Consider the following 57,671-nt stretch of genomic DNA (forward strand, 5'->3'; position numbering starts at 1 on the left):
GACTGGCAATAGTTTTTTTGAAAAAAATTACCGACTGATGATTATTACGGCAAATTGCACTTAAGTTGGTAGTTTTTCCAGCGACAGGAAGCCATATTCGTGTAAAACGGGTCGTAGAGCCTCACTATTTGGCTCTATCTTTGTGCAATAAGCCAAGTTATCCGCCGTTGTTAAAAACAAATCATCCCGATTTTTAATCAACCATGCTGTTCTACGGGCAATTGCAGCCCCTGAATCAATTAATCTTGTCCCATCGGGTAAAACTTGTGAAAGTTCTTCTGCTATTAGGGGAAAGTGAGTGCAGCCCAAAATGACAGTATCCGGAGGCTCTTTCATTTTCAGCCACGGTCTCAATATTTTTCCCAATTCTTCCAGCGGAACATCCTTACCGTGTAGCTTCTGCTCAGCCAGTTCCACCAATTCAGCAGAACCTATTGCATGCACCTGACAATCCGTAGCGAATCGTGTAATTAATTCTTTGGTATAGTCGCGATTCACCGTAGCACGCGTCGCCAATAATCCCACAACACGGTTACAACTCAGCTTTGCCGCTGGTTTGATCGCAGGCACGACACCAACAACAGGAAAGGAAAAGCGTTCGCGTAAGGTAGGCAAGCTAATCGTGCTGGCAGTATTGCAAGCGATAACGACAATCGCTAAAGGATGTTTTTTCTGGATAGTATCAACAACCTGAACGACCCTTTCGATAATCACTTCAGCTATTTTTTCGCCGTAAGGAAATGCTTCATTATCGAAAGCATATATATAGTGGAGATCCGGCAATAATTGCCGGATTTCTTGGTAGACAGATAAACCACCCATTCCGGAATCAAAAACCAGAAGCGTTGGACGGGCAGGCTTGTTTAAATCAGAAGTTGTAGCTGCCAGTGAGGTAGTATTCTCTTCCTGGAGTGCGATAGCCATAAGCTGTCTCATAATTTTTATCAAACAGATTAGCTATTCTAGCACGTATTGTAAGGTGGTTAGTGATTGGATATGAGACGTTGATATCCCATAAACTTATGCCCCCTACTTTCACAGTTTTCGGAGGATACACACTATGGTCTTGGTCGTAACGCTGACCAATATATTGATAGGTTATTCCCCAATCGATATTGAAGGCTTCCCAATCTAACTGGTATTTAACTTGCTGTTTAGCACTACGCATTAATTGCTGATTATTGCCATCGCGCGGATCAACATATTGTAAGGTCAGTTGGTGCTGGAATATGCCGGTATCCATTGTCCCCGTCCATTCAACACCTTTTATTTTTGCCTTACCAATATTTTCATAATGGTTATTGGCAAAACTTATCAATTGTTCAATATCATTGCGATAAACAGACAAACGCCAATTAAGTGATCCAGTCAATCCTTCAACCCCACCTTCCCATTGTTTACTTTTTTCTGGTTTGAGGCTGTCATTTCCCCATTTGCTATAAAGCTGGTTCAGAGTCGGAGCCTTGAATGCCGTTCCATACGAGGTAATAAAACGATAACCATCAATGAATTCCCAACTTGCCCCAGTTTGCCATGTTGCATTCCAATCATATTCAGAATGATGATCTGAACGCACTGCCCCCTCTAAGGTGAAATCATGCACCTTTTGCTGTGCGGTTAAATACAAGCCTGTGTTATCAATATCTTTTTGTACAGGAATATAATTGGAACCTGCGGCAACCGACTCTCTTTTCCAATCGACCCCACTGCTGATTGCACCATGCCCAACTTGCCATACGTTTCCCCATTGAGCATTGTACTGTTTTGAATCACTCAGGCTGGAGCCTTTGCCATAGCGCCCATATTTGGGATCAAGATTGTAATCTTTGACATGGCTGTAACTAGCCATTAACTGAGAAGAATAAATACCCTGATTAAATTGAAGGCCTACATCATAGGTACGACTGAATAACTCCCTAGTATCGACCAACATCTCGTTGTAACTATCATCATAAGCTGTTCGGTTATTAAACCCATAGGCTCGAGCAAATCCGCTAATTTGATCATTCATTTTATGATCTATTTCTAGCCATAGCATTTTACTCATAAAGCCATCCCGATCTGGCTGAGGGTATCCCCCTGTATTACCCTCAGCCACTACATCAAACCCTTTGGTATAAGTATAACCTGCGGCTGCGGTTAATAAGGTATTCTCACCGAGCTTCTGTTGTGTCGAACCATTATAGTTCTGATATCCGTTGGAGCCGATCCCTGCATTCAGTGTCGTTCCCCTTTGTTCTCGCTTTGTAATGATATTAATCACCCCACCGATGGCATCCGAGCCATATACGGCAGAACGTGCACCGCGGATGTATTCTATTCTCTGCACCATTGAGATCGGGATCTGGCTAAAATCCGCCGAACCCGTGATGCCGGCCTGATTCAAACGAATCCCGTCCACCAGCACTAGTGTATGACTTGAATTTGTACCACGAACAAATAAAGAGGAATGCTGCCCAATGCCCCCATTCTGCGCAATATCAACACTCGGCAAACGGCGTAAGACATCAACCAGGCTATTGGATTGCCAGCGGTCTATCTCTTCACGAGTCACTACCGTCATTGGTGCCAAAACCGAAGAAATCGGCTGTTTAAAGCGATTGGCTGTAACCACCAGCGGATCTTGATTGTCAGCAACAGCACAATGATTCCAGCTAGAAAACACCACTACAGACGCAGCAGATAAAAGAATATGTTTTTTATTTGTCATGAGATTTTTGATGAGAAAATGGTATCTAACTATTATGCATCTAACTATAAAGCGTCATGCTACGATGAAGATCGTGGAGTGTCCAGAATGCCTCTCCATCAAAAAAAGAGGCTAATAATCCAGAAAACTGGACATCCTTTACGCTTCCCCTACAATGCCGCTCGGAAATTTTTCTTAACGCGACCATACGAGAACCAGATAATGCAGAATGCTTTGCCAACGGAAAATTATGAAAACCAATTGATGGAGAAGGCCCATCGTCTAAAAGGAATGATGACCCCCTTTAGCGCACCTGAGCCTGAAGTTTTCCGTTCTCCTGCATCACATTACAGAATGCGAGCAGAATTCCGTATCTGGCATGAGGAAGACGACCTCTACCACATTATGTTTGATCAGCAGACCAAACAACGTATCCGTATTGATCAATTTCCAGTTGCCAATCAACTAATCAACAGCATGATGCAGGCCATCATTACTGGCATAAAAGATAATCCAGTATTACGCCACAAACTGTTTCAGGTGGATTACCTTTCCACCCTCAGCAACAAAATCATTGTCTCCCTGCTTTACCACAAAAAACTGGGTGATGAATGGCGTGAACATGCAATCGCCCTACGCAATCAATTAATAGCAGAAGGTTTTGATGTCCAGCTTATTGGGCGCGCGTCAAAAACGAAGATCATGCTCGACCATGACTATATAGATGAAGAATTACCTGTTGCAGGTAATACCCTGATTTACCGTCAGGTTGAAAACAGCTTCACGCAGCCGAATGCCAGCATCAATATCCATATGTTGGAATGGGCGATTGATATCACCAAAGGCGCGGAAGGTGATCTGCTTGAACTGTATTGTGGTAATGGTAATTTCTCTCTGGCACTGGCGCCGAATTTTAATCGCGTATTGGCGACCGAAATTGCCAAGCCTTCAGTTGCCGCCGCACAATTTAATATTGCAGCGAACCAAATTGATAATGTACAGATTGTCCGTATGTCAGCAGAAGAATTTACGCAGGCAATGAATGGAGAGCGGGAATTTAATCGACTACAAGGCATTGATTTAAAAAGTTATCAATGTGAAACCATTTTTGTTGATCCACCACGCAGTGGGCTGGATGAAGAAACGGTCAAAATGGTTCAGGCATATCCACGCATCCTTTATATTTCCTGCAATCCAGAAACGCTCTGCCAAAATCTGGAAACACTGACGCAAACCCATAAGATCAGCAAACTGGCCCTTTTTGATCAGTTTCCGTATACCCATCATATGGAATGCGGCGTACTGCTGGAAAAAAGAGCTTAATCGGCATCAAAACTGACTTTAAAAAACAAAAATGCCACAAAACTGGTCTTGTGGCGTTTTTCATTGAACCGTTCTTGATAAAAAGACTATCAGCTCTGGCTTTCTGAAGTGAATATAGCCTGCTGCTTGCGCCCTTTCACCTTTAGATAAATCCAAAACACCAAAACAGTGCCAATGATAACAGGCAAGAAATTAGAACCAATTTCTGGATATTCCATCCGAATAAACGCGCTGTACATGGACATTCCCAGAAAGAAACATCCCGTGGCCAGTTTTGGCAACCCTTCTGCCATTGGATAATTCAAATAACGTTGATGGAGACAATACAAAGAAAGTACCAATGCAATAATCGGGAAAATGGAAAAAGGCACAAATGAATTGAAAAATGCTGAGAAAGTTCCGTGTGTTGCCAGTCCAATGATAAGAGCCAGCAACATTGTGCTTTTATCTTGGCGGTATTGTTCCATCGTATTGTTCTCCTTTCATTATTATTCAGGGGTCTTAGGGATCACTTTAAGGACAGTATTTTTTTCTTGCTCACGACGATACCAATAATAAGCACCTTTGGAAATCATACGGAGTTGTAAAACTAAACGCTCTTCAAGGCGACGTCTTTTTTCTTCGTCAATATCCAGTGCTTCTGCACCTGCACTGAATACGATTGTCACCATCGCCTCGGCTTGTATTTCAGTAAAATGACGTGGCATATGACTGGCTTGCTCAAGGTAGTCTGCCAGTTCAGCAATAAAATGTTGGATTTCCCGTGCGACAGCCGCACGAAATTCAGCCGATGTGCCGGAGCGTTCGCGCAGTAACAGCCGGAACGCGTTAGGATTGTTGCCGATGAATTCCATAAACGTTGAAACCGAAGTACGGATGATGCTGCCACCCTTTGCAATGCGCTGACGTGCCTGGCGCATTAACTGACGCAACATCAGGCCACTTTCATCCACCATCGTCAGCCCCAACTCATCCACATCCCGAAAATGGCGATAGAACGAAGTCGGTGCGATACCAGCTTCCCGAGCCACTTCCCGCAGACTCAAGCTTGTGAAACTGCGTTCAGCACTAAGTTGACTGAATGCCGCTTCAATCAGGGAGCGACGGGTTTTTTCTTTCTGTTTTGCTCTAACGCCGGTTACGTTACTCACAACAATCCTGATCTATCTCGACTCTATAATGAGGCAAATATAACAGATTCTGCTGGGTTTGCTGTGATTGTTCTCTTAAAGATATTATTCGATGTTTTCCTGTTTTATTTCTAAACAATGAGATAAAAACCTCATGCTCATTGGGTTATTACACCAAGTAATGTTAAGATAGAGTTGTTATTTTGTGTAAAAATAGGTCTTTCCTCTATGCAATATACTCATTTTGATGCCATTGTGATTGGCTCTGGTCCCGGTGGGGAAGGAGCAGCAATGGGGTTGGTGAAACAAAGTAAAAACGTTGCTGTTATAGAACGTTACAATAATGTCGGTGGTGGATGTACCCATTGGGGCACGATTCCGTCTAAAGCTCTCCGTCATGCCGTCAGCCGTATTATTGAATTTAATCAAAATCCCCTCTACAGTGATAACTCCCGCATTCTTCGTTCCTCGTTTTCTGAAATCCTGCGCCATGCTGAAGTCGTTATTAATCAGCAAACCAAAATGCGCCAAGGGTTTTATGAACGCAATCGGTGCCGAATGTTTTCAGGAGAGGCAACATTCATCGATGAACATCGGGTGAGTGTGCGTTATGCCGATGATAGTGTTGATGTATTGAGTGCAGACAAGATAATCATTGCTACCGGCTCCCGCCCTTATTCCCCTCCTGATGTTGATTTTACCCACTCCCGTATTTATAACAGCGATACTATCCTGCAATTGGATCACGAACCGCGCCACGTGATTATTTATGGCGCAGGCGTGATTGGCTGTGAATACGCCTCTATCTTCCGGGGATTGGGCGTTAAGGTGGATTTGATCAATACCCGTGATCATCTGTTATCCTTCCTTGATCAAGAAATGTCTGATGCCTTGTCCTATCATTTCTGGAATAGTGGCACTGTTATCCGCCACAACGAAGAATATGAAAAAATTGAAGGTGTCGATGATGGCGTGATTGTCCACCTGAAATCCGGCAAGAAAGTCAAAGCAGACTGCCTGCTGTATGCCAATGGTCGAACAGGTAATACAGACACGTTAGGTTTGGAAAATGTTGGGCTGGAGACAGACAACCGTGGCTTACTGAAAGTCAATCGTGTCTACCAAACCAGCAATGAAAACATCTACGCGGTTGGTGATGTTATTGGCTATCCAAGTTTGGCTTCTGCGGCCTACGATCAAGGGCGCATCGCGGCGAAAGCACTCACGACAGGTAATGCTAATCTGCATCTGGTGGAAGATATCCCAACAGGGATTTATACCATTCCTGAAATCAGTTCAGTTGGCAAAACCGAGCAGCAATTGACCTCAATGAAAATCCCTTATGAGGTAGGGCGCGCCCAATTCAAGCATCTGGCAAGAGCGCAAATTGCGGGTATGAATGTCGGCAGTATCAAGATCCTGTTCCACCGTGAAACAAAACAGATTTTGGGTATTCACTGTTTTGGCGAACGTGCCGCAGAGATCATTCATATTGGTCAGGCCATCATGGAACAAAAAGGCGAAGGTAATAATATCGAATATTTCGTTAATACCACCTTCAATTATCCAACAATGGCGGAAGCCTACCGTGTTGCTGCACTCAATGGGTTAAACCGGTTATTTTGATGTTTTTCCGAGAATGTCGAAATAATTACTCATTTTAGCCCGAATCGCCTCTGCCAATTGCTCATAGCGACCACGCAGAGGTGAGCCGGGACGATAGACCAATATAATCGAGCGCTTAGGTTCCGGCTCGTAGCATTCCAGATAGCAAACGCCATCACGCTTTCTTTCTTTGGGAACCGACAATTCGGGCAATAACGTAATACCACTACCCGCCGCTACCATATTGCGTAACGTTTCTAGGCTAGTTGCTCTGAAATGGGTATCTTCTTTAGCCCCCGCTTGAAAACAGAACCCCATTGCCTGATCACGCAAACAGTGCCCATCTTCCAGCATCAATAATTTCTCGCCGGATAACTCATTCATCTTGATCTGAGTTCGTTCTGACCACTTGTGCTCTTCATACACCGCCAGTTTCATGGGTTCTTCAAAAATCGGGACTTCAATAAACGCTTCGGTTTCTTTTACCAACGCCAGAATGGCGCAATCAAGCTTCCCGCTATCGAGCTGTGCCAGCAAGTTTTGGGTTTGGGCCTCATGCAGATACATTTCCAATTTTGGGTATAATTTATGCAATTCAGGAATGATAAGTGGTAAGAGATAAGGGCCGATTGTTGGAATAAGGCCGATATGCAACGGCCCAGACATACTTTCACCTTGAAGGGACGCCATTTCCTGCAAGACCTTCACTTCCCGCAAGATGGTTTTGGCCTGTTCCACCAGCAACATCCCCTGCTGGGTAAATAATACCTTGCGGCTAGTGCGTTCCAGCAGCATCACACCCAGCTCATCTTCCAATTTGCGGATTTGCCCGCTCAGTGTTGGTTGGCTGACATGACAAGCATCAGCGGCTCGGCGAAAGTGCCGGTATTCAGCAAGTGCCACAAGGTATTCCAGATCGCGGATATTCATTCCCAACCTCTGCATTTGATATCAATGAAAGTATTGATCAATAGATCATTATATCCATGAGGGCAAAAAACTATCAACCGCTTGTGATTATTAGTATTTTTACCTAAATCGCTGCTTTGCCTGAACAATCGCTTGCTTCACTTGTTTTTGCGCTACCCCACCTTTCGCCAAACGCTTATCCAGACAGGATTGCAACGTTAACGTGTCATAAACATCCACCGAAATAACACCGCTGAATTTTTGCAATTCAAGCAAAGAAAGCGCTTCCAGCGCCTTACCTTTAGCGATTGCAGCCACTACAGCCTCACCGACGATGTGATGTGCCTCACGGAATGGGACACCTTTTACGACCAAATAATCTGCTAACTCAGTCGCATTGGCATATCCCTGTTTTGCCGCCTCCTCACAACGGGGGCGTTTCACTTGAATGCCATCCAACACCAGCGCCGCCATATGCAGGCAATCCAGCCATGTATCCAGCGCATCAAACAAGCCTTCCTTGTCTTCCTGCATATCCTTATTGTAGGCAAGAGGAAGCCCTTTCAGCGTCATCATCATACCCGTCAATGCACCCTGAACTCGGCCACATTTACCACGAATAAGTTCCAATGCATCCGGGTTTTTCTTTTGTGGCATCAAGGAAGAACCGGAAGTTACCCGATCTGACAGTTCAACAAATCCGGCTTCTCCGCTGTTAAAGAAAATCAGGTCTTCAGCGAAACGTGAAAGATGGATCATGCTAATGCTCGCACCTGACAGCAGCTCCAAGACATGATCACGATCGGAAACGCTATCCAAACTATTGCGAGTCGCCGAGGCAAAGCCTAGCCATGACGCCAATTGTTCCCGGTCAATATTGTAGGCCGTTCCTGCCAGCGCACCACACCCCAACGGACTGACGTCTAGCCGCTTCAGTGCATCCTGCAAACGACTCTCATCACGACCCAGCATTTCCGCATAGGCAAGACACCAATGGGCAAAAGTGACAGGTTGCGCCCGCTGCAAATGGGTATAACCCGGCATTACCGCATCCTGATTATTTTCAGCGGTGATCACTAATGCCTGTTGCAACTCGATAAGTGCTTTCAAGATATCGGTGATCTGATCTTTGCACCATAATTTTAAGTCGGTTGCAACCTGATCATTACGGCTGCGCCCCGTATGGAGCTTTTTGCCCAAATCCCCTACTTTCGCGATAAGTTGCCCTTCTACCCAACTGTGAATATCTTCCGCATCGCTTTGCAAAATGGCCTTGGGGTTGATTCGCACTTCATCCAGTAGCTCGTTCAAAGCCAGCTCCAGCTTTTGCTGCTCTTCGGAAGTTAATACTCCCACCGTAACCAATGCTTTTGACCATGCAACCGAGCCTACAATATCCTGCTCCGCCAAACGGTAATCAAAATGCAGTGAATCATTGAATTGCTTGAACCGCTGATCGGCTTCCTGACTGAAACGTCCACCCCAAAGTGCCATAATATCGTTCCTGTTCTCTCTATCTATTTACTATTGATTGCCAGAGTTGATTGATTGCCAAGAAATTACTTTTTGCTGTTCAGCGCACGGATGCGTGAAGAAAGCGAATAGAGGCGGATAAACCCTTCAGCATGGCTGTGATCGTAAACGTCATCCTCGCCAAAAGTGGCGAACTCTTCAGAGTAGAGGCTGTTGGCAGATTTTTTCTGCACCGCTGTCACCTGTCCTTTATAGAGTTTCAGGATAACCTCACCGTTAACACTGGCTGCCAAAGTTTCTGCTGCCGCTTGAATTGATTGACGCAATGGAGCGAACCAACGGCCATCGTAGGCAACATAAGACATTTCCAATCCCAGTTGTTGACGCCATTTGAAGCTATCGCGATCCAAAACCAATTGCTCGATGCCACGCAGCGCTTCCATCATGATGGTTCCCCCCGGCGTTTCATAACAACCACGGGATTTCATACCCACCAAACGGTTTTCCACAATATCAATCCGGCCAATGCCATGCTTGGCTCCCAACTCGTTCAGTTCATTAAGGCATTGATACGGTGAAAGCGCCTGACCATTCACACCAACCACCTCACCTTTTTCAACCGTTACCGTGACATATTCTGGTTCAGAAGGTGCATCTTCAGGCTCTGCTGTCCACACCCAGCAATCTTTATTGGCAGCATTCCACGTGCTTTCCAAAACCCCACCTTCGGTTGAGATGTGCCATGCGTTTTCGTCACGGCTATAGATTTTTTCCAGCGTTGCGGTAGTGGGGATATCACGAACTTTCAGATAATCCAACAACGCCTCACGGGAACGTAGATCCCATTCCCGCCACGGAGCAACAACTTTCAGATGTGGTGCCAAGGCGGTATAAGTACTTTCAAACCTAACCTGATCGTTACCCTTACCGGTTGCACCGTGGGCGACAGCATCCGCACCCACTTTCAGTGCCAATTCAACCTGTGCCTTGGCAATAATTGGACGAGCCATTGACGTACCAAGCAAATAACTGCCTTCATATAGCGCTCCCGTTTTCAGCACGGGATAAACATACTCTTTGATGAACTCTTCACGCAGATCGGCGACATGACATTCAGAAGCACCAGAACGCAATGCTTTTTGCTCTACACCTTCCAGATCTTCACGGCTTTGGCCAACATCAGCAACAAACGCGATGACTTCACAATTGTCATAATGCTCTTTCAACCACGGAATAATGGCGGATGTATCCAAACCACCTGAATACGCCAGAACGATTTTTTTTATACTTTTAGTCATAGAGATAACCTTTTAAATTACGCCAAAATTCGTGTGCCAACGGGTATACCATTAAATAACGCAATCAATTGATCCGCATGTCGCCAACTCGCGATATCTACTGGTTGCCCGAGTGTTTTTGCCGCCTCCAGGGCCGCACGCACTTTCACTATCATGCCGTCGGTAATAACGCCCTGTTCAATGAGATGCCCGATCTTTTCCTCTGTTGCCTCTGGGATTTTCTGGCCTTTCCCGTCCAGAATACCGCTGACATCAGACAATAAAACCAAATCCGCATTTAGCACCTGTGCAATGGCGGTAGCCGCCTGATCCGCATTCACATTCATCAACTCGCCGTGTTTAGTGATACCAATTGAGCTGATAATTGGTATATAGCCCACATCCAGCAAAATTTTCAGTAGATCAGGTTCCCCCGGTTGAGCCTTTCCTGTGTGACCAAGCTCTTCATCAAGTTGGGAAACCTTTACGGTTCCCCCATCTCCCAGACATAATCCAATGGCAGGCAAACGGAATTTTGTTGCACATGCCAGCAATTTTTTGTTGGCAGTTCCTGCTAAAGTGCCCGTAATGATGTCGATTTGATCTTCTGGCGTGATCCGCAGACCTTGTTTCTTCAAAATCGGTAGCTGCAATTGCTGCATCAGATCATCAACTAAACAGCCACCACCATGTACAATAACCAGCGGACGTTTATGGGTTTTTCGGTATGACTGCAATGTGGTAAATAACCGATCCAGCGCTTCTTTATTGTCTAATAACACACCACCCAACTTGATAACTAACGGCTCCATCGGATTTATCCTCTATCGATATTAAAATCTGTCGGAATCTTAATTTTTCGGAATTCAGTCCTTAGAAATTCAGTCCTCAGGAATTAAAACAATGCCTGAGTTTCTTCATACCCAAAACGAATATTCATGCACTGTACTGCCTGTGCTGCTGCGCCTTTCAGCAAATTATCCTCAGCCCCCACGATGATCAGGTGTTGCCCCTGAACTGCAAAACCAATATCACAGAATGGCAAACCAACGACGGATTTCAACGCAGGAACCCCTTTGCTGTATAAACGTATCAGCGGTTTATCATGATATGCCTGCTGATAGGCCTCTCTAATTTGTGCTTCTGTCACACCAGATTTCAATTTGCAGGTAATTGTGGCAAGAATGCCGCGTGAAAAATTGCCCAAATGAGGGGTAAAGATCACCTCTGTCCCTAAATGCGTGGCAATTTCAGGTTGATGACGATGGTTAAAAATACCGTAGGGCTGCAAACTCACTTCACAGAAGCTGTTTGTGATCGATGCCTTTCGCCCTGCGCCACTGACGCCGCTGATCGCATTAATGACTGGCCAATGCTCGGTATCTAGTAAATTTTGTTCGAGCAACGGTTTCAATGAAAGTTGGGAAACAGTGGGATAACAGCCGGGAACCGCAATCAGCTGTGCTTGCTTGATTTTCTCTGCCTGCCATTCTGCCAATCCATACACCGCTTGCTCTAACCACGCAGAATTTTTATGTTCAAACCCGTAGTATTTTTCATAAAACTGTGTATTTTGTACGCGATAGGCACCAGATAAATCAAACACGGTACAGCCCGCTTCCAGAAATATCGGTGCAATGTCATGGCTGACTTCATGGGCCGTGGCGAGGAAAACGACATCAATACCACTCGCCGCCTCAAACACATCAGTCAACGGCTGTAAGGGTAAATCAAGAATGCCTTTATATTGCGGGTGAAGTTCTGAAAAACATTTCCTTGCATCAGAACTTTGGGAAGAAACCATCAAGCCGGAGAGATGGACATAAGGATGACGTTGCAGATACGCTGCTAACTCAGCTCCGGTATAACCACTGGCACCAACTATCAGTGTATTCAACATGGGATTTATTCACCTTAATAGTATTAACCCAACTACATTATTGAATTTATATTCAATTAATTTGCATTAATATTGATACTATCATGAATAAGGGCTGTCAACAGTGAATATTAAGTTACCATCGTTTATTAAATTATATCACCAGCTCATTGCTGCTCCTTCTATCAGCGCAACCGATGCTGAACTAGATCAAAGTAACGAAGTGGTTATCAATCTGCTGGCGAAATGGCTAAAAGTAATTGGCTTTTCCATTGAAATTCAAGCCGTCCCTGAAACCCGAGGAAAATTCAATCTGCTGGCGACATTGGGCAGTGGTTCAGGCGGTCTGCTACTATGCGGCCATACGGATACTGTTCCTTTTGATGCAGGGCGCTGGACACAAGATCCCTTCACACTGACCGAACGCGATGGCAAGTTATACGGGCTTGGCACAGCGGACATGAAAGGCTTTTTTGCCTTTATCGTTGATACCTTGCGAGATATTGATACCCGCAAACTGTCTCATCCCCTTTACATTCTGGCTACCGCTGACGAAGAAACGTCAATGGCAGGTGCGCGTTACTTTGCCGCCAATGCCAACATTCGGCCTGATTTCGCCATCATTGGCGAACCAACATCGTTACAGCCGATCCGCGCCCATAAAGGACACATGGCCCAAGCAATCCGTATTGAGGGAAAATCCGGGCATTCCAGTGATCCGGCGCGAGGCGTTAATGCCATTGATCTCATGCACGAATCCATTACTCAATTGATAGAACTACGCAACACCTTGCAGGAACGCTATCACAATCCGGCCTTCGTCATTCCTTATCCAACCATGAATTTCGGCCATATTCATGGCGGGGATGCCGCAAACCGCATTTGTGCCTGCTGCGAACTGCATATGGATATCCGCCCTCTTCCCGGACTGACTTTGCAGGATTTAAACGGATTGCTGAATGACGCACTGGAACCGATAAAACAGCGCTGGCCGGGACGCCTGAGTGTGACGGAACTTCACCCTCCAATTCCGGGTTATGAGTGCCCAACAGACCACAAACTGGTTGGCGTGATTGAAAAACTCTTGGGAACGAAAACGGATACCGTCAATTACTGTACGGAAGCGCCCTTTATTCAGGAATTGTGCCCGACACTGGTCTTGGGGCCGGGATCGATTGAACAAGCGCATCAACCCGATGAATTTTTGGATATGGCGTTTATTGAACCGACAAGAAAACTGCTTTCACAGCTTGTGGAACACTTTTGTTTGAATGCGGGCTAAAAGCTGTAAATCAAAAAAACACGACTCTCCCAATAGTCAAACGACTAAATGACCTTTCCTCAAAAGTGCTCATAATTAGTACTATAAATGGTTTGGGAGTATCCGGTCGGCGTTATAACCTCGGTGATTGCATCGGGGTTTTTCGCTATTTAGAGCTAAGGAAAGATTCTTAATCCCCGCTGTTTTTAATCCATTCCAACAGTATTTCTTCCTCCCCCACAAAAGAATTTTTCTCCAATATAGCGAATGCTTGGTTACGCTAATATAAACAGTATCTAATTTAGATCTCTGGTTGTTTTTCATTCAAAACTTTCCACATTGGAATCCAGTCACTTCCAACATGAATTTCTTTCCTGATCACTTTGAATATTCCTCATTGGGAATAAGCCATTTCTCGATTGACTAAAAATCCCGCTTCGCCCATTCTGTTTGGACATCTAAACGGATAGCCATATAAACATTTAAACATCCAAAATTAAGCGGATAAAAATTCCGTTTGTTCACGAGGGCACAGGGTATGAGTTTTTTTCACGCTAATCAGCGAGAAGCGCTGAATCAGAATTTGGCTGAACTTGAAGGGCAAATTCGAGTTTCCTTTGAATTCTTTCCTCCCAGCACTGCTGAGATGGAACAAACCCTGTGGAAATCCATTGATCGTTTGAGCAGGCTGAAACCTAAATTTGTTTCCGTCACCTATGGTGCCAACTCTGGTGAGCGCAATCGTACCCATAGCATCATCAAGGGAATCAAAGAAAAAACTGGCCTTGATGCAGCCCCGCACCTGACCTGCATTGATGCCAGCCGTGAAGAATTACGCAACATTGCCCATGATTATTGGCAAAACGGCATTCGTCATATCGTGGCATTGCGTGGTGATTTACCTGGTAACTGTTGTAAGACAGAAATGTATGGTGCTGATTTAGTTGAACTCTTAAAAAAAGAAGCCGATTTTGATATCTCCGTTGCTGCTTACCCAGAAGTGCATCCGGAAGCGAAAAGCGCGCAAGCAGATCTGATTAATTTAAAACGCAAAATTGATGCAGGAGCCAATCGCGCCATTACCCAATTCTTTTTTGATGTGGAAAGTTACCTGCGTTTTCGCGATCGCTGCGTCTCAACGGGAATTGAAGTAGAAATCGTGCCGGGAATTTTACCTGTCTCGAACTTCCGTCAGTTACAACGATTTGCCACGATGACTAACGTCCGCATCCCAAGCTGGATGACCAGAATGTTTGAAGGGCTGGATGATGATCCGGAAAGCCGCAACTTAGTGGGGGCATCTATTGCAATGGATATGGTGAAAATTCTCAGTCGTGAAGGGGTGAAGGATTTCCATTTTTATACCCTGAACCGAGCGGAGTTGAGTTATGCCATCTGCCATACTCTGGGAGTTCGTCCTACCTAATTTCTCAATCTAAAGCCGGGCTAAATCATAGTTCGGCATTATTGAAGATAGCATTCGCAATACAGCCATCAAGCAACTATGCCATCAACTATGTTTTTATTCCATGGGAGGCCATAACCGAGAAGTATGTACCAGAGCTAATATCTGGATATCTCCTCCTACAATTTCATAGACCAATCGATAGTTCCCATGCGGTAAAATTTCCCATATTCCTGAAATTTCGCCGGAATGTCCCATATAAGGGAACTCAACTAATCGCTCCACAGCGGTTTCAAATAGTTCATCCATTAGTCTTTTTTCCGTGCTTACGGGCTGCAAAAATCGCTTTGGCGTCAGTGTGTTCAATTCCCTTCCCTACATTGATGGATTGACGCACTGCATCCACTTTTGCCTGAAAGGATATACTCTCGCATTAGTTCACGAACAACCTGAGAAGCAGGACGGTGTTCCGCTGCTACGACTAATTTCTGTTCATTATCACTGTTCTATTCGTCATCCCGTGAAAGGAAATGATACTGTTTTACCCCGTTTTCTTTAAAAGCCTCATTCAATAATCGCCGTCTCATGCAAGTAACACCAGCGAGGATACCCATCAATAAACGAGATGCTCACAACTGACCAACGGCAATGTGTGTTCCCGTCTTTGGTATGTTTTTCACGATAACGTAAAACAACACACTCTTCGTTTGATGTAATAACTTCACATTCATCAATCTCAATTTTTAATCCTGGTCGAGTGCCAATATTATGACTAAACATCGTTTTTACTTGGTTCAAAGTAACACACTGACCCGTTATGGTGATCATGGTGAAATCTGAGGTAAAGCTATTCAGTAATTTCTTCAGCGCTTCAGAATCTTCTTGCGGATGATGACTAAAAACATCTTCAATCCATTGATGAACCTCAATCACACTTTTACGGGCAGCTAACTCTCGTTCTACTGTCATATCTTCTCCACATGTTTTTTCAGTTGATTCAATTTAATTAATGGCAATAGACCAAATATCGCAGCAAGAACAAAAGTCAGGTGATACGCATAAGTGGGAATAAATTTCTGCTGCAATAAGTTAAAAATCATTGTGAACAGCGCCATACCAATACTGAATGACATTTGACGATTAAGATTCCAAATCACACTAGCACGAGATAATTGTTCACCGACAAAATCCATTAATGCCGTCGTCTGTGCCGTGTTAGCACCAATGCCACCACCAACACCCATCAGCAAATAAGCGGTAACCAAACCAAATAGATCATGGGTATGATTGATGGTCGCCAAGAGAGCAATCCCCGTAGCATGAAGTATTAATCCGCACAGGAATAAACGATAGGCTCCCAAGCGGTTATACATACGCCCACAGACCAGCATGGCGCCAAATGCGCCAATAGCATATAAAATCATCAGAGAACCGGTTTTTTCTGCCGACCAGCCCAATTGCTGTTGAAGATAAAATATGTTCAGTAGGTTAACACCTGTAAATACACCCGGTATTGCGTGATAAATCCACACCGAAAGGCACATGCGTGTATTTTTCATCACCGTCAGATCCAGAATCGCATCCTGCACACCACGGTAATGTCGTATGTAAAGCGCAACAAATAATCCACCGCAGACTAAGGTGATCATTGGCAACCATTTAGATGCTGCGTCAGCATATGTAGAAAGACCGACCAGTAGAAATATCAAGGCCAAACTCACCAATAGCAATCCCTTGAGATCCGGTTTCCGGACGAAGATTTTCTCATTGTGCAGCCAAATGAGTGAAAGTATCGACGCAAGCAGACTGAAAGGAATATTGCTAAGAAACACCCAGCGCCAGCTATAGTGATCGACAATCGCGCCCCCCAAGCTGGGAGAAATAGCAGGGGCAATCAGCGCAACGGCCATCACCAACGTCGAGATTTTTGCCCGTTCATGTTGTTTAAACAGACCAAAGGTTAACGCTTGCCCCACAGGAATCAGCAAACCGCCTCCCAATCCTTGTACAAAACGCCACAGAATCAGACTGTAAAAATGTTCCGCCAGACCAGAAAACAGAGCTGCAATAGAAAAAAGTAGCATTGAGATCGTCATGATCTGCCGTGTACCGAAGCGTTCGGCCAGCCAACTGCTGATGGGTATAATCAGAGTCAAACCCAAAATATAGCTGTTTGCGACCCAAGCAACATGAGATTCGGAAACCGACATTTGCTTGGCAATATCCGGCAGCGCAATGGCCGACATAAAAATATTGATACAATCTATAAAAAAACCAAGTAGAAATATCAGTGCTATACGATAGCGATAACTCATTGTTTTTCCTCCGTTGAAGGAGTTTAAGTTCTGTTGACTCATCGCGTCTATTAATCTATTTTAAACACTGAATTTCATTAAATTTAACAATTAGCATGCAACCTCACCTTAATCGGATACAGACTTTCCTCGCTGTAGTAGAGTGTGGTTCTTTTACCCGTGCAGCAGAGTGCCTTTTCATCAGCAAAGCCGTCGCCAGTATTCATGTGAAAACGCTTGAAGAGGCGTTAAATGTGCCATTATTGATACGCAACACGCGTGGCATTGCATTAACCGAAGCGGGGAAAGAGTTTTACCAAGACTTTAAAGCGATATTTGATAATATTCAAAATGCCTTTGATCATGTGGCTGAACGACATCATTCATTAGCGGGCAGATTGCGTATTACTTCCACCGCCGAGTTTGGTGAAAAATTTCTTCTTCCTTTAATCAGTCAATTCTGCACACTTCATCCTCAACTTGAAGTGAGCTACTTTGCTGATTCTGCTTTGAATGATTTAATTACCGAGAGGATTGATCTAGCGATCCGGCTGGGTACACTTAATAATTCATCCCTGAAAAGTAGGCGTCTGGCTAGCTATAACATTAAACTGGTAGCCTCACCGTCTTGGCTCAAACAAAACCCCATTATCAAACCGAGCAACCTGAATAAAGCAAACTGGATTGCAAACAGCAATTTACAACACCCAACCCAATGGGAACTAAAGCACCCCACACATCCCACCCTGAACATCCGCGGCAAAGCCAAATACACATCCAACACGTCCTCAGCAATACGCTCTCTGGTAATATCCGGTCTCGGCGTAGCGGTTTTACCGGAATGGATAGTGAATGACGATCTGGCGTCCGGCGATTTAGTGGCCCTGTTTCCCGAATACCAATTACCACGGCAGGATGTCACCGTCATATTTCCCAATAACACTCAACTCCAACGTAAAAGCCGTGTGTTCATCGATTATTTGCTGGAAACGCTAACAATGTGATTAGGAATAATTGATCATAAGAGCGTTGAAACGGTCATCGTCCCCAATTTTAACCAAGCAGAAAAGCCGAACAGTTTCCCATTCGGCTTTTATTCAAAAAAAGAGTCAGAAAACTAAAAACTAGCCCGTATTGCGCATCCCCGCCGCAACACCTGCAATCGTCACCATCAGCGCTTGTTCAAGGTGCGGCTCAGGATTTTCTTGCTGACGGGAGCGCTGTAACAATTCTGCCTGTAGTACGTTCAACGGATCGGTATACACGTTACGCAATGCGATAGATTCCGCGATCCACGGCAAATCCGCCATTAATTGCTCATCCTGCGAAATTGTCAGTACTGTTTTGATATCTTCTGCAAGCTGGTTGCGCAGTTTTACCCCCAGTGGCCATAGTTTCGGATCCACCAAACGCTGATCGTAATATTCAGCCAGCCATAAATCCGCTTTGGCAAACACCATCTCCAACATGGCAATACGCGTATTGAAGAAGGGCCAATCGCGGCACATATCCGTTAATACCGACAATTTCCCCACATTTATCACCTGTTGCAGCGCCGCGCCAGCGCCCAGCCATGCCGGAAGCATCAGGCGGTTTTGCGTCCAGGCGAATATCCACGGGATAGCTCGCAGGCTTTCGACACCGCCCGTCGGACGGCGTTTAGCCGGGCGCGAACCCAAAGGCAGTTTTGCCAATTCCTGCTCAGGTGTTGCCGCTCGGAAGTAAGGCACAAATTCCGGTTGTTCACGCACATAATCACGATACATGTCGCAGGAAACATCCGAGAGCGTATCCATGACCTGATGCCATTCTGGTTTTGGTTCCGGCGGTGGCAACAAGTTTGCTTCCAGAATCGCACTGGCATACAACGCCAAACTGCTGATCGTCACCTGCGGCAAACCAAATTTAAAGCGGATCATTTCTCCCTGTTCCGTTACACGCAATCCCCCTTTCAGGCTTCCCGGTGGCTGGGAGAGCAAAGCGGAATGAGCAGGTGCGCCACCGCGACCAATCGTGCCGCCGCGCCCGTGGAACAGAGTCAATGTCACGCCTTCTTGTGCACACAATTTGATCAAGGCATCCTGCGCCCGATATTGCGCCCACGATGCTGCCATCACGCCAGCATCTTTAGCAGAATCGGAGTAACCAATCATCACCATCTGCTTGTCCTTAATCAGATCGCGATACCATTCAATCCCCAGTAGTTGCCGGATAACACTCTCCGCATTGTTCAGGTCATCAAGGGTTTCGAACAGCGGTGCAACAGGCAATGACAATGAGCATCCCGCTTCTTTCAGCAACAATTTCACGGCCAGCACATCAGAAGGGACTTTCGCCATGGAAATAACATAAGCCGCAATTGCATCTTGTGGCGATTCTGCAATGACTTTGCAGGTTTCGAAAACTTCTTGAGTTTCTGCGCTTGGCTGCCAGTTACGCGGGATCAGAGGGCGTTTTGAGTTTAATTCGCGCAGCAGGAATGCCTGTTTCTCGGTTTCAGGCCAGCTCGCATAGTCCCCCATTTCCAGATATTGCGTCAGTTCTGCAATTGCATCGGTATGGCGGGTACTTTCCTGACGAATGTCGATACGCACCAAAGATAAACCAAAACAACGAATGCGGCGCAAGGTATCCAGCAATTGTCCGCTCGCGATAATCTCCATGCCGCAGGTCTTCAGGGATTGGTAGCAGGCATACAGAGGTTGCCATAACTGTTCGTTATGCAGCAGCAAATCCGCTGGTGGCAGAACTTGTTCACCTTTAAGGCGTTTCTCCAGATAGGCCTGCGTATTGCTTAATTGCGTCCGCAATTGTTTGGCAATTTCACGGTAAGGTTCCAAAACATGCTCACCCCCCGCCATTTGACGCAGTTCAGGCGTACACGCCGACATGGAGAGTTCAGAAACTAAAATCTGAATATCTTTCAGGAACAGAGCTGCGGCCTTCCAACGACTGAGCAGCAAGACATGACGGGTAATCTCGGCGGTAACATTAGGATTGCCATCACGATCCCCGCCCATCCAAGAAGTGAAACGAACGGGTACAGCTTCTACTGGCAAACTATAACCAATGGATTCTTCCAGTTGTTCATTGAATTCACGTAGAAATGCAGGAACTCCTTCCCACAGACTATTTTCGACCACCGCAAAACCCCACTTTGCTTCATCAATTGGGGTCGGGCGAATTTTACGGATTTCATCGGTATGCCATGATTGAACAATCAACTGACGCAAACGACGCATGATGTTATTGCGTTCGTAATCCGCCAAATCATCATGATCAAGCTGTGCCAGACAGCCATTAACTTCAACCAATTTATGAATCAGAGTACGGCGGGCAATTTCTGTCGGATGTGCTGTCAGAACCAATTCAATTGCCAGCTCATTAACTGCTTTGACCAGATCATCGTTGCTGAATTGGTTGTCTTTGAGACGATTGAACAACGCCGCCAACTCTACCGGATTACTCGCCGCTTCACCGTGTGACGAAATGCTGTGATATTGTTCGGCAACGTTAGCCAGATTTAAAAACTGGTTAAAGGCACGAGCGACGGGCAGTAATTCATCATTGGATAAATTTTCCAATGTCGATAAAAGCTGCTGACGATGAACTTCGTTACCTGCTCGCGATGATTTGGATAGCTTCCTAATCGTTTCAACTTTATCAAGAATGTCTTCTCCCAAAGCTTCTTTGATCGTGTCGCCCAACAACTTACCGAGCATACTGACATTACTTCGCATTGCGGAATATTGTTGATTCATGAGGTTCCTGACCTTGTGTTGCTGTATGTCACTCATTTCGCCAGATGATTGGCTCAATCGGCATTTACCCTGTTTCTGTCAAGATTAGAGCGTGTTCTTTTGTTTATTTCTAGCACTCTATTCATATCAGAAAACAAACAATTTGGGCTGATTTTAAGAAATTTAATCAGGATTTTTTTATAAGATAATCCGATTGTCTGCCTTGCGTGTACTCAATAAAAAGAATGATAAGGCGTTTTTGATTGGACTGGATGATGATGATACGAACTGGTGGCGATGATTTATCAAACAACTCTCTTTCTGTCATTGGCAGGGATAGTTCGTTATATCCCTGCCAAAAGCCTCGTCTATGAAGCGCCTAGCTTAATAGCGGGTCTACAAAAGCTGTGACAGGCGATTTAAATCCGATTGGATGGCTCCCGCGGTGACGTCTCGCCCAGCCCCTGGGCCACGGATCACCAGCGGGTTATCACGATACCAGCGGCTTTCTATCGCAAATACATTGTCCCCCGGCAGCAATGAGGCCAACGGGTGATCACTGCGTACCGCTTCCACACCAACTTTCGCTTTGCCACTAGCATCAAAACGCGCGACATACCGCAGTACCATGCCCATTTCTCGCGCCGCTTCCAACCGCTGGAGCATTTGCTCATTGATAGCAGCACTGTTCTCGAAGAACTCTTCGATGGAACCGATCCGAGCCTCTTCCGGCACCAGTGATTCAACGCGCACTTGGTCAGGCTCTATCTCATAACTGGCTTCGCGAGCCAAAATAATCAGCTTACGCATCACATCCTGACCAGAAAGATCAATGCGCGGATCTGGCTCCGTCAATCCCTGTTGCCATGCTTGTTCTACCAAATCACTGAAAGGCACAGAACCATCAAACTGCAGGAACAGCCACGATAACGTCCCGGAAAAAATTCCACTGATGGACAGAATAGTATCACCGCTTTCCCGCAAGTCCCTGACGGAATGGTTAATTGGCAATCCCGCACCAACCGTGGCGTTGTACAACCAATGGCGCCCCGTTTTCGCAAAGGCATCGCGGATCATGCGATACGTGTTGCTGTCAGAAGAACCAGCCACTTTGTTGGCACTGATGACGTGAAAACCATAGCTGGCAAAATCGATATACTCTTTAGCCAATTCTTCACTTGCCGTCACATCCAGCACGACCAGATCGTCATAAGGATGCGCCCTCATCCATAAAAACAGTGTGTCGTCTTCATGTTCAGTCGCTTCATCATTAAAGAATGCCAGCGCCCGGCTGGCATCAATACCCTGATAATTCAGCAAACTCCGGCGGCTATCCACAACCCCTGCCAGAATAAATTCAAAATCACTGCGGGCAGAAATATTCTTCTGTTCACGAGCGAACAGCTCCAGCCAACGAGAACCAATGTTCCCTTTGCCAAACAGCACCAAACCGATGCGTTTTTCTGCTCGGAACAGGCTCTGGTGCAATCCCTGAATCACATGCGAAGTCTGATTCAGGCGCAGCACGGCAACAAGACTGATACCATCTTCTGCATGCCAGATAAATTCAACGGGTTGATCTTTTAGTTGTTGATAGAAACGATGGCTATGTAGCGGGTTTTTACATACACCCGCTCCCACCAGCGCCACCAACGACAATCCCTCACGCAAGGAAAGTTTTCCGGGTAAAGAAGCATCCTGCAAAACATCAAGAGCGCTGTTCACAACTTCAGAGGTATAACAAAGCTGTAGCAGGTTACAGTCGGCATGCAGCCCAATTGCCAGCGGCCGAACTTGGGCGCGTTTCAGCAATGAATCAATATCCTTGTATATTTGCTTGAAACCATGAGCTGAGGAAACATGTAATTCAATCAGGCAAACATCATCATGACTGGTAACGATTTTCGCTCCCATCCCTGTCGCCAGCACCCGCTCAATACGGGTAGAACCTTGTTCAGGCTGGTAACTGCAACGCAATTGCAGATCAATATCGCTGATGGAAACAGGCTGCAACGTACGGGTATGGAGTACAGGTGCCGCCAGACGCGCCAATTCACTGGCTTCATCCAAACGCAGCAACGGCAGTAGGCACGCATCTTTGACTTTACGCGGATCGGCACTGTAAACGCCCGCCACATCACTCCAAATCGTGACTTTTTTGGCTCCCGCCAATGCGCCAATCTGTGTAGCGGAATAGTCACTGCCATTGCGCCCCAACAGTACGGTTTCGCCATTTTGGTTACTGGAAATAAAACCGGTAACAACCAAACGCTTATTGGGATTTTGGATCAATAACTGGCTGAGTAAGGGTTGGGATAAACTCACATCGACTTGAGGCTGGACAACGCGTTCCGCCCTCAGGAATTGACGTGCATCCAACCATTCACTGGGAATACCTTGATTTTCAAGCACCGCCGCCATCAAACGTGCAGACCAGATTTCACCATGGCCGACAACTTCTGCATATGTGATATCTGTAACGGGCTTATCCAACAGTGCACTCAATCTTTCCAGATCAGCGATAAATTTTGCGATCAGTTCTTCTGCAACTGCCTCAGGCAATAAGCCACGGATCAACTCTTGCTGATAACGCCGCAGCGATTGCTGTATTTGATGTGCTGATATCCTGTCACTCTGGCTCAATTTCAGCCAATCAATCAGCTGATTGGTTGTGCTTCCTGCCGCCGATACCACCATCAAATCACCCGGCTGGCTATAGTTCGCCATAATATCCGCAACCCGCTGATAGCATTTAACATCGGCCAAGCTGCTGCCGCCAAATTTATGTAACTGGCGGCCAGATTCCGCCCCTGCTGTTGCCAGTGCACTCATGATTAATGATTACCTCGTTACCGCTGCCTGAAACGCATTGTCCAGATCAGCAATTAAATCCTGACTATCTTCAATTCCTACAGAGACACGAAGAAGCAAATCCGTAATCCCTGCCTGAGCCCTTGCTTCTGCCGACATTCCCGCGTGTGTCATTGTTGCGGTATGGGAAATCAACGATTCCACACCACCGAGAGATTCAGCCAAAGTAAATAATTTTAACGCAGATAAAAAACGACGCATGGTCTGTTCATCACCATCCAGTTCAAAACTCAGCATCGCCCCAAATCCCTTTTGTTGTTTAACGGCAATTTCATGCCCCGGATGGTTTTTCAACGCAGGGTAGTAGAGTTTTTTCACTTGTGGCTGCTGTTGCAGGTAATCCACGATGGCGGCAGCATTATTCTGTTGGAGCAACACGCGGGCGGATAAAGTACGGATACCCCGCAATAGCAGATAGCTGTCAAAAGCAGCCCCTGTCACGCCAATATTGTTCGCCCACCACGCCAAATCTTCTGCAATCGCCGGATCTTTGGCGATAATCGCCCCGGCAATCAGATCAGAGTGCCCATTCAAATATTTCGTGCAGGAATGAACCACTAAATCCGCGCCCAAATCCAGCGGCTTTTGCAGTATAGGACTGAGGAAAGTATTATCCACGATAGTCAGCGCCCCAACGTCATGCGCCAATCCACAAATATATTGAATATCGACAATCCGCAGCAAAGGATTGCTGGGGGTTTCAATCAGTACCAGTTTGGGGTTTTGTGCCAACGCCTGTTTTAGAGCCTGATCATCCGCCTGATCAACAAAAATCACATGATATGCACCACGCTTGCTCAGGCTGTCAAACAGACGGTAACTACCGCCATAGCAATCATGGGGAGCCACTAATAAATCCCCCGGTTTCAGAAACACAGTACACAGCAGATGAATGGCTGACATGCCGCTGCTGGTCATGACTGCCCCTGCCCCACCTTCCAGCTCTGCCAAAACCTGTTGGACAACATCACGGCCAGGATTGCCACGCCGGGAGTAATCGTGCGTTCTGGGTTCGTTGAAACCAGTAAAGTTGTACGTGCTGGAAAGATAGATAGGCGGAACTACGCAGCCATATTGTTCATCAATATTTAAACCGCTGTGAACCGCAACTGTCGCTTGCTTGCATTCCATAAACTTTACCCATCATCGTTATTATTGGTGTCACGCAAGAATAACGACTGACGAGATAGACGTCAATACATCTAGACATCCAAAATAATTTGCGGTTTAATACCACGGTTTAATACTACAATTCGACGATTACTCTTATGCTTTATATTTCTTCTAGTTATATTTTATAAATTCGTGCAACTAGAGCGATATAGTCAATAAGCGAATTATGCTAGACTACCGTATTACCGACATGAAAACAGATCAGGAATATCCCCCAGTTTCTGATTTTAATTACTTGATTTAAAAACTATTTAAGGTATCTCATGGCTGAGTGGAATGGTGAGTATGTCAGCCCTTATGCTGAACATGGCAAAAAAAGTGAACAGGTCAAAAAAATTACGGTTTCAATCCCGTTAAAGGTCTTGAAGATCCTGACTGATGAACGTACCCGTCGTCAGGTGAACAATCTGCGTCATGCAACAAATAGCGAATTGCTGTGTGAAGCTTTTCTCCATGCGTTCACTGGACAACCTCTGCCTAATGATAATGATTTGCGCAAAGAACGTCATGATGAAATCCCAGAAGCCGCGAAAATCATGATGCGTGAGCTCGGTATCGATCCTGAAACATGGGAATATTGATAACAAAAACGCCCGATGCAAAACATCGGGCGTTTTTGTTTCAACTATCCTGCCTGTACTGATTACAGGCAGATAAAAGTCATTACTTCTGAGCACCTGGAACGCTGAAACGTTTGTTAAAGCGATCAACACGACCACCAGTCGCAACGTCACGCTGCTTACCAGTATAGAACGGGTGGCATGCACCACAAACGTCCAGATTCAGGTTGTGACCACAGGTAGAGTTGATTTTGATAACATTACCGCAAGAGCAAGATGCAGTAACTTCTTCGTACTTAGGATGGATACCTTCTTTCATGGGAAACCTCTGTTAAGGCCGTGTCGCTATCCAGCCTTGTTGCCGCCAGACACCACACGTCGTGTTGATAAAAATAAGTATCGGTAATTTCTATACCAAAGGCGGCGGATCATACAGAATATCGGTTTATTGCGCAATGAAATCTACTGATTTGCTATGATATCCTTATGCTATATGTTTTTTCATCTGGTCATTAATTATCCGGAAATCGCCTTATGACAGTTGTTCAGGTTGTGTTACCTGTCCCCCTAACCCGCGCTTTTGATTATCTATTACCCGCAGGATTACCTTTGCCAGCTATAGGCGTTCGGGTGCAGGTGCCGTTTGGAAAACGTAATGCGATAGGTGTCGTCACGGGTATCGCAGACAGCAGCGAATTTCTCCCTGAACAACTCAAGTCTATTTCTGCCATTCTTGATGTCGAGCCACTTTTCCCCGACGACCTCTGGCAATTGCTTATGTGGTCAGCCAACTATTATCACTACCCGCTGGGAGAAGTTTTATTCCATGCCATGCCAGTTTTGCTAAGACAGGGGAAAAACACAGAGTTTTCTCCACTCTGGCAGTGGCAAATCACCGAAGCAGGGCTCGAGCTACCACTTGAGCAGCTCAAACGCTCTGCCAAACAGCAGCAGGCTTTGGCCACTTTGCGCCAGAAACCCATTTACCGCCATCAAGTCTCTGAATTGGAATTAAGTGAAAGTGCATTGCAATCACTTAAAAAGAAGGCCCTGATTGATCTGCATCCAATACAGCCGGAAGCCGAAAACTGGCATGCGCAGTTTAAAATCATCGGCGAACGGTTAAAGCTCAATACGGAACAGGCCACTGCGATAGGCGCTATCCGTGCGGAAGATAAAACTTTTTCCCCGTGGCTGCTTGCAGGTATCACAGGTTCAGGCAAAACGGAAGTGTACCTCAGTGTGCTGGAAAACATTCTTGAACAAGGTAAACAGGCGCTGATTTTAGTGCCAGAAATTGGCTTAACCCCACAAACTATCCGTCGATTCCGGGAGCGTTTCAACGCTCCTGTCGATGTTCTGCATTCGGCCTTAAATGACAGTGAGCGGTTGGCAGTTTGGCTGCGGGCGAAACGGGGAGACACGGCTATCGTCATCGGTACACGCTCTGCCTTGTTTACTCCCTTTGCTCATTTGGGGGTTGTCATTATCGATGAAGAGCATGACAGCTCTTACAAACAACAGGAAGGCTGGCGCTATCACGCCCGTGATCTGGCGGTATTCCGTGCCAAAAAAGAGGGCATGCCGATCATTATGGGAACGGCTACCCCGGCACTGGAAACACTATACAATGTGCAGCAGGGAAAATATCGCCAACTAACATTAACCAAACGGGCAGGACACGCCCAACCAGCCACCCAACATTTGCTGGATTTGAAAGGCTTGCCATTGACTGTTGGCCTATCACAACCGCTCATCAACCGCATTGGTGAACACCTCAAGGCTGATAATCAGGTCATTCTGTTCCTGAATCGCCGTGGTTATTCCCCCGCCCTGCTCTGCCACGAATGCGGCTGGATAGCGGAATGCCAGCGCTGTGATCACTATTACACCTTGCACCAAAACCATCGACACCTGCGTTGCCACCACTGTGACAGCCAACGACCGCTCCCACGTCAATGCCCGCAATGCGGTTCCACTAACTTAATGCCCGTCGGCCTGGGCACTGAGCAACTTGAAGATGGCATCACAAAGCTGTTCCCCGATATTCCTGTCACCCGTATCGACCGTGATACGACGAGTCGCAAAGGTGCGCTGGAACAGCAACTAGCCGAAGTACACCAAGGTGGTGCCCGCATTTTGATCGGTACTCAAATGTTGGCAAAAGGTCATCATTTCCCCGACGTCACGCTGGTCGCCTTGCTTGATGTCGATGGAGCCTTGTTTTCTGCCGATTTTCGGGCAGCAGAGCGTTTCGCCCAACTCTATACTCAAGTCTCCGGTCGGGCAGGACGGGCAGGCAAACAGGGGGAAGTGGTCCTTCAAACGCACCATCCTGAGCATCCGCTTTTGCAAGTATTGCTGGAAAAAGGCTACGATGCCTTTGCTCAACAGGCAATGGAAGAACGGCAACAAGTGCATCTGCCACCTTTTGCCAGCCACATCCTGCTCCGCTCAGAAGATCACGACAATCAGCAAGCGCCCGCGTTTTTGCAGCAAATGCGCCAACTGTTTGAGCATCACCCACAGCATAATGACCATTTATGGATCATGGGGCCAGTACCGGCATTGCAGGCCAAACGTGGTGGCCGCTATCGCTGGCAATTAATGGTTCAACACCCTTCACGCATTTTCCTCCAGAAAATGATGGCGGGGATCTATCCGCAAATCACTGCGCTGCCACAGGCACGCAAAGTGAAATGGAACATTGACGTTGATCCTACCGAAGGTTGATAACAGAGAACCGTTAACCAATAACAGAAATAGAAAATGGCTCATCGTCGCAAAGCAACAAAATTAGACAGAACATCTTTAGAAAAAGAGAGACAATTATTTCCTTAATTTGCGAAGTATCTCTAAGAAATGATGCATATCACACTTTTCATGCAAACAAAGTAACGGGTTGATCTGTTAATCAGTTTAAAATGAAATTATTAATATGACTGTAGAAAACGATCCTCCAGCGCTTTCTTCTCAGAAATGACTGGCATTTTTTTAGCAACCGGAGAGCAATCGTTTCGCTGCCTGTAGAAATTGAGGAGTGAGCTATGGAAAAAAAGAATTGCACGTTGGCAACCATGAAAGATGTAGCCAAAGTGGCTGGCGTTTCTACCGCAACTGTATCAAGAACACTTATGAATCCTGACAAGGTTTCTATCCGTACGCGCCAGAAAGTTGAGAATGCCATATTGGAAGTTGGTTACTATCCCCACAACCTTGCCAAAAATTTACGCCGCAATGAATCCAGAACGATCTTGGTTATCGTTCCCAATATCAGCGACCCTTTCTTTAACGAAGTCATTCGAGGCATTGAAGAAACCGCAGCAGAGCATGGTTACTTGATTCTGATTGGCGACTGCAAGCATCAGCAACAACAGGAGCATGCATTTATCAACCTTCTGATCACCAAACGCATTGATGGTATGGTGCTGCTGGGCTCCAATATCCCTTTCGATGTTTCCAAGGAAGAACAGAAAAACCTGCCACCTATGGTCATGGCCAATGAATTCGCACCGGAGCTGGAACTGCCTACTGTCCATATTGACAACCTGACAGCCGCTTTCAATGCCACCCATCATTTGCAGAAACTGGGACACAAACGCATCGCCTGTATTACAGGGCCGGAGAGCATGCCACTGTGCCACTACCGATTGCAAGGTTACATTCAGGCATTGCGACGTACAGGGGAAGAAATTCGCGAAGAGTATATTGTCCGCGGAGATTTCACCCATGAAAGCGGAGCCACATTGGTGGAAACTCTGCTTACCCTGCCAGAACCTCCGAGTGCGATTTTCTGCCATAGTGATGTCATGGCTATGGGCGTAATGTGGCAAGCTAAAAAAATGGGATTACAATTACCAGAAGATCTCTCTGTTGTTGGTTTCGATGATCTAAATCTGGCTCAATACAGCGAACCCGCCCTAACCACGGTGGAACAGCCCCGTTATAAGATTGGACATCATTCCATACTTTTGTTGCTGGAGCAGCTTCAGGGCCGCTTGGTTTCCAAAGGTTCAAGATTATTGGATGCAGAATTGATCATTCGTGCGAGTACTTGTTCGCCTAAAAGCTAGGCAAATAACTACAGCTTAAGTAACATTAGTTATCTATTCCTTAATTTTTAAATAACTCAGCGAATTAAACAGTGGCACAACGAGATTATGTGAGTCGCGGGCGTAGCAATCCCCGTCGGAAAGGTACTGGTAAGAAAAAAAATCAGGATCAAGGATTACCCAAAACTACATTAGCCGTTGCCGTGGCCTTGGTGGTCATATTTATTGGTGGCCTTTATTTCATCGCACACAACAAGAAAGAAAGTGTACAAGATGAGCCACAACCAACCCACCAAACCAAGGGGCATGGCCTGCCGCCAAAACCGGAAGAACGCTGGAGTTACATCAAAGAATTGGAAAATCGTCCTGTTAATGAGTCTTCGATACAGGAACCCACTGCGACATTGAATCAACCGTTAAACCATGTAAACCCGTTAACGCCAGAGCAGAAGCAGTTACTCGAACAGATGCAGTCAGACATGCGTCAGCCACCTATTTCATTAAAAGAAGTGCCTTATAACAGTGAACCCGTTCCGCGTTCACGCGTGGTGATCAATCCCCCTGCGCAACAATCTACACAACAACAATATTCACAAGAACAAAAGCCAGCAATTGTGCAGGAGAGCAAACCACCAGCCGCCTCCCCGGATTCCAGTGAAATCAGCAAATCAAAGCCTGAAACAAACGCATCTAAATTGATGCTACAATGTGGCTCTTTCCGAACGATAAAGCAGGCTGAATCCGTCCGTGCCAACCTTGCATTCGCAGGTATTGAAAGTCAGATTACCACGAAAGACAATTGGAACCGTGTTGTACTGGGCCCTTATAAAAATAAATCCGGCGCTGAAGAAATGAGCGACCGTGTTGCAGGTGCAGGTGTGTCCGGCTGTATTCTCCGCCCTATCGGGGGTTGAAAAATCAGAAAATTCCCCCATCTTAATCGCTAATAACATACACGCGGTGCTTTTATCAGCAGGGCCACAGGCAGTTGCAAGATAACAAACCAACGCGCCGTGTGTACCATCTTCTATTTTGTAACCAGAGGCTAACTCGTGACTACAATCGTAAGTGTTCGCCGTAATGGCAAAGTCGTCATCGGTGGTGATGGACAAGCAACAATGGGTCATACCGTCATGAAAGGCAATGTCCGCAAAGTACGCCGCCTTTACAATGACAAAGTCATCGCGGGTTTTGCCGGCGGTACTGCTGATGCTTTCACGCTGTTCGAGCTGTTTGAACGAAAACTCGAAATGCATCAGGGGCACCTGACCAAAGCGGCCGTTGAACTAGCCAAAGACTGGCGAACGGATCGCATGCTGCGCAAGCTGGAAGCCCTGCTTGCGGTCGCAGATGAAAATGCGTCTCTGATTATTACAGGTAACGGTGATGTGATTCAGCCAGAGAATGATCTTATCGCCATTGGTTCCGGTGGCCCATATGCACAGGCCGCAGCCCGCGCGATGCTGGAAACAACCGAACTCGGCGCCAGGGAAATCGCAGAACGCGCCCTGTCTATCGCTGGCGATATCTGCATCTACACCAACCATAATCACAACTTCGAAGAACTCCCTTCGAAAGCGTAAGGATAGATAGTATGTCTGAAATGACTCCTCGCGAAATTGTCAGCGAACTCGACAATCACATTATCGGTCAGGATAAAGCAAAACGTGCTGTTGCTATTGCCCTGCGTAACCGCTGGCGCCGTATGCAGTTAGATGAAACACTGCGCCATGAAGTCACCCCCAAAAATATTTTGATGATAGGCCCAACTGGTGTCGGTAAAACCGAAATCGCCCGTCGTCTGGCAAAATTGGCCAATGCTCCCTTTATCAAGGTTGAAGCCACTAAATTCACCGAAGTCGGTTATGTCGGTAAAGAAGTCGATTCCATTATCCGTGATCTGACTGATGCTGCGGTGAAAATGGTGCGTCTACAATCCATTGAGAAAAACCGCTATCGTGCCGAAGAGCTGGCAGAAGAGCGTATTCTGGATGTCCTGCTGCCACCAGCGAAAAATAACTGGGGACAGGCAGAAGCGCAGTCAGAGCCATCTTCAACTCGTCAAGCATTCCGCAAAAAACTGCGTGAAGGCCAGTTAGACGACAAAGAAATTGAAATCGAAGTTTCAGCCGCTCCAGTTGGCGTTGAAATCATGGCACCTCCGGGCATGGAAGAGATGACCAATCAGTTGCAATCCATGTTCCAAAATCTGGCAGGGCAGCGTCAAAAAAGCCGTAAGATGAAAATCAAAGACGCATTCAAGCTGCTGGTAGAAGAAGAAGCCGCAAAACTGGTTAATCCTGAAGAATTGAAACAACAGGCGATTGATGCAGTTGAACAGCACGGCATCGTCTTTATCGATGAGATCGATAAAATCTGTAAACGCGGTCAGACTTCCGGCCCAGATGTTTCCCGTGAAGGTGTGCAGCGCGATCTGCTGCCATTGGTAGAAGGCTGTACGGTTTCCACCAAACACGGCATGGTCAAAACCGATCACATTCTGTTCATCGCTTCCGGCGCATTCCAGGTTTCCAGCCCTTCTGACTTGATTCCTGAGCTTCAGGGCCGTTTGCCAATCCGCGTTGAACTGCAAGCGCTGACGACTGAAGACTTTGAACGTATTCTGACTGAACCTAATGCTTCACTGACTGAACAGTACAAGGCCCTGATGGCAACCGAAGGCATGGGTATCGAATTCACGGCTGACGGTATCCGCAAACTTGCGGAAGCGGCATGGAAAGTGAATGAAACGACTGAAAACATCGGTGCCCGTCGTCTGCATACTGTGCTTGAACGCATGATGGAAGACATCTCTTTCGACGCTAGCGAGAGCCAGGGGCAAGAGGTTGAAATTAATGCCGATTACGTCAAAGAGCACTTGGATGAGCTGGTTGCGGATGAAGATCTGAGCAGATTTATTTTATAATCGGTAACATTGGCCTTAGTCGCCAGACTTATTCACGATAACGCGACTAAACGCAAATATAACGTGAAAAAAACGAAAAATAGTAAAAATGGGAGGCTTTTGGCCTCCCATTTCACTATTTTCGATGATATAAAATTGATCACACCAAACACCTAGTGACAAATAGGGACAATATGAGCTCAACAACGTCTATCAGTCAGACACAGGCATGGCTGGAAAGCTTGCGCCCCAAAACACTCCCACTGGCCATAGCTGCCGTCGTGACTGGTTCAGCCCTTGCATCATGGACAGGGCATTTCAAGTGGCCTGTGGCGTTGCTGGCGTTATTAACCGCAGCCATGCTGCAAATTCTTTCCAACCTCGCCAATGATTATGGTGATGTCGCCAAAGGCAGCGATACAGAAAAACGTATTGGCCCAATGCGCGGCATGCAAAAAGGCCTGATTACAGCAAAACAGATGAAAAATGCGTTGAAGATCACTGTGCTGCTCTCTTGTCTATCAGGAATTTCCCTCATCACCGTCGCCTGCAATAGTCCAAGCGATATTATCGGTTTCTTGGTTCTGGGATTACTGGCAATCGTCGCTGCTATCACGTATACGGTGGGAACCCGACCTTATGGCTATATAGGACTGGGCGATATTTCCGTCCTGATTTTCTTTGGCTGGTTGAGTGTTCTTGGTACTTACTATCTGCAAGCCAGTACTTTTACCCTAAGTACCGTTCTGCCTGCCACTGCCTGTGGTTTACTCTCCGTGGCAGTGTTGAATATTAATAACCTGCGCGATATCGAAAGTGATCGTCAAAACGGAAAAAATACGCTGGCGGTCAGATTGGGAGGCAAAAAAGCTCGTTATTACCATGCTACCCTGCTAATAAGTGCTATGCTTTGTCTTGTCGCTTTTACACTCCTGTATCTGAATGGCTGGTTTAGCTGGTTATTTCTGCTCGCCTTTCCCCTGCTATTGAAACATATGTTGCAAGTACTGCACGATCCGACACCTGAAGGTATGCGACCCAAGCTGGTACAAATGGTAAAAGCAGCGTTATTGACCAATGTGCTGTTTTCCGTTGGATTGATACTTAATTAAGCGAGTAGATACCAATTTTGCCCATAAGTTTTAAGATTGATGATTTTGCCAACATTAACCTTAAAAGGATATACTGTCCGTTCCTTGCATAAACCTAGACGTAAATCCCATGAAATATGATACTTCCGAACTTTGTGATATCTATCAAGAAGATATAAACGTGGTAGAACCACTATTCTCCAACTTTGGTGGGCGTACTTCATTTGGTGGTCAGATCATCACGGTAAAATGTTTTGAAGATAATGGCCTGCTTTATGATTTACTTGAAGAAAATGGGCATGGTCGCATTTTGCTCGTTGATGGTGGTGGTTCAGTGCGCAAGGCAATAGTTGACGCAGAACTGGCCCAACTTGCCGTCAATAATGAATGGGAAGGCATTGTCGTCTATGGCGCAGTACGTCAGGTCGATTCCCTTGCTGAACTTGATATTGGCATTCAAGCAATGGCCGCCATTCCTGCCGGCTCCAATAATGAAGGAGTGGGAGAAAGTGATATCAGGGTGAATTTCGGTGGCGTGACTTTCTTCTCTGGAGACTATCTCTATGCAGACAATACGGGCATCGTCTTATCAGATGTACCACTGGAAATTGATGAAGATAGCGATGATGAAGTGTAATACCCAGATAAATTTGTAACACGTTTATCCGTTATCAGATGATATATCCGCCATCTTTTTTATCGAGTGTATAAAAAAAGGGCGCAACTATCGCCCTTTTTCAGCTAAACCGTTAGAACCTTACTGCACATCTTCCATTTTACCCAACAGGGTACGTAAGCGCTCTTGCCATGCTGATTGTTCTTGTTTGAGCTGCTCATTTTCACGTACCAGTGCTTCACGGCTGTCTGTCATACTTTGGACATCCTGAGATAACACGGTATTCCTTTCTTTTAATTCTTCAATTTCCATTTGCAGCAAAGTGATGGTATCAATCGCCTGCTGAACTTTAGATTCTAGCTTTTCAAAAACTTCAAATGACATTCTCTAGCCCTCTTGTAAGCAATTCCTTGATTGTATTTAGCCTATTAACGCCTGTCTAGTTTCATCCTTTCAATGTGCGGTATAACGAGAAATATAGCGACTAAACCAAAATGTACATGAGATCACATTTCCAAGCTAAATAAAACCGCAATCAAATGCGAATTCGCTCATTTTGTTGACGCAACACGCAGATTTCCATTTCGCTATTTCTCGTTTACGCGCATTAACGATAAATTCACAGAAACCTTTCTATAAATACATATAAGAAGGGTCTAATACTTAATCTTTCCCTGTACTTTTTTATAGGATATAGAAAATGAGCCAGACCACTACTCCAACATTATCGGGTCAATGCATTTCAGAATTTCTGGGTACTGCATTGCTCGTTTTCTTTGGCTTAGGCTGCGTTGCTGCCGCCCGACTCGCAGGGGCGCAACTAAGCTTATGGGAAATCAGCATTATCTGGGGCTTTGGTGTCGCCTTGGCAGTTTATCTCACTGCCGGGATCTCAGGCGCGCATCTCAACCCCGCAGTCACCATTGCTTTATGCCTGTTTGCCAACTTCGACAGAAAAAAAGTGCTGCCTTACATCATTGCCCAAATGCTCGGTGGCTTTGTTGCAGCGCTCATCGTCTATATGATGTATTACAACCTTTTCCTAGATTATGAGCAAGTTCATAACACCGTTCGCGGCTCACAGGAAAGTCTCTTCACGGCGGGAGTTTTCTCTACTTACCCTGCTGCACAGATCTCCGTATTACAGGCATTTATCGTCGAAGTGATCATCGCAGCTGTCCTGCTGTGTCTGATTCTGGCTCTGACAGATGATGGCAATGGCATCCCACGAGGGCCTTTGGCACCTCTGCTGATCGGTGTTCTGATTGCAGTTATCGGTGGCTCCTTTGGTTCCCTGACCGGATTTGCCCTGAATCCAGCCCGTGACTTCGGCCCTAAATTAGTTGCTTATTTAGCTGGCTGGGGAGATATTGCCCTGACTGGTGGTCGGAATATTCCTTATTGCCTTGTTCCGTTGGTGGCTCCTATCGTGGGCGCGATTTTAGGTGCGTTTGGCTACCGTAAACTGATTACTCGCCATTTACCGCGCGAGATTTAAATTTGCCATACTGAACTTTTACCAAATTGTAATATGGCAAACCTATAAAACGATAAAAAATGTATGATTAAAACCAGGTTATAGTTATGACAACAGAAAATATCACTGAAAAAAAATATATCGTCGCTCTGGATCAGGGCACTACCAGTTCACGAGCGGTTGTACTTGATCATGATGCGAATATTGTCTGCATCTCACAACGCGAATTCCCGCAAATCTATCCCAAGCCGGGCTGGGTAGAGCACGACCCGATGGAAATCTGGGCAAGCCAAAGCTCTACGTTAGTCGAAGTACTGGCAAAAGCGGATATCCGTTCTGATCAAATTGCCAGCATTGGTATTACGAATCAACGAGAAACAACTATTGTCTGGGAAAAAGAAACGGGTAAGCCTGTTTATAACGCGATTGTATGGCAATGCCGCCGGACAGCAGATATCTGTACCAAACTGAAACAAAAAAATGGGCTAGAAGAATATATCCGCCACAATACAGGTTTGGTCGTTGATCCCTATTTCTCGGGTACGAAAATAAAATGGATTTTGGACAACATCGAAGGTGTCCGCCAACGCGCTGAAAACGGGGAGCTCTTATTCGGTACAGTTGATACATGGCTGGTCTGGAAAATGACTCAGGGACGCGTACATGTGACCGACTACACCAATGCCTCCCGTACTCTGCTGTTCAATATCCATAATCTAGAGTGGGATCAGAAAATCCTCGATGAATTGGGGATCCCTCGTATTATGCTGCCAAAAGTCGCGGCCTCTTCAGAAGTTTATGGACAAACCAATATCGGTGGTAAAGGCGGCACACGTATTCCTATCGCGGGGATCGCAGGTGACCAGCAAGCTGCTTTGTACGGGCAATTGTGTGTTCACCCCGGTATGGCAAAAAATACTTACGGCACAGGCTGCTTTCTGCTGATGAATACAGGCCGGGACGCAGTCCGTTCCAACCACGGCCTATTGACTACCATTGCCTGTGGCCCACGCGGTGAAGTCAACTATGCACTGGAAGGCGCAGTATTTGTTGGTGGGGCTTCTATTCAATGGCTACGTGATGAATTGAAAATAATCGCCGATGCCACAGATTCTGAATACTTCGCGACCAAAGTAAAAGACAGCAATGGCGTTTATGTCGTTCCAGCGTTTACTGGCCTTGGCGCACCGTATTGGGATCCTTATGCTCGTGGTGCTATTTTTGGTCTGACCCGTGGTGCAAATAGCAACCATATCATTCGGGCCACACTGGAATCCATCGCTTATCAAACCCGTGATGTATTGGACGCAATGCAGGCTGACTCAGGTACACGTCTGCAAGCCCTACGTGTCGATGGTGGTGCTGTTGCCAACAATTTCCTGATGCAGTTCCAGTCCGATATTCTCGGCACTCGCGTGGAACGTCCTGAAGTACGCGAGACTACAGCCTTGGGAGCCGCCTTCCTTGCAGGTTTGGCCGTCGGTTTCTGGCGAGATCTGGATGAAGTGAAGAGTAAGGCAACAATCGAACAAGAATTCCGCCCAGGTATCGAAACGACTGAGCGCAACCATAAATACAATGGCTGGAAAAAAGCCGTTGCCCGTGCTCAAGAATGGGAAGATCGCGCCTAACCGCGCCAATTTCCAGGCAAATAAAAGCTCTGGCATTGTAATGCTGCTATGCCAGAGCCTTTTTATGCTAGAGCCTTTAATAAAAATATCGTTTCTATCTGATGTTACGACTTGCTTCGATTTTACGAGATCGTATGTTCTTGACGCTGAACCCGCTGGGAAATGGGCAACCAGCAGAATAGGATCAGCAGCGCCATAGAAAACATCAACATACCGACACTGAATTGGCTATTTTGCGGCAACATTGCCGACAGCCATGTCGCCACACCCGAGCCCACATTCTGAAATCCGCCAACCAAAGCACCTGCCGCACCAGCCAGATAGGGAAATGGCTCCATCGCTCCTGTCGTTGCCAATGGAAACAACATTCCTGCGCCAAAAAAGAATAGCGCAGCGGGTATCAGGAGTGTCCAGATATTCATAATGCCGAACCAACCGGGCAGCCACATCAAGGCTCCCGCCAACAAGCAGCAAATGACAGAGTGCCACACGAGCCGAGAAAATGTTTTACCTTCGCGTCCCGCATACCATGCGCCAAAGAATGCCGCCGGAATTGGCAAAATAAACAGGATACTGACCGTTAAGCTATCCAGCCCCAAAACAGCCCCCATCAACACCCCGCTACTGGCTTCAAAAACGGCCACCCCAGCCAGACCACCCACCAGCATCATCAGGTAAGCCACAAAGGAGCTATGGGAGAGTAGTTGATGGAAAGCGGCTAACATCGTGCTATGTTCAGTCTGCGTGGGGCGAGTTTCCGGTAAATACCGGAATAGGAAGAAAGTGACTATCATCCCGAATAACAGCAGAAACAAATAGCAAGCACGCCAACCAAAATAATGGGCAAACATACCACCAATCATAGGTGCTGCTAGAGGGCTGACCAATATGGCCATATTCAATAGGCTATTGGCATAACGCAATGTCGTACCAGTATATAAATCCCGTGGCATGGTACGCACCATCACACCTGCGACACCCGTACCCAACCCCTGAAATGCACTGGCAATTACCAGCACCAGCAGATTGGGAGCAAACAGTGCGCATGTCGTCGCCACCAGAAAAATAGACATTCCCACCAGAATCACTGGGCGGCGCCCTAACTTATCAGATAGCGGCCCATAAAAAAGCTGTGAAAGCCCATAAGAAAACAGATACGCCGCCATTACCCGTTGAACTTCACCCGCTGGTTTACTAAGATCACTTGCCATATCCGCAATAACTGGCACATAGATTGTTTGTGTCATCTGCCCGACGGCGGCCAAAGCAATCAACATCAACAATAAATTAAAATGTTCTATTTTTCTCATCGCATTTACATACAATTGTTAAGAAGCCCTCAAGTTCCCAATTAAGAACCTGACGTACTGACTTCATTAGATATGATTTACTTGGTAAATCTATATTTTTTCCAGACAGTATACAATTTCACACAAATAAAAAATAACAGATAAATTACCCATATATGTCAATAAAAGTGTACATATCAATCCAAAATATGAACAAAAATGCAGTTAATTAATCTGTAACACATAATCGATAATGCTATTTCAGGCAATCACGTAGAATCGTCACAAAAAATCATCAATTCACGCAGTATTGTGTAGAGAGGTTAATCGTAATGGCAAACTGGGTTACAGGAAAAGTTACCGACATAACCAATTGGACAGATTCGCTCTTCAGCATCAAGATACATGCGCCGATAGAAAAATTTACCGCCGGGCAATTTGCAAAACTGGCGCTGGAAATTGAAGGTGAACGTATCCAACGCGCTTATTCTTACGTCAATTCCCCCGATGACAATAATCTGGAGTTTTATTTAGTGACCGTGCCGGAAGGGAAACTCAGCCCTCGGCTGGCAGCATTAAAAACCGGAGATAAACTATTGGTCACAGAACAAGCGGCTGGCTTTTTTGTCCTCGATGAAATCCCTGATTGCCAAACACTCTGGATGCTTTCAACTGGTACAGCCATTGGGCCTTATCTTTCCATCCTCCAACAAGGAATCAATCTGGAACGATTTAAAAATATCGTTTTGGTTCATGCGGTGAGATGGGGAAAAGATCTGAGTTACTTACCGATGATGCAGCAATTAGAGAAAACGTTTCAGGGCAAACTAAAAATACAGACCATCGTGAGTCGAGAAAAAAGACCTAATTCTCTGGTGGGCAGAATTCCGGCATTAATTGAAAATGGCGAGCTGGAATCGGCGGTTGGCTTACCCATGCAGGCAGAAAACAGCCATGTTATGCTATGTGGGAATCCCCAAATGGTCAGGGATACCCAACAATTACTCAAAGAGCAGCGTAACATGGCAAAACATCTGCGCCGTAAACCGGGCCATATCACCAGTGAGCAATACTGGTAATCAGCATATTGATAGCCAAAGCACCAGCAATCAACTTATCAGCGTCTTTGAACAGACTCTTTGGCAGAAATGTAATCAACCGTTTCTGCCCTCTCACCAAAGCGATTAGCTTCTTCTTTACCACGGAACACGCCACAGTCAAGCATCACCATAACGAGAATCAGCGTTGGAACGAAACGGCCAATTCCCCATTGCCATATTGATGCCATCGCACTCCAATCAAGGGACACCAATATCCAAGCCAATGCGAGCAATAACACCCAGCCGCCGTGTTTATTTCGGTCATGCAGGCGTTTCGAAAAAATCGCCACGGTTGGATACAATAGCAAGACAACACCAACCGCTGCATAATTCATAGGGAGGACATTCATTCCATGCAGTGTCAGGAGTATAAATATCAAGGCGAAACAGATACCGGTGCCGATCCAGAACTCTCGTCGTCCAATTCGACCTTTGAATGAGAATCCCCATTGTTGTAATGTCATGTACTCTTTTCCAATTGTGGATGCTGTTTTTTCAGTAATTAACTCAGTGAGTAGCAAAATGAAAACAGGCATGAATAAACTTCTGATGACAATATTAATCGCTTTTGGCATCGGTTTACCATTATCAGCCGTTGCGGGTGAGCCTTCTGTCACACCAGAGATGAACTCACCGTTGATGTATCTGCTGACCGATTCCCCTACTTTCGAAGAAACCATCCCGGTCTTTCGGGAAAAATACAACAAAAAATACCCTGAAATTCCCCTGTACGAATATAAGGTGGTTGCAAGCAAAGATATTTCCCAGCCTTTCATCCGTGCCGCCAGTAAAATCAATGAAAAAATTTACTCTTCGGCAGTGCTGGAGCGAGGTAGCGAAAAGATTAAAAGCCTGCAAATTACGCTGCTGCCATCACAACGTGAACAAGAAGATGAGCAAAATCTCATACTGGCAAAACAGTATATGGCTGCCCTGATCAGCCAATTCGAACCGACTCTTTCCTCTGACCAAGCCAAAGCCCAATTGGAAAAGCTTTTGAAGACAGCGGAAAAACGTCCGGCTTTCAGTCAAAAAATGGGAGCTATGCGCTATGTCATCATGAACAGCAGCGAAAATATAATGACCTTCGCAATTGAACCGATTAAGCTATCGCTATCTGACATCTCAGCAAATGAAAATTAGTGACACAGCGCAGAGCTATTCGCGTTGATGATCTTTATAATGTTCATTCATTTCGCAATTTGATTATTTTCTGGTTGGAGGGAAAAATATGCGACATCCATTAGTTATGGGTAACTGGAAATTAAATGGCAGTACCCACATGGTTAACGACCTGATTGCAGGCCTGCGTAAAGAACTGAGCAACGTTGACGGCTGTGGCGTCGCTATCGCACCACCAACAGTTTATGTTTCTCTGGCAAAAAATGCACTGGCAGGCAGCCGTATCGCTCTGGGTGCACAAGATGTTGACGCGAACCTTTCTGGTGCGTTCACTGGCGAAACTTCCGCTGAAATGCTGAAAGACGTCGGCGCAAAATATATCATTATCGGTCACTCTGAACGCCGTACTTACCACAAAGAAAGCGACGAATTCATTGCCAAGAAATTCGCTATTCTTAAAGAACAAGGCCTGATTCCAGTTCTGTGCATTGGCGAAACCGAACAGGAAAACGAAGCGGGTCAGACCGAAGCGGTTTGTGCACGGCAAATCGATGCAGTTCTGAACACTCTGGGCGCTGAAGCGTTCAAAGATACAGTTATTGCCTACGAGCCAGTTTGGGCAATCGGCACTGGCAAATCTGCAACTCCAGCACAAGCACAGGCAGTTCATAAATTCATCCGTGACCATATCGCGAAACAAGATACCGCTATCGCTGAACAAGTCATCATTCAATACGGCGGTTCCGTCAACGCCAGCAATGCGGCAGAACTGTTCACCCAGCCTGATATCGACGGTGCGCTGGTCGGTGGTGCATCATTGAAAGCCGATGCTTTCGCTGTGATCGTGAAAGCCGCAGCAGAAGCGAAAAAAGCGTAATCTCTTATTACCGCAAATACCGCAGAAATGACTCAACCGCCACGGAATATGTCTCGTGGCGGTCTTTTCTCACCAAACTCGATCCGCCAAACGATCGCTCAGTAAAACAATCTATCTGTAAAACAATCGACTCAATGATTAACGACGGATAATTTCATCAAAAGTCCCACCCGTAGCAAAATGTTGCTTCTGTGCTTTATCCCAGCCACCAAAAACTTCATCAATCGTAAAGAGTTTCAGATCCGGAAAAACAGCATGATATTTTTCTGCGATAGCTTTATCGCGTGGGCGATAATAGTTCTTGGCCGCAATCTCCTGACCAGTAGGGGAATAAAGATATTTCAGATATTCCGTTGCCAGCTCCCGCGTTCCCCGCTTATCAACCACCTTGTCGACGACAGAAACCGTAGGCTCTGCCAGAATAGAAATGTTTGGCGTAACGATTTCAAATTTGCCCTTACCCAAAGCATTAATCGCCAGCAGTGCTTCGTTTTCCCACGCAATCAGCACATCACCAATCCCGCGTTCCACAAAGGTATTCGTTGCACCGCGCGCCCCGGAATCCAGCACTTCGACATTTTTATAGAGTGATTTCACAAATTCTTTGGCTTTATCCTGATCCTGATGGTTATGTGCCAATCCATATCCCCAAGCAGCCAGATAATTCCAACGCGCACCACCAGAAGTCTTCGGATTCGGTGTAACAACAGAGACATCAGAACGAATTAAATCCGACCAATCCTTTATCTGTTTGGGATTTCCTTTTCTCACCAAAAAAACAATAGTTGATGTATAAGGTGCCGAGTTATCCGGCAGACGTTTAATCCAATGCTTATCAATACGACCACGTTCTGCAATGGCGTCCACATCATACGCCAGCGCCAGTGTCACGACATCCGCCTGAAGGCCATTGATAACAGAAGTTGCCTGCTTGCCAGAGCCACCGTGTGATTGGCGGATCTTCACCTCATCCCCCGTTTTTTTATGCCAGTATTCGCTGAATGCCTGATCATACTGCTGGTATAATTCACGAGTCGGATCATAGGATACATTCAAGAGTTGGATCTCTTTTGCCCATGCACTGCTTGCCCATATACTGACCGTCAACAATGCGGTAACCAATGCCATCAAGAATACCGCCGGCACACCATCCCCTCTCGTGCTTGTGTTCATAACCTTTGCACTCATAACCCTTGCATTCATAACCCTTATATTCATAATCACAGTGACATGCTCCCCTAAGCTATTATGATTTTTCACCATAAAACTGACAGAAAGCGTTATTACGCAGAAATAATTTAAAATTTCTGCTTATGCGCAAGAAGAATATGAGAAATGAGACAGCCACATCATGTGGCTGTCTCTGAAGAAGGGTTTTGTAGATAAGAAAGGATTAGTAGAGTTTTTTCGCTGTTTCCAGCCAATCTTTCTTAAAGATACGCTGCATATTCTGAACCGCATCAATGATATCGTGATGAATAAGTTTCTCGTTCTGGATACCAACACAACGACCCCCTTGCCCTTCCAACAATAGCTGGACGGAATAAGCGCCCATACGGGAAGCAAGAATCCGGTCATAGGCGACAGGCGCACCACCACGTTGAATATGCCCCAGTACCGTTGCACGGGTTTCATGGCGAGTTTCCGCTTCAATATACTTCGCCAACTCAGCAACATCGCAAACATGTTCAGTGATAGCAACAATCGCGTGACGCTTGCCTTTTTGAATTCCTGCCTTAATTTCAACCAGCAGTTCTTCACGATCAAATGGGGTTTCACTCTCAGGCAGAACAATAAACTCACATCCACCCGCAATGGCCGCCGATAAGGTCAAATCACCACAATAACGCCCCATCACTTCAACAATGGAGATACGCTTGTGGGAAGTTGAGGTATCGCGCAGACGGTCAATCGCTTCTACCACTGTCTCCAGTGCCGTGAAATAACCAATGGTGTAATCTGTGCCCGCAACATCATTGTCAATCGTCCCCGGTAGCCCAATACAAGGGAAGCCCGCTTCGGTCAGCTTCTTCGCGCCTAAATAAGAACCATCGCCCCCAATCACCACCAAAGCATCAATCTCATTCTTGCGCATGTTTTCAATGGCAATTTCCCGGACTTTATCATTCCTGAACTCAGGGAAACGAGCTGATCCCAAAAACGTGCCGCCACGGTTAATCATGTCGGAAACGCTAAAGCGGTCGAGCTTCTTCATGCGGTTTTCATACAACCCCAGATAGCCATCATAAATGCCGAAAACTTCCAACCCTTCGGTTAAAGCGGCACGAACAACACCACGAATAGCGGCGTTCATGCCAGGCGCATCACCGCCACTCGTTAAGACTCCGATTCTTTTAATCTTGTTGATCATGATGACCTCTGACTTGTAGATGCATTATTTGTAGGTATAGCATTTGCCAATCTGCTGACTGCTTCCCTAAAGGGGAAGATTTACGGCGATTTTGCGAAACCTGATTGTCACTTCATTAGCTGAATTGATTCAACAGCAACTATGATACGGAAAAACACCCAGTCTGCATTAAGATTATGTCTAATTTTTGACGATCTTTTGATTATGAATAAATTCACCATCAATCCCAACGATTTTTATGCTCCTCGGGAACAACGGAGCAAGGATCTTGGTGAATAATAATATCGGCACCCGGAAACCTGTTCCGCAGTTTATTTTCAATCCCCTCTGCCAAAGCATGGGCCTGCACCAATGGCAAATTATCATCTATCTCCAGATGAAACTGGATAAAACGAGTCGGCCCTGATTGGCGGGTTCGCAGATCATGCCCACCTGCGACGCCGGGATAACTCTGGATAATCCCAAGAATTTCCTGCCGCTCTTCATCCGGCAAGGCGCGATCAAGCAAAGATTGCACAGCATCATACCCCATCCGTAACGCACTATAGAGGATATAGATCCCAATCCCCAAGGCAAATAGCGCATCCGCACGTTTAAAACCATACAGGCTCAAAATCAGCGCCACTAAAATTGCCCCATTCATCAATAGATCGGACTTATAGTGCAACATATCCGCACGAATCGCCTGACTTTGGGTTTTATTAATCACCCATCTCTGAAACGTCACCAAACATAATGTTGACATCAAGGCAATGACGATGACCCAGATACCTATCACCGCGTGCTCTAATGGCTTGGGGGAAAATAAATGCTGAAAGCCCGTCAAAAACAGGAAAATCGCCGAACCGGAGATAAACATACTTTGAGCCAGCGCCGCCAGTGATTCGGCCTTACCATGCCCAAAAGTATGCTCTTCATCAGCAGGTTTAAGTGAATAACGCACAGCAAAAAAATTGGTTAAGGATGCGGCCAAGTCAACCAAAGAATCGACCAGCGCTGCCAATAAACTCACCGACCCCGTAAGCCACCATGAAAAAACCTTGACGATCAACAACACACTGGCCAGCACCGTTGCCGCTAACGCAGCGGTACTGACCCATCGCCCATAATTTATACTCATTGACTACAGCCCTTCGGTTATTTAGTCTCAGGTATAAAAATAGCGCGTCAGGTGAAAAAATATAGGGGCAGCAAAGCAAAGCGAGTCAATTCTGTCTAACATCCCGCCATGCCCTTCAATCATTCCGCCAAAATCCTTCACCCCACTGTCTCGTTTAATCGCCGACATACACACACCACCGATAAACCCCATCAGAGTGATTGCCAACGACATCAATCCCGCTTCCCACGGGGAAAATGGTGTTACCCAAAACAGCGACATTCCCAACAGCACAGAAGCTAAAATCCCTCCAACAAATCCCTCAACCGTTTTATTGGGACTGAGTTTCGGCACAATCGGACGTTTGCCAAATAACTTCCCGAATACGTACTGCAAAACATCGGACATTTGCACTACAATCATCAGAAACAGCAACAGCTTGATATTTTGATCCTTGTACTCTGGAATATCCAACATCAACAACGCTGGCGCATGACTGATGGCAAACACCGTCACCAGCATTCCCCACTCGATTTTGGCTGTTCGCTCCAGAAAATGCGTTGTATCCCCAACCAAAGCAATACGGGCTGGCAGGAACAGGAATACATACACGGGAATAAACACCGAGAATAGCCCGTACCATTGCACGCCGACCAAGGCATACTGCACAGGTATAAAAATAAAGAAACACCAGAACAGGGCTTCATGATCACTACGGCGAGTAGGTGTTAGCGTGATAAATTCGCGCAAGGCAAAAAATGACATCACAGCAAACAAGATGACCGACCCTATTGGCCCAATAATAATAGCCACCACACAGATGATACACATCATCCACCAGCCACGAATTCGGGCATTCAGATTATCAATGGTAGCATTGCTCCTCTCCCCCGAATACCGGAAGGCCAAAATGCCGCCAATTACACTGGCGACAACTAAAACCCCAAATATTCCCCCCAGCAACAGCATCAAATCAGGATCGCTCTTCGTCATAGCACTAACTCCTTTAATGCAGACTGGGCACGTTGCAGGAACTCTTCCTTACTTTCACCTTCGCCCAATTTACCCAGTGGCTTACCAAATGTGACCGAGCAAATGATTGGCACCAGCAATTTCTTTCCTTTCGGCAGGGCACGGTTCAAATTTTCCAGATAAACCGGCACAACTTCAGCATCGGGATATTTACGAACCAGATGATACAGACCACTCTTGAACGGATTGATTTGCTCACCATCTCCCCGAGTTCCCTCCGGAAAGATAATCAAAGACTCTTTTTTCGCCAAAATCGCCTCCAAAGGCGCAAGCATCGCCCCTTTCGGCGAGTGTTCTCCATGACGTTCAATTAATACCGAACGAAATACCTTATGAATGAGATAACGACGTAACTTGGTTTTATCCCAATAATCACGGGCAGCGACAGGATGAACCAAATGACGCAACGCGAGCGGAAGCCCAGACCAAATCACCAATCCATCAAGATGACTGGAGTGATTAGCATAATAAATACGGCTCGCAATTGATGGTTTACAGCCAATCCATCGCGCCTGTACACCAGTTAAAAGACGACATAAGCCTGATAGCGTGACACCCATGACTTTCGACAATAGACTGATTTTACGAGGGTTATCCATATTGGGTATCCTTATCCCTTTTATGTGAGATGACTTTTTAGTTAACGAAGTGATAGAGCTTAAGATAATCAAGATTGGTCAAGATAACAACAGATTGGAGGAGTATTAATTAATAAACAATGCTTTTATTTCAGTGAGAGATTTATCTAAAAAAAAGCCCCACAAGGGGGCTGAAAGACAGGGATGGTGTCTATGGCAAGGAAAATCGTTGTTGATGATATTGTGTATCAAAGTACTAGCAAAAATTCAGTCCATTCCTTGAGCTATACGCGTTTCATAGCGTTTCTGTAATAGCGCATTCTGCTCCGGTGTTAACAGTTGATATATCTGGTTGCGAATACGCGCGATTTCTACGCCCAGCTCAACATTCTTTTTTGCTATTTTTTCAAGCTGCAACCGAACTGCAGCTTCATCAAAATTCTTTGCAGTCAAAAGTTCATGCATCTTTTGACGCTCAACTCGCATTTCGAGCAACGATTGCTCATTCAGATGTTGCTTTTTCACTAAATTCCACATCTGCTGACGTTGCTGTTCAGTTAATGTTATTCCACCGAAGACATAACTATAGTTGTAGTTATGTTCATCACTACGGTGATAACTAAAATCCCTCTTATGACCACCGCATGGCATACAATACGACGAGGAACTTGGAGCCTCAGGAACATTATCCGTATCAGCAGTTTCAGCTAAGGCCACTGTTGTTCCAAGAACAACCATTGACGCTAGAGCCAATATTGCTATGTTACGCATTAAATCTCCCCGCTGTTTCGAACAGCAGCATTCGATTCAGTGCGGATAACTATAACCCTGCGGCTGCAAACTAGCGTCAGAGCATGTAAAAGAACGTAAAGTCATGGAATAGCGGAGTTTGTTATCGTATTTTGCTCTTGGAGGAAGAATTAATGCATAAAATCTTATTAGTTGATGATGACCGCGAGCTGACATCTCTATTAAAAGAGTTGCTCGAGATGGAAGGATTCAATGTTGTTATCGCCCATGATGGCGAGCAGGCTTTACAATATATCGATCCTTCAATTGACCTGTTATTGCTGGACATCATGATGCCACGCAAGAACGGCATTGAGACGCTTAAAGAGCTACGGCAATACCATCAGACCCCCGTTATCATGTTAACGGCACGTGGAAGCGACTTAGACCGTGTTTTGGGATTAGAACTGGGAGCTGATGACTATCTCCCGAAACCTTTTAATGATCGCGAGCTAGTTGCCCGCATACGTGCGATATTGCGTCGATCCAACTGGAGCGAGCAACAAGCTGATATCGGGACACCTATACTTGAAGTCGACAAACTGCAACTCAACCCTGGGCGTCAGGAGGCCAGTTTTGACGGTACGATTTTGGATCTCACCGGAACAGAGTTCACTCTGCTATATTTATTAGCGCAACATTTGGGACAAGTCGTTTCCCGTGAACATTTAAGTCAGGAAGTATTGGGGAAACGCTTAACTCCTTTTGATCGAGCCATTGATATGCACATTTCTAATTTACGTCGTAAATTACCAAATCGAACTGACGAACTTCCATGGTTTAAGACATTACGTGGCCGTGGATACTTAATGGTTTCCGCAAAATGATCAACAGCTTGACAGCCCGTATATTCGCAATTTTCTGGCTCACACTTGCACTTGTCCTGATGGTGGCCTTAATGGCCCCCAAACTGGATTCACGACAATTAACTCCACTTCTGGACAGTGAATATCAGCAGGGGAAAAAACTGGCAAAGCAAATAGAAGAAGAATTAACACGCTACCCTGCGAATGACATGTTCTGGTGGCTACGGCTGGATCGCACTATTGCCCAGCTGACGCCACCGGGCCAACGTTTGCTCCTCGTCACCAGTGAAGGGCGTATCATTGACATTGACATTGATACCCAATCCCGCCAGATACAAGTTGTCCGCAACTTTATTGGACAATCTGATAACGCGGATCACCCTAAAAAGAAAAAATATGGTCGCTCCGAAATACTCGGCCCTTTTTCTATCCGCGACGGTGAAGATCAGTACCAGCTCTACCTGGTCAGGCCGGCGGGCAGTCCCCAATCAGACTTTATTAACTTAATGTTTGATCGGCCATTTTTACTGCCAGCGGCAACCATGTTAATCAGCGCCCCATTACTATTATGGCTGGCATGGAGCTTGGCAAAACCGGCTCGTAAATTAAAAAATGCGGCAGATGACGTCGCGAAAGGAAACTTACGGCAACACCCTGAGCTAGAATCCGGCCCACAAGAATTTTTGGCTGCGGGCAGTAGCTTCAACCAGATGATTAGCGCACTGGAAAGCATGGTCACCGCTCAACAACGGCTTATTTCCGATATCTCCCATGAACTACGCACACCGCTTACGCGCTTACAATTGGCAACAGCCTTACTGCGCCGACGTCACGGTGAATGCAAAGAACTGCAACGTATCGAAACAGAGACCCAGCGTCTGGATGGAATGATTAATGACCTGTTAGTACTTTCCCGCAATCAACATAAAAACGAATTACTACGCGAGAATATCAAAGCCTACGATGTATGGCATGACATCTTGGAGAACGCCAAATTCGAAGTCGAGCAAATGAACAAAACGCTGGATATCGTTTCTCCTCCTGGTAATTGGGTAATTTATTGCAACCCGGCAACCCTTGGCAGCGCACTGGAAAATATCGTCCGTAACGCGCTTCGTTACTCCAGCAGCCATATCGCAGTTGCATTTAAAGCAGATAACCAAGGCGTGACGATTACGGTTGATGATGATGGTCCGGGAGTTAGCCCAGAAGACCGAGAACATATCTTCCGGCCGTTTTATCGGACAGATGAAGCAAGGGATAGAGAGTCTGGGGGAACGGGGCTGGGGCTAGCAATAGTTGAGACTGCTGTGAGTCAGCATCGAGGCTGGGTGAGAGCAGAAGATAGTTCTTTGGGCGGATTACGGTTAGTGATTTGGTTGCCGCTGCATGGAAGGTAAACAGAGTCCGCCTTGAGATTTAGTTAGTTGCGATGTGTAGCAATGAAAGGAAAAAGATTATTGTGCTTGACCTTAAGGCATCAAGGGACTAACCTCGTCGCGGCTTAACGCAAATCATTGATATGTTAATTTTTGTTAAATGGAAAAATCCTTTTATATTAATTAGTTAAGTAAAATCATTACGCACAGCAGGCACTCTGGGAGCCGTAACCTAGTGCGGTAGCTTTGATTAAGCATCGCAAAATATATTCCATAAAACTTCCTTTCCGATTCTGCATCAATACTAAAATCAACTGAAAAACTCAAAAATGAAAATTCTGGTTACTGGTGGAGCAGGTTTTATTGGCTCTGCATTAATTCGACATATTATCAACCATACTAATGATAGCGTTATTAATGTTGATAAACTTACTTATGCAGGCAATTTAGAATCACTCAAAGAAATTGACAATAGTCCACGGTATTCTTTTGAAAAAGCAGATATTTGTGATCGCAATGGGCTAGATAACATATTAGAGCAATACCAGCCTGATGCTATTATGCATTTAGCTGCCGAAAGCCATGTTGATCGCTCAATCAGTGGCCCTAGTGATTTTATTGAAACCAATATTATTGGTACTTACACCCTTCTGGAAGCCACAAGAAATTATTGGCAACAATTGCCTGAAGACAAAAAAAACAAATTCATTTTTCACCATATTTCAACTGATGAAGTATATGGTGATTTACCTCATCCAGACCAATTCCCAGATGGTTCTTCACTTCCTTTATTTACCGAAACAACGGCCTATGCCCCAAGTAGCCCTTACTCAGCATCAAAAGCATCCAGCGATCATTTAGTCAGGGCATGGCACAGAACCTATGGACTACCAACAATAGTAACCAACTGTTCTAATAATTATGGGCCTTACCATTTTCCAGAAAAATTGATTCCTCTAGTTATCCTAAATGCATTAGAAGGAAAATCCTTACCAGTCTATGGCAAAGGAGAGCAAATTCGAGATTGGTTATATGTTGAGGATCATGCTAGAGCACTACATTTAGTTATGAGTAGTGGTAAAAATGGCGAGACTTATAATATTGGCGGTCATAACGAAAAAACTAACCTCGAAGTTGTCGAGAAAATTTGCCATATTTTGGATGAACTCGTTCCCAAAGAAATTTCGTACAAAAAACAAATTACTTTTGTTTCTGATCGACCTGGGCATGATCGTCGCTATGCTATTGATGCAACAAAAATTAAATCTGAATTAGATTGGATACCATTTGAGACTTTTGAAAGTGGCCTCCAAAAAACAGTGAAGTGGTACCTAACCAACAAAAAATGGTACAGTAATATCCAAAGAAAAGCTTACAAATATCAACAATCAGATTTGGGGAAATAAAATTGAAAGGAATTATTCTAGCTGGAGGTTCAGGAAGTCGTCTATATCCTATTACAAAAGGTATTTCTAAACAGTTACTTCCTGTCTACGACAAGCCAATGATATATTATCCCTTATCTGTCCTAATGCTTGCCGGAATTCGTAACATATTAATTATAACCACTCCAGAAGATAATATTAGCTTTAAACGTCTTTTAGGAGATGGAAGCCAATTTGGAATTAATATTCAATATACTATACAACCGTCACCTGATGGATTAGCTCAAGCATTTATTCTAGGTGAAGAATTCATTGGAAGTGATCAAGTTTGCCTTGTTCTAGGTGATAATATCTTTTTTGGTCAATCATTTGGAAATCAGTTAAAAAAAGTCTGTGCTCATACAGAAGGTGCTACTGTATTTGGCTATCAAGTGATGGATCCTGAAAGATTTGGTGTAGTTGAGTTTAACGACTGTTTCCAAGCTTTATCTATAGAAGAAAAACCACAGCATCCAAAATCTAATTGGGCAGTAACTGGATTATATTTCTATGATAATAATGTCATTAACATAGCGAAAAGTATAAAACCATCCAAGCGTGGTGAATTAGAAATAACAAGCATAAATCAAGCATATCTTGAAAAAGGCCTACTACGAGTAGAACAGTTAGGACGTGGCTTCGCATGGCTAGATACCGGAACCCACGATTCCTTATTAGATGCATCTCAATTTGTCCAAACAGTCGAAAAAAGACAAAGATTTAAAATTGCCTGCTTAGAAGAAATTGCATTTAATCAAGGATGGATGAGTAAAGATATGATCGAAGAAATTGGAAATAAACTGTCTAAGACTGGGTATGGTCAATACTTATTAAACTTATCTAAATAATCATGTAGATACTATGAATATAATCCAAACAAAAATAGAAGATTTACTAATAATTGAACCCAAGATATTCAATGATGAACGTGGTTTTTTCTATGAAACATATCAAAAACAACGATATAAATCTGCTGATGTTTCTACTGATTTCGTACAAGATAACCGCTCTCGCTCTGGTAAAGGAATTTTGAGGGGACTACATTTTCAAAAAACTAAACCACAAGGAAAGCTAGTCACAGTTACACACGGTGCTGTATTTGACGTGGCGGTTGATTTGCGACCTAATTCACCAACATTTGGTCAACATGAATCAATTATTTTAACTGGTGAAAATCATCTCCAATTTTATATTCCTCCTGGATTTGCACATGGATTTTGTGTCTTAAGCGAATTTGCTGATTTTCAATATAAGTGCACTGATTATTATGATCCAGCCGACGAAAGTGGCCTCTTGTGGTCTGATCCTAAACTTTCTATCGACTGGCCTATTGACTCACCCATTTTATCGCCTAAAGATCAGGCTCTACCCAAATTTGATGAAATTAAAGAAAAATTACTTCAAGGATGATTATAATGGGAAAGTTCACTGTATTTGGCGGCCGTGGTTTTATTGGTTCCAAAATCGTGGAAATATTACTAGAGCAAGGACATAAGGTATGGATTCCCCTTAGAGGCGACGACAATATTTTAAAAAAACCTCTCGGAACCGTTATATATTGTGCAGGTAATGGAAATTGCCAAGATACTCCTTTTGATGTCTTCGAAGCTAACACATGCTTATTGGCCAATATTTTAAAAAAATCACAATTCAACCAGCTACTATATATATCGTCAACTCGTGTATATATGAATAATCAAGCTGCGAGTGAAAATAAAGATTTAAAGGTCTGTGTAGATGATAGCCGTCGATTATTTAATTTAACAAAATTAGTTGCCGAAGAACTATGCCTTAAAAGTGGCAGAAATATTTGTATAGTACGTCCTAGTAATGTATATGGCGTTGCATTAAATAGTCCTTTATTCTTACCATCCATCACACGTAATGCAATAAAGAATGGGAAAATTGACATGTATATAAAACATAATTATGCTAAGGATTATGTTTCTGTCACCGATGTAGCTAATGCTAGTATATATTTGTCGAATAAAAAAGAAGCCATTGGAAAGATTATTAATATTGCTGCTGGCTATAATGTTACAGCTGAAAAAATAGCAAATACTTTGCAAAAAAATACTCAATGTAAAGTAATCTGGCACCAAATTGAACTCCCAGATGAAAACTTCCCAATAATTGATATCTCTCTACTCAAACAACTAATGCCTTCATGTTCGCCTCGTGATGTGATAGACGATCTTGAAAAGATGATTCATAGTTTTAGAATAGAATTGAGTACCATACAATGAGTGGTTTTAAACGGCTCATCAAAAATTCAGTCGCTAATATAATAAATGGATTTTCTAATGTTATTATGGGGATAATTATATCCCCTTTTCTTTTATCGACACTATCAATTGATGAGTTTTCCATATGGAGTCTAATGCTACAAGTTGGTGCATTTTTTTCTTTACTCGGATTTGGCAGCCAGGTTGCAGTATCTCGTTATATAACAATTGCGAAAACAAATAAAAACTGTTCTGAAGAATACAAAACTATAAAAAATGGCCTACGACTATGCCTAATTAGTATATTTATTGCTATAATAATACTACTTCTAGTATGTTTCTCATTTAAGAGTATATTCAATGAGATTGATTATGAAGAAATTAAGAATGTAGAGTTATCTTTCTTTTTAGTTTCTCTTTCATTTATATTTGGTTTAGTACCTTCAATATTTTTCGGTTATTTTATGGGTATAGAAAGAAATGATATACCTGCAACTATCAACCTAATTTCCAGAATAATAATTGGAGCAGGAATTATAATTTCATCAGCACATGGCATATTCTATATGTCCTGTTTGTATTTTTTACTAAATTCAATTTCCTATATATGTATCTATCTTGTTTATAAGAAGAAAACCACTTTCACAAAAGATTATTCTAAACACAACCAGCCAACATTCAGAGAATTTATTTCATATTGTTTTGGTATCTCTGTTTTCAATTTTTCTATGTTTTTAATTACAGGATTAAACAGTATACTTGTTGGTAAATATGCATTTAAAGAGTTTGCGTTTTACTCATTAGCTATGACTCTAACTTCAACAGCAATCGGTTTTTTAGCTGCGGGGCTTACACCTATTCTTCAACCACTTATAAAATCCTCTCAGAACAATGAAGATAAAAATATCAGTAATATAGTCTATTGTTTAACAATAATAATTTTATTAATAATCATAATTACTATTTCTATAATTCCATTCATTGGATACCCTATATTAACTTTATGGTTAGGCCATAATATATCAGATAATACTTACGATATATTCCTTTGTCTATTATCAGTTAGCTTAATAAGAATGATTGGGGCTCCTTTAAGTTTATTGTATATAGCAAAAGCCAAACAAAATGAAATAATGTACATACCCTTTATTGAGGGTGTAATAAGTGTACTCCTAACAATTTTCCTTATACAACATTATGGAATGTATGCAGTTCCAATCAGCATGGCTTGCGCAATAATTATTATACTATTTATATATTATTTTAGGTTATTAAAAATACTAACTATAAATCCTTACCAAAATAAATTTAAATTAATTTTCTTACTGACCCCACCTATATTAGTAGGTATGGTTTATATATCTTTTTATAAACATTTGGTAAATTATGACACTGCTTTGATAAAAATAATCACTATAATGACATCATTGTTTATACTAAATGAGCTTAAGAAAAAGGTCTTGGAGCTAAGAAATTATCTAAGGAATCAATAATGACTAAAAAAGCATTACAAGATTATATTAAACATTTCAGAATGGAACTTGTAAACAAGACAATTAATATAAACCATGTACAACTCTTGGTATAGCAAGAATTGAGAGTTATATAGCCGAACTATAAATTAATGCAATTTTCCTAGGAGCAGATTCTTATTGTTCAGATATTAGTCTTATGTATCGGTTATACTAGTGGTCATGACGTTAAAGCGTTAATTTTATACTTATATTATTGCGCTTTTTAATGGAAATATCATAATGACCGTTATAATAAAAATTAATTGCCGATATTGTGGATATGACAATGAATGGCTCTGGTGTGGGGACACAGGCTGTATGTTAGGTATCGGTATCAATATACAGTAGTACGCACATTAAAAAGCTCTCGCCAAAAAAAGTAACATCACGATAGGCCGCTTATGACGATATCACGCTTATCTGTGAATTAGATGAACATTTTTGGAATTATAACCATTATTCTATATAGAACAAAAGAAAATTTATTTACAATAAACTTTTAACATTAAAATTTATCCAAGGATATAAATAATGAAAAAAATATTCTCTAAATTATTTAAAAAAAACATTTTTGACTATATATATTTTATTGAAATTTTCATTCCATATCTAAAAACACAAATTTTATATAAATATCTATTTAAGAAAGTCGGGAATAACTCATGGATAAAGTGTCCAGATAGGATTTTTAATGCTGGTTCAATAGAGATTGGGAGTCAGGTAAAAATTGAAAAAGGGTCTATATTATACGCTGTGAATAAATATGCTGATAAGACATACAATGGTAAAATAATCATAGGTGACGGGGTATATGCAAATCGTTATTTTAATATAACCGCGGCTGAATCAGTTATTATTGGTCATAATGTATCTTTTGGTCCGAATGTTTTTATAAATGATTTCGATCATAGTTTTGAGGATATTGGAATTAACATAATTATATCACCTTTGAAATGTAAGGGCGGTGTATATATAGGAGACGGCTCCTGGATTGGGGCTAATGTGTTTATAACCGGTGGTGTAACCATTGGAAAACATTGTGTTATCGCTGCAAATAGTGTGGTAACGAAGAGCTTTCCAGATTATTCAGTGGTTGCAGGAATTCCTGCAAAAATAATAAAAAAATATTGCCATGAAGATAAAATGTGGGTCAAGGTTTAATGACAATGAAAAATAATAAAGTAGGTCTAGTAACTGTTCTTTATAATGCTCCAGAAGTATTAGAAGATTTTTTCTTTAGTATTTCATCTCAAGAGTTTAAAAATTATCATCTTTACATCATAGATAATAGCACTACCCCAGAACCATTAAGAACAACAAAAAAATTAATTCATCAATATTCATTAGAACATGTTACTTTAATTGATAATAAAAGCAACAATGTGGGTGTTGCAGCAGGAAATAACCAAGGAATTAAATCCGCACTAAAAGATGGATGTGATTATATATTATTAATTAATAACGATCTCATTTTTAAAAACCCCTGTGTTCTGTCTACTCTAATGCACATTACTATTGAAAAAAATGAAAAGATGGTTAGTCCATTAATACTCAATTATCCAGAGAAGAAAATCTGGTATGCGGGCGGATATTTTGATGAATACCGAGCATTAGCACCTCATAAATACGTAAATAAAAATCCTAAAACTATTAAAGAGAATTTTCCAATTTATCATGAATATGCACCTACATGTTTTTTAATTATTCATCGCTCTGTTTTTGAAAAAAGTGGGTTAATAGATGAAAGTTATTTTGCATATTATGATGATACTGATTTTTTATATAGGGCCCATAAAAATGGATTTACAGTAAGGCTGATCCCTGATGTAAAAATTTACCATAAAGTTAGTATTTCAACTGGAGGAAATACGAGTTTTTTTGGGGCCTATTATCTAACTAGAAATAGACTTTTTTTTGCTAAAAAATGCTTAAAATTCCCTAAAAGAGAAATTAGTTTAGCGTATACAATCATAACAAGAATAATTATTATTATGTTTAGCAAAAGCAAGACAGATATTAAGAAGGCTCTAATAAAAGGAATATTGGATGGGATAAGGATGTAAAAATAAAATGTCATTGTATTCAGTATCCTTTCTTTATATTCCTCTGTTACTCCTCATTTTTTCATCTGAACGACAAGAGAGGTTTATTAAAAGTACCTTACTATTATTCTATAGTATTTTTGTGTTTTCTTATATTAATTCCGGCCCAGATCATATTGTTTATCAATGGATATATGAAAATGAACCTCTGGAACCTAAGTTTGAAATAATTTACACCTATATTTCTTATATATCAAATTTACTGAATTTTAACTATCATCAATTTCTTATTGTGAACAAGGTAATAAACATAATTATATTAGGCACTGCTATATTTTACCTTGATAAACATAAATTATTATTTTTTATGGGGATGTATATACCTACATCATTTATTACTTTTGAACTTAATTTACTTAGACAATCCCTTGCATTACATTTTGGATTACTTTTCATCATTTTTTTCATGAAAAAAAAGAAATTAAAATCGTATATATATATAGTTTTTTCTATATTATCTCATACAACCTCCTTATTGACAGCATTCATTTTTATAAAAAAAACAAACAAAAACGCATTGCTATTACTAGTGCTAATATTAGGTTTGTCTCTATACCTGAATTTTCCATATATAATTAATAAATTTTTGGAATATAAAAAAGC

The 57,671-nt window shown here is 44.0% G+C and carries 53 protein-coding genes (1 of these 53 running past the window's edge); 28 read left to right on the forward strand and 25 right to left on the reverse strand.

The window, feature by feature from the left end; all coding sequences use genetic code 11:
* Positions 1-60: 60 nt before the first annotated feature.
* Positions 61-924, reverse strand: coding sequence for a glutamate racemase (gene murI / locus H8A87_RS04330; protein ID WP_198688771.1), 864 nt, complete (start codon positions 922-924; stop codon positions 61-63).
* Positions 869-2,710, reverse strand: a complete 1,842-nt coding sequence (gene btuB, locus H8A87_RS04335) for a TonB-dependent vitamin B12 receptor BtuB (RefSeq protein ID WP_198688772.1) — start codon at positions 2,708-2,710, stop codon at positions 869-871. The genes murI and btuB overlap by 56 nt, the downstream gene beginning before the upstream one ends.
* 198 nt (positions 2,711-2,908) lie before the next feature.
* Between btuB and trmA the strand changes: the two genes are divergently transcribed.
* Positions 2,909-4,012: a tRNA (uridine(54)-C5)-methyltransferase TrmA gene (trmA, locus tag H8A87_RS04340; RefSeq protein WP_198688944.1), complete on the forward strand. Its 1,104-nt coding sequence runs from the start codon at positions 2,909-2,911 to the stop codon at positions 4,010-4,012.
* Positions 4,013-4,101: 89 nt separating this feature from the next.
* On the opposite strand, the gene H8A87_RS04345 is transcribed toward trmA, so the two are convergent.
* Both H8A87_RS04345 and fabR read right to left on the reverse strand, forming a co-directional pair.
* Positions 4,102-4,479 (reverse strand): YijD family membrane protein, encoded by a 378-nt coding sequence (locus tag H8A87_RS04345; protein WP_198688773.1) that lies wholly within the window; start codon positions 4,477-4,479, stop codon positions 4,102-4,104.
* A gap of 21 nt (positions 4,480-4,500) precedes the next feature.
* Positions 4,501-5,163: an HTH-type transcriptional repressor FabR gene (fabR, locus tag H8A87_RS04350; protein ID WP_198688774.1), complete on the reverse strand. Its 663-nt coding sequence runs from the start codon at positions 5,161-5,163 to the stop codon at positions 4,501-4,503.
* A gap of 207 nt (positions 5,164-5,370) precedes the next feature.
* Here fabR and sthA point away from each other — a divergent pair, with 207 nt between their 5' ends.
* A complete protein-coding gene (gene sthA, locus H8A87_RS04355) occupies positions 5,371-6,768 on the forward strand; it encodes a Si-specific NAD(P)(+) transhydrogenase (protein ID WP_198688775.1) in 1,398 nt (465 codons plus the stop codon).
* Here sthA and oxyR read toward each other — a convergent pair.
* The 5 genes from oxyR to argC all read right to left on the reverse strand — a co-directional run bounded on the left by oxyR (position 6,760) and on the right by argC (position 12,306).
* Positions 6,760-7,677: a DNA-binding transcriptional regulator OxyR gene (gene oxyR, locus H8A87_RS04360; protein ID WP_198688776.1), complete on the reverse strand. Its 918-nt coding sequence runs from the start codon at positions 7,675-7,677 to the stop codon at positions 6,760-6,762. The two genes, sthA and oxyR, sit on opposite strands and share 9 nt — an antisense overlap.
* Positions 7,678-7,776: 99 nt before the next feature.
* Positions 7,777-9,150, reverse strand: a complete 1,374-nt coding sequence (gene argH / locus H8A87_RS04365; protein ID WP_198688777.1) for an argininosuccinate lyase — start codon at positions 9,148-9,150, stop codon at positions 7,777-7,779.
* Between the two features lie 65 nt (positions 9,151-9,215).
* Positions 9,216-10,427, reverse strand: coding sequence for an argininosuccinate synthase (locus H8A87_RS04370; protein WP_198688778.1), 1,212 nt, complete (start codon positions 10,425-10,427; stop codon positions 9,216-9,218).
* A gap of 17 nt (positions 10,428-10,444) precedes the next feature.
* On the reverse strand, positions 10,445-11,218 hold the full coding sequence (gene argB / locus H8A87_RS04375) for an acetylglutamate kinase (RefSeq protein WP_198688779.1): 774 nt from the start codon (positions 11,216-11,218) through the stop codon (positions 10,445-10,447).
* Positions 11,219-11,301: 83 nt separating this feature from the next.
* Positions 11,302-12,306 carry an N-acetyl-gamma-glutamyl-phosphate reductase gene (gene argC, locus H8A87_RS04380; RefSeq protein ID WP_198688780.1) on the reverse strand — a complete coding sequence of 335 codons (1,005 nt, stop codon included), beginning with the start codon at positions 12,304-12,306 and terminating at the stop codon, positions 11,302-11,304.
* Positions 12,307-12,409: 103 nt separating this feature from the next.
* On the opposite strand from argC, the gene argE reads away from it, so the two are divergent.
* Together argE and metF are read left to right on the forward strand one after the other, a co-directional pair.
* The gene (argE, locus tag H8A87_RS04385; RefSeq protein WP_198688781.1) at positions 12,410-13,567 is read left to right on the forward strand and encodes an acetylornithine deacetylase; all 1,158 of its coding nucleotides are present in this window, start codon (positions 12,410-12,412) and stop codon (positions 13,565-13,567) included.
* A gap of 517 nt (positions 13,568-14,084) precedes the next feature.
* On the forward strand, positions 14,085-14,972 hold the full coding sequence (metF, locus tag H8A87_RS04390) for a methylenetetrahydrofolate reductase (protein ID WP_198688782.1): 888 nt from the start codon (positions 14,085-14,087) through the stop codon (positions 14,970-14,972).
* A 96-nt stretch (positions 14,973-15,068) separates the two neighbouring features.
* Here the strand turns inward: metF and H8A87_RS04395 are convergent, their stop codons facing one another.
* From H8A87_RS04395 to H8A87_RS04405, 3 genes are all read right to left on the reverse strand, one after another.
* Positions 15,069-15,317, reverse strand: a complete 249-nt coding sequence (locus H8A87_RS04395) for a type II toxin-antitoxin system RelE/ParE family toxin (RefSeq protein ID WP_198688783.1) — start codon at positions 15,315-15,317, stop codon at positions 15,069-15,071.
* 198 nt (positions 15,318-15,515) lie between these two features.
* Positions 15,516-15,920 carry a hypothetical protein gene (locus H8A87_RS04400; RefSeq protein WP_198688784.1) on the reverse strand — a complete coding sequence of 135 codons (405 nt, stop codon included), beginning with the start codon at positions 15,918-15,920 and terminating at the stop codon, positions 15,516-15,518.
* Positions 15,917-17,266: an MFS transporter gene (locus H8A87_RS04405; RefSeq protein WP_198688785.1), complete on the reverse strand. Its 1,350-nt coding sequence runs from the start codon at positions 17,264-17,266 to the stop codon at positions 15,917-15,919. The genes H8A87_RS04400 and H8A87_RS04405 overlap by 4 nt, the downstream gene beginning before the upstream one ends.
* 95 nt (positions 17,267-17,361) lie before the next feature.
* Here H8A87_RS04405 and H8A87_RS04410 point away from each other — a divergent pair, with 95 nt between their 5' ends.
* The gene (locus H8A87_RS04410) at positions 17,362-18,249 is read left to right on the forward strand and encodes a LysR family transcriptional regulator (RefSeq protein WP_198688786.1); all 888 of its coding nucleotides are present in this window, start codon (positions 17,362-17,364) and stop codon (positions 18,247-18,249) included.
* A 120-nt stretch (positions 18,250-18,369) separates the two neighbouring features.
* Here H8A87_RS04410 and ppc read toward each other — a convergent pair whose 3' ends face one another.
* The 3 genes from ppc to metB form a co-directional block, all read right to left on the reverse strand.
* On the reverse strand, positions 18,370-21,006 hold the full coding sequence (gene ppc, locus H8A87_RS04415; RefSeq protein ID WP_198688787.1) for a phosphoenolpyruvate carboxylase: 2,637 nt from the start codon (positions 21,004-21,006) through the stop codon (positions 18,370-18,372).
* A 375-nt stretch (positions 21,007-21,381) separates the two neighbouring features.
* On the reverse strand, positions 21,382-23,817 hold the full coding sequence (locus tag H8A87_RS04420) for a bifunctional aspartate kinase/homoserine dehydrogenase II (protein WP_198688788.1): 2,436 nt from the start codon (positions 23,815-23,817) through the stop codon (positions 21,382-21,384).
* Positions 23,818-23,826: 9 nt separating this feature from the next.
* Entirely contained in the window at positions 23,827-24,987 is a 1,161-nt protein-coding gene (metB, locus tag H8A87_RS04425) for a cystathionine gamma-synthase (protein ID WP_198688789.1), read from the reverse strand.
* 305 nt (positions 24,988-25,292) lie between these two features.
* Here metB and metJ point away from each other — a divergent pair, with 305 nt between their 5' ends.
* Positions 25,293-25,610, forward strand: coding sequence for a met regulon transcriptional regulator MetJ (metJ, locus tag H8A87_RS04430; protein ID WP_086110296.1), 318 nt, complete (start codon positions 25,293-25,295; stop codon positions 25,608-25,610).
* An 82-nt stretch (positions 25,611-25,692) separates the two neighbouring features.
* Here the strand turns inward: metJ and rpmE are convergent, their stop codons facing one another.
* A complete protein-coding gene (gene rpmE / locus H8A87_RS04435; RefSeq protein ID WP_198688790.1) occupies positions 25,693-25,908 on the reverse strand; it encodes a 50S ribosomal protein L31 in 216 nt (71 codons plus the stop codon).
* A 215-nt stretch (positions 25,909-26,123) separates the two neighbouring features.
* Here rpmE and priA point away from each other — a divergent pair, with 215 nt between their 5' ends.
* The 7 genes from priA to rraA all read left to right on the forward strand — a co-directional run bounded on the left by priA (position 26,124) and on the right by rraA (position 34,274).
* On the forward strand, positions 26,124-28,322 hold the full coding sequence (gene priA / locus H8A87_RS04440) for a primosomal protein N' (protein ID WP_198688791.1): 2,199 nt from the start codon (positions 26,124-26,126) through the stop codon (positions 28,320-28,322).
* Between the two features lie 314 nt (positions 28,323-28,636).
* Complete coding sequence (cytR, locus tag H8A87_RS04445; RefSeq protein WP_198688792.1) at positions 28,637-29,662, forward strand: DNA-binding transcriptional regulator CytR; 1,026 nt, start codon at positions 28,637-28,639, stop codon at positions 29,660-29,662.
* 71 nt (positions 29,663-29,733) lie between these two features.
* Positions 29,734-30,555 (forward strand): cell division protein FtsN, encoded by an 822-nt coding sequence (ftsN, locus tag H8A87_RS04450; protein ID WP_198688793.1) that lies wholly within the window; start codon positions 29,734-29,736, stop codon positions 30,553-30,555.
* A gap of 138 nt (positions 30,556-30,693) precedes the next feature.
* Positions 30,694-31,224 (forward strand): ATP-dependent protease subunit HslV, encoded by a 531-nt coding sequence (gene hslV, locus H8A87_RS04455; RefSeq protein WP_198688794.1) that lies wholly within the window; start codon positions 30,694-30,696, stop codon positions 31,222-31,224.
* An 11-nt stretch (positions 31,225-31,235) separates the two neighbouring features.
* A complete protein-coding gene (gene hslU, locus H8A87_RS04460; protein WP_198688795.1) occupies positions 31,236-32,567 on the forward strand; it encodes an HslU--HslV peptidase ATPase subunit in 1,332 nt (443 codons plus the stop codon).
* A gap of 173 nt (positions 32,568-32,740) precedes the next feature.
* On the forward strand, positions 32,741-33,658 hold the full coding sequence (locus tag H8A87_RS04465) for a 1,4-dihydroxy-2-naphthoate polyprenyltransferase (protein ID WP_198688796.1): 918 nt from the start codon (positions 32,741-32,743) through the stop codon (positions 33,656-33,658).
* Between the two features lie 109 nt (positions 33,659-33,767).
* Positions 33,768-34,274 carry a ribonuclease E activity regulator RraA gene (rraA, locus tag H8A87_RS04470; RefSeq protein ID WP_198688797.1) on the forward strand — a complete coding sequence of 169 codons (507 nt, stop codon included), beginning with the start codon at positions 33,768-33,770 and terminating at the stop codon, positions 34,272-34,274.
* A gap of 120 nt (positions 34,275-34,394) precedes the next feature.
* On the opposite strand, the gene zapB is transcribed toward rraA, so the two are convergent.
* Positions 34,395-34,637 carry a cell division protein ZapB gene (gene zapB, locus H8A87_RS04475; RefSeq protein ID WP_198688798.1) on the reverse strand — a complete coding sequence of 81 codons (243 nt, stop codon included), beginning with the start codon at positions 34,635-34,637 and terminating at the stop codon, positions 34,395-34,397.
* A 316-nt stretch (positions 34,638-34,953) separates the two neighbouring features.
* On the opposite strand from zapB, the gene H8A87_RS04480 reads away from it, so the two are divergent.
* Together H8A87_RS04480 and glpK are read left to right on the forward strand one after the other, a co-directional pair.
* The gene (locus H8A87_RS04480) at positions 34,954-35,751 is read left to right on the forward strand and encodes an MIP/aquaporin family protein (protein WP_198688799.1); all 798 of its coding nucleotides are present in this window, start codon (positions 34,954-34,956) and stop codon (positions 35,749-35,751) included.
* A gap of 86 nt (positions 35,752-35,837) precedes the next feature.
* Positions 35,838-37,361 (forward strand): glycerol kinase GlpK, encoded by a 1,524-nt coding sequence (gene glpK / locus H8A87_RS04485; protein ID WP_198688800.1) that lies wholly within the window; start codon positions 35,838-35,840, stop codon positions 37,359-37,361.
* Positions 37,362-37,483: 122 nt separating this feature from the next.
* Here the strand turns inward: glpK and emrD are convergent, their stop codons facing one another.
* Positions 37,484-38,671: a multidrug efflux MFS transporter EmrD gene (gene emrD, locus H8A87_RS04490; RefSeq protein ID WP_198688801.1), complete on the reverse strand. Its 1,188-nt coding sequence runs from the start codon at positions 38,669-38,671 to the stop codon at positions 37,484-37,486.
* 311 nt (positions 38,672-38,982) lie between these two features.
* Here emrD and fpr point away from each other — a divergent pair, with 311 nt between their 5' ends.
* Complete coding sequence (gene fpr, locus H8A87_RS04495; protein ID WP_198688802.1) at positions 38,983-39,729, forward strand: ferredoxin--NADP(+) reductase; 747 nt, start codon at positions 38,983-38,985, stop codon at positions 39,727-39,729.
* A gap of 38 nt (positions 39,730-39,767) precedes the next feature.
* Here fpr and H8A87_RS04500 read toward each other — a convergent pair whose 3' ends face one another.
* Positions 39,768-40,286 carry a DUF805 domain-containing protein gene (locus H8A87_RS04500; protein ID WP_332460330.1) on the reverse strand — a complete coding sequence of 173 codons (519 nt, stop codon included), beginning with the start codon at positions 40,284-40,286 and terminating at the stop codon, positions 39,768-39,770.
* On the opposite strand from H8A87_RS04500, the gene H8A87_RS04505 reads away from it, so the two are divergent.
* Together H8A87_RS04505 and tpiA are read left to right on the forward strand one after the other, a co-directional pair.
* Positions 40,285-40,893, forward strand: a complete 609-nt coding sequence (locus H8A87_RS04505) for a DUF1454 family protein (RefSeq protein ID WP_232370074.1) — start codon at positions 40,285-40,287, stop codon at positions 40,891-40,893. The two genes, H8A87_RS04500 and H8A87_RS04505, sit on opposite strands and share 2 nt — an antisense overlap.
* Positions 40,894-40,981: 88 nt before the next feature.
* Positions 40,982-41,749 carry a triose-phosphate isomerase gene (tpiA, locus tag H8A87_RS04510; protein WP_198688804.1) on the forward strand — a complete coding sequence of 256 codons (768 nt, stop codon included), beginning with the start codon at positions 40,982-40,984 and terminating at the stop codon, positions 41,747-41,749.
* 138 nt (positions 41,750-41,887) lie between these two features.
* Here tpiA and H8A87_RS04515 read toward each other — a convergent pair whose 3' ends face one another.
* The 6 genes from H8A87_RS04515 to H8A87_RS04540 all read right to left on the reverse strand — a co-directional run bounded on the left by H8A87_RS04515 (position 41,888) and on the right by H8A87_RS04540 (position 47,600).
* Positions 41,888-42,877: a sulfate ABC transporter substrate-binding protein gene (locus H8A87_RS04515; protein ID WP_198688946.1), complete on the reverse strand. Its 990-nt coding sequence runs from the start codon at positions 42,875-42,877 to the stop codon at positions 41,888-41,890.
* Between the two features lie 265 nt (positions 42,878-43,142).
* Positions 43,143-44,120, reverse strand: a complete 978-nt coding sequence (gene pfkA, locus H8A87_RS04520; RefSeq protein ID WP_198688805.1) for a 6-phosphofructokinase — start codon at positions 44,118-44,120, stop codon at positions 43,143-43,145.
* Positions 44,121-44,340: 220 nt separating this feature from the next.
* Positions 44,341-45,240: a CDF family cation-efflux transporter FieF gene (gene fieF, locus H8A87_RS04525; protein WP_198688806.1), complete on the reverse strand. Its 900-nt coding sequence runs from the start codon at positions 45,238-45,240 to the stop codon at positions 44,341-44,343.
* Positions 45,241-45,267: 27 nt separating this feature from the next.
* Complete coding sequence (locus tag H8A87_RS04530) at positions 45,268-46,212, reverse strand: phosphatidate cytidylyltransferase (protein ID WP_198688807.1); 945 nt, start codon at positions 46,210-46,212, stop codon at positions 45,268-45,270.
* Complete coding sequence (locus tag H8A87_RS04535; RefSeq protein ID WP_198688808.1) at positions 46,209-46,850, reverse strand: lysophospholipid acyltransferase family protein; 642 nt, start codon at positions 46,848-46,850, stop codon at positions 46,209-46,211. Before H8A87_RS04535 ends, H8A87_RS04530 begins: the two co-directional genes overlap by 4 nt.
* A gap of 246 nt (positions 46,851-47,096) precedes the next feature.
* Positions 47,097-47,600 carry a Spy/CpxP family protein refolding chaperone gene (locus H8A87_RS04540; protein WP_198688809.1) on the reverse strand — a complete coding sequence of 168 codons (504 nt, stop codon included), beginning with the start codon at positions 47,598-47,600 and terminating at the stop codon, positions 47,097-47,099.
* A 152-nt stretch (positions 47,601-47,752) separates the two neighbouring features.
* On the opposite strand from H8A87_RS04540, the gene cpxR reads away from it, so the two are divergent.
* From cpxR to H8A87_RS04590, 10 genes are all read left to right on the forward strand, one after another.
* Positions 47,753-48,445, forward strand: a complete 693-nt coding sequence (cpxR, locus tag H8A87_RS04545; RefSeq protein ID WP_198688810.1) for an envelope stress response regulator transcription factor CpxR — start codon at positions 47,753-47,755, stop codon at positions 48,443-48,445.
* Positions 48,442-49,824 (forward strand): envelope stress sensor histidine kinase CpxA, encoded by a 1,383-nt coding sequence (cpxA, locus tag H8A87_RS04550; RefSeq protein ID WP_198688811.1) that lies wholly within the window; start codon positions 48,442-48,444, stop codon positions 49,822-49,824. The genes cpxR and cpxA overlap by 4 nt, the downstream gene beginning before the upstream one ends.
* A 308-nt stretch (positions 49,825-50,132) precedes the next feature.
* A complete protein-coding gene (gene rfbB / locus H8A87_RS04555) occupies positions 50,133-51,209 on the forward strand; it encodes a dTDP-glucose 4,6-dehydratase (protein ID WP_198688812.1) in 1,077 nt (358 codons plus the stop codon).
* A gap of 2 nt (positions 51,210-51,211) precedes the next feature.
* Positions 51,212-52,075, forward strand: coding sequence for a glucose-1-phosphate thymidylyltransferase RfbA (gene rfbA / locus H8A87_RS04560; protein ID WP_198688813.1), 864 nt, complete (start codon positions 51,212-51,214; stop codon positions 52,073-52,075).
* Between the two features lie 13 nt (positions 52,076-52,088).
* Positions 52,089-52,637 carry a dTDP-4-dehydrorhamnose 3,5-epimerase gene (gene rfbC, locus H8A87_RS04565; protein WP_198688814.1) on the forward strand — a complete coding sequence of 183 codons (549 nt, stop codon included), beginning with the start codon at positions 52,089-52,091 and terminating at the stop codon, positions 52,635-52,637.
* A gap of 5 nt (positions 52,638-52,642) precedes the next feature.
* Positions 52,643-53,473 carry an NAD-dependent epimerase/dehydratase family protein gene (locus tag H8A87_RS04570; protein ID WP_198688815.1) on the forward strand — a complete coding sequence of 277 codons (831 nt, stop codon included), beginning with the start codon at positions 52,643-52,645 and terminating at the stop codon, positions 53,471-53,473.
* A complete protein-coding gene (locus tag H8A87_RS04575) occupies positions 53,470-54,945 on the forward strand; it encodes a lipopolysaccharide biosynthesis protein (RefSeq protein WP_198688816.1) in 1,476 nt (491 codons plus the stop codon). The genes H8A87_RS04570 and H8A87_RS04575 overlap by 4 nt, the downstream gene beginning before the upstream one ends.
* Positions 54,946-55,497: 552 nt before the next feature.
* Positions 55,498-56,127 (forward strand): DapH/DapD/GlmU-related protein, encoded by a 630-nt coding sequence (locus H8A87_RS04580; protein ID WP_198688817.1) that lies wholly within the window; start codon positions 55,498-55,500, stop codon positions 56,125-56,127.
* A gap of 5 nt (positions 56,128-56,132) precedes the next feature.
* On the forward strand, positions 56,133-57,029 hold the full coding sequence (locus tag H8A87_RS04585) for a glycosyltransferase family 2 protein (protein WP_198688818.1): 897 nt from the start codon (positions 56,133-56,135) through the stop codon (positions 57,027-57,029).
* Positions 57,030-57,036: 7 nt separating this feature from the next.
* Positions 57,037-57,671, forward strand: the 5' portion of a protein-coding gene (locus H8A87_RS04590) for an EpsG family protein (protein ID WP_232370075.1). Its footprint extends 340 nt past the window's final position; 635 of the gene's 975 nt are visible here — the first part of the coding sequence; its start codon is at positions 57,037-57,039; its stop codon lies beyond the right edge, outside the window.

Origin of the sequence: Xenorhabdus lircayensis, assembly GCF_016306625.1 — a bacterium.
Lineage (GTDB): Bacteria > Pseudomonadota > Gammaproteobacteria > Enterobacterales > Enterobacteriaceae > Xenorhabdus > Xenorhabdus lircayensis.

Bases quoted from the DNA above. Each gene is read 5' to 3' on its own strand.
- murI (WP_198688771.1), bottom strand. From the start codon at position 924: ATGGCTATCGCACTCCAGGAAGAGAATACTACCTCACTGGCAGCTACA.
- btuB (WP_198688772.1), bottom strand. From the start codon at position 2,710: ATGACAAATAAAAAACATATTCTTTTATCTGCTGCGTCTGTAGTGGTG.
- H8A87_RS04345 (WP_198688773.1), bottom strand. From the start codon at position 4,479: ATGGAACAATACCGCCAAGATAAAAGCACAATGTTGCTGGCTCTTATC.
- sthA (WP_198688775.1), top strand. From the start codon at position 5,371: ATGCAATATACTCATTTTGATGCCATTGTGATTGGCTCTGGTCCCGGT.
- oxyR (WP_198688776.1), bottom strand. From the start codon at position 7,677: ATGAATATCCGCGATCTGGAATACCTTGTGGCACTTGCTGAATACCGG.
- argH (WP_198688777.1), bottom strand. From the start codon at position 9,150: ATGGCACTTTGGGGTGGACGTTTCAGTCAGGAAGCCGATCAGCGGTTC.
- H8A87_RS04370 (WP_198688778.1), bottom strand. From the start codon at position 10,427: ATGACTAAAAGTATAAAAAAAATCGTTCTGGCGTATTCAGGTGGTTTG.
- argB (WP_198688779.1), bottom strand. From the start codon at position 11,218: ATGGAGCCGTTAGTTATCAAGTTGGGTGGTGTGTTATTAGACAATAAA.
- argC (WP_198688780.1), bottom strand. From the start codon at position 12,306: ATGTTGAATACACTGATAGTTGGTGCCAGTGGTTATACCGGAGCTGAG.
- metF (WP_198688782.1), top strand. From the start codon at position 14,085: ATGAGTTTTTTTCACGCTAATCAGCGAGAAGCGCTGAATCAGAATTTG.
- H8A87_RS04400 (WP_198688784.1), bottom strand. From the start codon at position 15,920: ATGACAGTAGAACGAGAGTTAGCTGCCCGTAAAAGTGTGATTGAGGTT.
- H8A87_RS04405 (WP_198688785.1), bottom strand. From the start codon at position 17,266: ATGAGTTATCGCTATCGTATAGCACTGATATTTCTACTTGGTTTTTTT.
- H8A87_RS04410 (WP_198688786.1), top strand. From the start codon at position 17,362: ATGCAACCTCACCTTAATCGGATACAGACTTTCCTCGCTGTAGTAGAG.
- ppc (WP_198688787.1), bottom strand. From the start codon at position 21,006: ATGAATCAACAATATTCCGCAATGCGAAGTAATGTCAGTATGCTCGGT.
- H8A87_RS04420 (WP_198688788.1), bottom strand. From the start codon at position 23,817: ATGAGTGCACTGGCAACAGCAGGGGCGGAATCTGGCCGCCAGTTACAT.
- metB (WP_198688789.1), bottom strand. From the start codon at position 24,987: ATGGAATGCAAGCAAGCGACAGTTGCGGTTCACAGCGGTTTAAATATT.
- metJ (WP_086110296.1), top strand. From the start codon at position 25,293: ATGGCTGAGTGGAATGGTGAGTATGTCAGCCCTTATGCTGAACATGGC.
- rpmE (WP_198688790.1), bottom strand. From the start codon at position 25,908: ATGAAAGAAGGTATCCATCCTAAGTACGAAGAAGTTACTGCATCTTGC.
- priA (WP_198688791.1), top strand. From the start codon at position 26,124: ATGACAGTTGTTCAGGTTGTGTTACCTGTCCCCCTAACCCGCGCTTTT.
- cytR (WP_198688792.1), top strand. From the start codon at position 28,637: ATGGAAAAAAAGAATTGCACGTTGGCAACCATGAAAGATGTAGCCAAA.
- hslU (WP_198688795.1), top strand. From the start codon at position 31,236: ATGTCTGAAATGACTCCTCGCGAAATTGTCAGCGAACTCGACAATCAC.
- H8A87_RS04465 (WP_198688796.1), top strand. From the start codon at position 32,741: ATGAGCTCAACAACGTCTATCAGTCAGACACAGGCATGGCTGGAAAGC.
- rraA (WP_198688797.1), top strand. From the start codon at position 33,768: ATGAAATATGATACTTCCGAACTTTGTGATATCTATCAAGAAGATATA.
- zapB (WP_198688798.1), bottom strand. From the start codon at position 34,637: ATGTCATTTGAAGTTTTTGAAAAGCTAGAATCTAAAGTTCAGCAGGCG.
- H8A87_RS04480 (WP_198688799.1), top strand. From the start codon at position 34,954: ATGAGCCAGACCACTACTCCAACATTATCGGGTCAATGCATTTCAGAA.
- glpK (WP_198688800.1), top strand. From the start codon at position 35,838: ATGACAACAGAAAATATCACTGAAAAAAAATATATCGTCGCTCTGGAT.
- emrD (WP_198688801.1), bottom strand. From the start codon at position 38,671: ATGAGAAAAATAGAACATTTTAATTTATTGTTGATGTTGATTGCTTTG.
- fpr (WP_198688802.1), top strand. From the start codon at position 38,983: ATGGCAAACTGGGTTACAGGAAAAGTTACCGACATAACCAATTGGACA.
- H8A87_RS04505 (WP_232370074.1), top strand. From the start codon at position 40,285: ATGAATAAACTTCTGATGACAATATTAATCGCTTTTGGCATCGGTTTA.
- H8A87_RS04500 (WP_332460330.1), bottom strand. From the start codon at position 40,286: ATGCCTGTTTTCATTTTGCTACTCACTGAGTTAATTACTGAAAAAACA.
- tpiA (WP_198688804.1), top strand. From the start codon at position 40,982: ATGCGACATCCATTAGTTATGGGTAACTGGAAATTAAATGGCAGTACC.
- H8A87_RS04515 (WP_198688946.1), bottom strand. From the start codon at position 42,877: ATGGCATTGGTTACCGCATTGTTGACGGTCAGTATATGGGCAAGCAGT.
- pfkA (WP_198688805.1), bottom strand. From the start codon at position 44,120: ATGATCAACAAGATTAAAAGAATCGGAGTCTTAACGAGTGGCGGTGAT.
- fieF (WP_198688806.1), bottom strand. From the start codon at position 45,240: ATGAGTATAAATTATGGGCGATGGGTCAGTACCGCTGCGTTAGCGGCA.
- H8A87_RS04530 (WP_198688807.1), bottom strand. From the start codon at position 46,212: ATGACGAAGAGCGATCCTGATTTGATGCTGTTGCTGGGGGGAATATTT.
- H8A87_RS04535 (WP_198688808.1), bottom strand. From the start codon at position 46,850: ATGGATAACCCTCGTAAAATCAGTCTATTGTCGAAAGTCATGGGTGTC.
- H8A87_RS04540 (WP_198688809.1), bottom strand. From the start codon at position 47,600: ATGCGTAACATAGCAATATTGGCTCTAGCGTCAATGGTTGTTCTTGGA.
- cpxR (WP_198688810.1), top strand. From the start codon at position 47,753: ATGCATAAAATCTTATTAGTTGATGATGACCGCGAGCTGACATCTCTA.
- cpxA (WP_198688811.1), top strand. From the start codon at position 48,442: ATGATCAACAGCTTGACAGCCCGTATATTCGCAATTTTCTGGCTCACA.
- rfbB (WP_198688812.1), top strand. From the start codon at position 50,133: ATGAAAATTCTGGTTACTGGTGGAGCAGGTTTTATTGGCTCTGCATTA.
- rfbC (WP_198688814.1), top strand. From the start codon at position 52,089: ATGAATATAATCCAAACAAAAATAGAAGATTTACTAATAATTGAACCC.
- H8A87_RS04570 (WP_198688815.1), top strand. From the start codon at position 52,643: ATGGGAAAGTTCACTGTATTTGGCGGCCGTGGTTTTATTGGTTCCAAA.
- H8A87_RS04575 (WP_198688816.1), top strand. From the start codon at position 53,470: ATGAGTGGTTTTAAACGGCTCATCAAAAATTCAGTCGCTAATATAATA.
- H8A87_RS04580 (WP_198688817.1), top strand. From the start codon at position 55,498: ATGAAAAAAATATTCTCTAAATTATTTAAAAAAAACATTTTTGACTAT.
- H8A87_RS04585 (WP_198688818.1), top strand. From the start codon at position 56,133: ATGAAAAATAATAAAGTAGGTCTAGTAACTGTTCTTTATAATGCTCCA.